Origin of the sequence: Halonotius terrestris, assembly GCF_006861665.1 — an archaeon.
Taxonomy (GTDB): domain Archaea; phylum Halobacteriota; class Halobacteria; order Halobacteriales; family Haloferacaceae; genus Halonotius; species Halonotius terrestris.
The window spans coordinates 375148-431116 of record NZ_RKLU01000001.1; the positions used below are offsets into that span (position 1 = coordinate 375148).

Annotated in this window: 60 protein-coding genes and 3 tRNA genes (2 of these 63 running past the window's edge); 36 read left to right on the plus strand and 27 right to left on the minus strand. The window is 63.7% G+C overall.

The features are described from left to right. Positions 1-200: the beginning of a phytoene desaturase family protein gene (locus EGH24_RS01970; protein ID WP_142978499.1), read on the minus strand. It extends 1342 nt beyond the left edge of the window; only the first 200 of its 1542 coding nucleotides appear in the window; it begins with the start codon at positions 198-200; its stop codon lies off the left edge, out of view. A 153-nt stretch (positions 201-353) separates the two neighbouring features. Here EGH24_RS01970 and EGH24_RS01975 point away from each other — a divergent pair, with 153 nt between their 5' ends. Continuing rightward, positions 354-644: a hypothetical protein gene (locus EGH24_RS01975; RefSeq protein ID WP_142978500.1), complete on the plus strand. Its 291-nt coding sequence runs from the start codon at positions 354-356 to the stop codon at positions 642-644. Positions 645-731: 87 nt separating this feature from the next. Here the strand turns inward: EGH24_RS01975 and thiM are convergent, their stop codons facing one another. Further along, complete coding sequence (thiM, locus tag EGH24_RS01980) at positions 732-1568, minus strand: hydroxyethylthiazole kinase (RefSeq protein WP_142978501.1); 837 nt, start codon at positions 1566-1568, stop codon at positions 732-734. Further along, on the minus strand, positions 1561-2220 hold the full coding sequence (gene thiE, locus EGH24_RS01985; RefSeq protein WP_142978502.1) for a thiamine phosphate synthase: 660 nt from the start codon (positions 2218-2220) through the stop codon (positions 1561-1563). Before thiE ends, thiM begins: the two co-directional genes overlap by 8 nt. A gap of 86 nt (positions 2221-2306) precedes the next feature. Between thiE and EGH24_RS01990 the strand changes: the two genes are divergently transcribed. Then, positions 2307-3752, plus strand: a complete 1446-nt coding sequence (locus EGH24_RS01990) for an MATE family efflux transporter (protein ID WP_142978503.1) — start codon at positions 2307-2309, stop codon at positions 3750-3752. A 31-nt stretch (positions 3753-3783) separates the two neighbouring features. On the opposite strand, the gene EGH24_RS01995 is transcribed toward EGH24_RS01990, so the two are convergent. Both EGH24_RS01995 and EGH24_RS02000 read right to left on the minus strand, forming a co-directional pair. After that, positions 3784-4110 (minus strand): hypothetical protein, encoded by a 327-nt coding sequence (locus EGH24_RS01995; protein WP_142978504.1) that lies wholly within the window; start codon positions 4108-4110, stop codon positions 3784-3786. A gap of 127 nt (positions 4111-4237) precedes the next feature. After that, positions 4238-4720: a hypothetical protein gene (locus EGH24_RS02000; protein ID WP_142978505.1), complete on the minus strand. Its 483-nt coding sequence runs from the start codon at positions 4718-4720 to the stop codon at positions 4238-4240. Positions 4721-4885: 165 nt separating this feature from the next. Here EGH24_RS02000 and EGH24_RS02005 point away from each other — a divergent pair, with 165 nt between their 5' ends. From EGH24_RS02005 to EGH24_RS02035, 7 genes are all read left to right on the plus strand, one after another. Continuing rightward, the gene (locus EGH24_RS02005; RefSeq protein ID WP_142978506.1) at positions 4886-5770 is read left to right on the plus strand and encodes an HFX_2341 family transcriptional regulator domain-containing protein; all 885 of its coding nucleotides are present in this window, start codon (positions 4886-4888) and stop codon (positions 5768-5770) included. Between the two features lie 204 nt (positions 5771-5974). After that, entirely contained in the window at positions 5975-6487 is a 513-nt protein-coding gene (locus EGH24_RS02010) for a gluconate 2-dehydrogenase subunit 3 family protein (protein ID WP_142978507.1), read from the plus strand. Further along, on the plus strand, positions 6484-8130 hold the full coding sequence (locus EGH24_RS02015; protein ID WP_142978508.1) for a GMC family oxidoreductase: 1647 nt from the start codon (positions 6484-6486) through the stop codon (positions 8128-8130). The genes EGH24_RS02010 and EGH24_RS02015 overlap by 4 nt, the downstream gene beginning before the upstream one ends. Next, positions 8127-9773 carry a GMC family oxidoreductase gene (locus EGH24_RS02020; RefSeq protein ID WP_142978509.1) on the plus strand — a complete coding sequence of 549 codons (1647 nt, stop codon included), beginning with the start codon at positions 8127-8129 and terminating at the stop codon, positions 9771-9773. The genes EGH24_RS02015 and EGH24_RS02020 overlap by 4 nt, the downstream gene beginning before the upstream one ends. Further along, positions 9770-11437: a GMC family oxidoreductase gene (locus tag EGH24_RS02025; RefSeq protein WP_142978510.1), complete on the plus strand. Its 1668-nt coding sequence runs from the start codon at positions 9770-9772 to the stop codon at positions 11435-11437. Before EGH24_RS02020 ends, EGH24_RS02025 begins: the two co-directional genes overlap by 4 nt. Before the next feature lie 66 nt (positions 11438-11503). Beyond that, positions 11504-12010, plus strand: a complete 507-nt coding sequence (locus EGH24_RS02030; RefSeq protein ID WP_142978511.1) for a hypothetical protein — start codon at positions 11504-11506, stop codon at positions 12008-12010. A gap of 253 nt (positions 12011-12263) precedes the next feature. Continuing rightward, positions 12264-14252 (plus strand): CARDB domain-containing protein, encoded by a 1989-nt coding sequence (locus EGH24_RS02035; RefSeq protein WP_142978512.1) that lies wholly within the window; start codon positions 12264-12266, stop codon positions 14250-14252. 23 nt (positions 14253-14275) lie between these two features. Here the strand turns inward: EGH24_RS02035 and gatA are convergent, their stop codons facing one another. Both gatA and gatC read right to left on the minus strand, forming a co-directional pair. Next, positions 14276-15577: an Asp-tRNA(Asn)/Glu-tRNA(Gln) amidotransferase subunit GatA gene (gene gatA, locus EGH24_RS02040; RefSeq protein WP_142978513.1), complete on the minus strand. Its 1302-nt coding sequence runs from the start codon at positions 15575-15577 to the stop codon at positions 14276-14278. Then, positions 15574-15852, minus strand: a complete 279-nt coding sequence (gene gatC, locus EGH24_RS02045; protein WP_142978514.1) for an Asp-tRNA(Asn)/Glu-tRNA(Gln) amidotransferase subunit GatC — start codon at positions 15850-15852, stop codon at positions 15574-15576. Before gatC ends, gatA begins: the two co-directional genes overlap by 4 nt. A gap of 323 nt (positions 15853-16175) precedes the next feature. On the opposite strand from gatC, the gene EGH24_RS02050 reads away from it, so the two are divergent. The 6 genes from EGH24_RS02050 to EGH24_RS02075 all read left to right on the plus strand — a co-directional run bounded on the left by EGH24_RS02050 (position 16176) and on the right by EGH24_RS02075 (position 20274). Next, positions 16176-17159 (plus strand): transcription initiation factor IIB, encoded by a 984-nt coding sequence (locus tag EGH24_RS02050; protein ID WP_142978515.1) that lies wholly within the window; start codon positions 16176-16178, stop codon positions 17157-17159. 84 nt (positions 17160-17243) lie between these two features. Beyond that, positions 17244-17720 (plus strand): NUDIX hydrolase, encoded by a 477-nt coding sequence (locus EGH24_RS02055; RefSeq protein WP_142978516.1) that lies wholly within the window; start codon positions 17244-17246, stop codon positions 17718-17720. 6 nt (positions 17721-17726) lie between these two features. After that, a complete protein-coding gene (locus EGH24_RS02060; protein ID WP_142978517.1) occupies positions 17727-18185 on the plus strand; it encodes a gamma-glutamylcyclotransferase family protein in 459 nt (152 codons plus the stop codon). A 261-nt stretch (positions 18186-18446) separates the two neighbouring features. Beyond that, on the plus strand, positions 18447-19658 hold the full coding sequence (gene ilvA, locus EGH24_RS02065; protein ID WP_142978518.1) for a threonine ammonia-lyase: 1212 nt from the start codon (positions 18447-18449) through the stop codon (positions 19656-19658). 38 nt (positions 19659-19696) lie between these two features. Continuing rightward, on the plus strand, positions 19697-20083 hold the full coding sequence (locus EGH24_RS02070; protein ID WP_142978519.1) for a Rid family detoxifying hydrolase: 387 nt from the start codon (positions 19697-19699) through the stop codon (positions 20081-20083). Further along, positions 20080-20274: a hypothetical protein gene (locus EGH24_RS02075; protein WP_142978520.1), complete on the plus strand. Its 195-nt coding sequence runs from the start codon at positions 20080-20082 to the stop codon at positions 20272-20274. The genes EGH24_RS02070 and EGH24_RS02075 overlap by 4 nt, the downstream gene beginning before the upstream one ends. On the opposite strand, the gene EGH24_RS02080 is transcribed toward EGH24_RS02075, so the two are convergent. Beyond that, positions 20271-21059 (minus strand): alpha/beta fold hydrolase, encoded by a 789-nt coding sequence (locus tag EGH24_RS02080; RefSeq protein ID WP_345775854.1) that lies wholly within the window; start codon positions 21057-21059, stop codon positions 20271-20273. The two genes, EGH24_RS02075 and EGH24_RS02080, sit on opposite strands and share 4 nt — an antisense overlap. Positions 21060-21243: 184 nt before the next feature. On the opposite strand from EGH24_RS02080, the gene EGH24_RS02085 reads away from it, so the two are divergent. Beyond that, positions 21244-21324, plus strand: a tRNA-Ser gene (locus EGH24_RS02085). A 163-nt stretch (positions 21325-21487) separates the two neighbouring features. On the opposite strand, the gene trpG is transcribed toward EGH24_RS02085, so the two are convergent. The 4 genes from trpG to trpD are packed head-to-tail and all read right to left on the minus strand — an operon-like array spanning position 21488 to position 25480. Continuing rightward, a complete protein-coding gene (gene trpG, locus EGH24_RS02090; protein WP_142978522.1) occupies positions 21488-22120 on the minus strand; it encodes an anthranilate synthase component II in 633 nt (210 codons plus the stop codon). Further along, on the minus strand, positions 22117-23814 hold the full coding sequence (gene trpE / locus EGH24_RS02095; RefSeq protein WP_142978523.1) for an anthranilate synthase component I: 1698 nt from the start codon (positions 23812-23814) through the stop codon (positions 22117-22119). The genes trpG and trpE overlap by 4 nt, the downstream gene beginning before the upstream one ends. Continuing rightward, positions 23811-24458 (minus strand): phosphoribosylanthranilate isomerase, encoded by a 648-nt coding sequence (locus EGH24_RS02100; protein WP_142978524.1) that lies wholly within the window; start codon positions 24456-24458, stop codon positions 23811-23813. The genes trpE and EGH24_RS02100 overlap by 4 nt, the downstream gene beginning before the upstream one ends. After that, the gene (gene trpD / locus EGH24_RS02105; protein ID WP_142978525.1) at positions 24458-25480 is read right to left on the minus strand and encodes an anthranilate phosphoribosyltransferase; all 1023 of its coding nucleotides are present in this window, start codon (positions 25478-25480) and stop codon (positions 24458-24460) included. Before trpD ends, EGH24_RS02100 begins: the two co-directional genes overlap by 1 nt. 462 nt (positions 25481-25942) lie before the next feature. Here trpD and EGH24_RS02110 point away from each other — a divergent pair. Further along, positions 25943-26017: transfer RNA gene (locus EGH24_RS02110), tRNA-Val, on the plus strand. Between the two features lie 128 nt (positions 26018-26145). Next, positions 26146-26751 (plus strand): hypothetical protein, encoded by a 606-nt coding sequence (locus EGH24_RS02115; protein ID WP_142978526.1) that lies wholly within the window; start codon positions 26146-26148, stop codon positions 26749-26751. 176 nt (positions 26752-26927) lie between these two features. On the opposite strand, the gene EGH24_RS02120 is transcribed toward EGH24_RS02115, so the two are convergent. Both EGH24_RS02120 and EGH24_RS02125 read right to left on the minus strand, forming a co-directional pair. Continuing rightward, the gene (locus EGH24_RS02120; RefSeq protein WP_142978527.1) at positions 26928-27374 is read right to left on the minus strand and encodes a hypothetical protein; all 447 of its coding nucleotides are present in this window, start codon (positions 27372-27374) and stop codon (positions 26928-26930) included. 4 nt (positions 27375-27378) lie between these two features. Next, positions 27379-27630, minus strand: a complete 252-nt coding sequence (locus EGH24_RS02125; RefSeq protein ID WP_142978528.1) for a hypothetical protein — start codon at positions 27628-27630, stop codon at positions 27379-27381. A 173-nt stretch (positions 27631-27803) separates the two neighbouring features. Here EGH24_RS02125 and EGH24_RS02130 point away from each other — a divergent pair, with 173 nt between their 5' ends. From EGH24_RS02130 to EGH24_RS02140, 3 genes are all read left to right on the plus strand, one after another. Continuing rightward, a complete protein-coding gene (locus EGH24_RS02130) occupies positions 27804-28034 on the plus strand; it encodes a hypothetical protein (RefSeq protein ID WP_142978529.1) in 231 nt (76 codons plus the stop codon). Between the two features lie 414 nt (positions 28035-28448). Beyond that, positions 28449-30899 (plus strand): PAS domain-containing sensor histidine kinase, encoded by a 2451-nt coding sequence (locus EGH24_RS02135; RefSeq protein WP_142978530.1) that lies wholly within the window; start codon positions 28449-28451, stop codon positions 30897-30899. 70 nt (positions 30900-30969) lie between these two features. Next, positions 30970-31054, plus strand: a tRNA-Ser gene (locus EGH24_RS02140). A 173-nt stretch (positions 31055-31227) separates the two neighbouring features. On the opposite strand, the gene EGH24_RS02145 is transcribed toward EGH24_RS02140, so the two are convergent. The 4 genes from EGH24_RS02145 to EGH24_RS02155 form a co-directional block, all read right to left on the minus strand. Then, a complete protein-coding gene (locus tag EGH24_RS02145; protein ID WP_142978531.1) occupies positions 31228-31548 on the minus strand; it encodes a hypothetical protein in 321 nt (106 codons plus the stop codon). Positions 31549-31572: 24 nt separating this feature from the next. After that, positions 31573-31740, minus strand: coding sequence for a hypothetical protein (locus EGH24_RS15210; protein WP_185903207.1), 168 nt, complete (start codon positions 31738-31740; stop codon positions 31573-31575). Positions 31741-31874: 134 nt separating this feature from the next. Next, positions 31875-33404: an alpha-isopropylmalate synthase regulatory domain-containing protein gene (locus EGH24_RS02150; RefSeq protein ID WP_246057867.1), complete on the minus strand. Its 1530-nt coding sequence runs from the start codon at positions 33402-33404 to the stop codon at positions 31875-31877. A gap of 188 nt (positions 33405-33592) precedes the next feature. Next, entirely contained in the window at positions 33593-33946 is a 354-nt protein-coding gene (locus tag EGH24_RS02155; protein WP_142978532.1) for a DUF192 domain-containing protein, read from the minus strand. 50 nt (positions 33947-33996) lie between these two features. Here EGH24_RS02155 and EGH24_RS02160 point away from each other — a divergent pair, with 50 nt between their 5' ends. The 5 genes from EGH24_RS02160 to EGH24_RS02180 all read left to right on the plus strand — a co-directional run bounded on the left by EGH24_RS02160 (position 33997) and on the right by EGH24_RS02180 (position 37837). Then, positions 33997-34533, plus strand: a complete 537-nt coding sequence (locus EGH24_RS02160) for a DUF7097 family protein (RefSeq protein WP_142978533.1) — start codon at positions 33997-33999, stop codon at positions 34531-34533. Between the two features lie 44 nt (positions 34534-34577). After that, positions 34578-35003, plus strand: a complete 426-nt coding sequence (locus tag EGH24_RS02165; RefSeq protein ID WP_142978534.1) for a VOC family protein — start codon at positions 34578-34580, stop codon at positions 35001-35003. A 292-nt stretch (positions 35004-35295) separates the two neighbouring features. After that, positions 35296-36396 (plus strand): glutamate-cysteine ligase family protein, encoded by a 1101-nt coding sequence (locus EGH24_RS02170; RefSeq protein ID WP_142978535.1) that lies wholly within the window; start codon positions 35296-35298, stop codon positions 36394-36396. A gap of 86 nt (positions 36397-36482) precedes the next feature. Beyond that, complete coding sequence (locus EGH24_RS02175; protein WP_142978536.1) at positions 36483-37187, plus strand: type 1 glutamine amidotransferase; 705 nt, start codon at positions 36483-36485, stop codon at positions 37185-37187. Positions 37188-37279: 92 nt separating this feature from the next. Continuing rightward, the gene (locus EGH24_RS02180; protein WP_142978537.1) at positions 37280-37837 is read left to right on the plus strand and encodes a GMP synthase subunit A; all 558 of its coding nucleotides are present in this window, start codon (positions 37280-37282) and stop codon (positions 37835-37837) included. Here the strand turns inward: EGH24_RS02180 and EGH24_RS02185 are convergent. Next, positions 37834-39477, minus strand: a complete 1644-nt coding sequence (locus EGH24_RS02185; protein WP_142978538.1) for a hydantoinase B/oxoprolinase family protein — start codon at positions 39475-39477, stop codon at positions 37834-37836. The genes EGH24_RS02180 and EGH24_RS02185 overlap by 4 nt on opposite strands. Further along, positions 39474-41525, minus strand: a complete 2052-nt coding sequence (locus tag EGH24_RS02190) for a hydantoinase/oxoprolinase family protein (protein WP_142978539.1) — start codon at positions 41523-41525, stop codon at positions 39474-39476. Before EGH24_RS02190 ends, EGH24_RS02185 begins: the two co-directional genes overlap by 4 nt. 354 nt (positions 41526-41879) lie before the next feature. Between EGH24_RS02190 and EGH24_RS02195 the strand changes: the two genes are divergently transcribed. The 3 genes from EGH24_RS02195 to EGH24_RS02205 all read left to right on the plus strand — a co-directional run bounded on the left by EGH24_RS02195 (position 41880) and on the right by EGH24_RS02205 (position 44954). Beyond that, a complete protein-coding gene (locus EGH24_RS02195; protein ID WP_142978540.1) occupies positions 41880-42359 on the plus strand; it encodes a halocyanin domain-containing protein in 480 nt (159 codons plus the stop codon). Positions 42360-42574: 215 nt separating this feature from the next. Next, the gene (locus EGH24_RS02200) at positions 42575-43888 is read left to right on the plus strand and encodes an MFS transporter (protein WP_221886694.1); all 1314 of its coding nucleotides are present in this window, start codon (positions 42575-42577) and stop codon (positions 43886-43888) included. A 217-nt stretch (positions 43889-44105) separates the two neighbouring features. Further along, complete coding sequence (locus EGH24_RS02205; RefSeq protein WP_221886695.1) at positions 44106-44954, plus strand: alpha/beta fold hydrolase; 849 nt, start codon at positions 44106-44108, stop codon at positions 44952-44954. Between the two features lie 367 nt (positions 44955-45321). Here EGH24_RS02205 and EGH24_RS02210 read toward each other — a convergent pair whose 3' ends face one another. Then, entirely contained in the window at positions 45322-46629 is a 1308-nt protein-coding gene (locus EGH24_RS02210) for an MFS transporter (RefSeq protein ID WP_185903220.1), read from the minus strand. Positions 46630-47222: 593 nt separating this feature from the next. Here EGH24_RS02210 and EGH24_RS02215 point away from each other — a divergent pair. Beyond that, entirely contained in the window at positions 47223-48800 is a 1578-nt protein-coding gene (locus EGH24_RS02215; protein ID WP_185903208.1) for a methyl-accepting chemotaxis protein, read from the plus strand. Here EGH24_RS02215 and EGH24_RS02220 read toward each other — a convergent pair whose 3' ends face one another. From EGH24_RS02220 to EGH24_RS02230, 3 genes are all read right to left on the minus strand, one after another. Next, positions 48801-49469: a helix-turn-helix domain-containing protein gene (locus EGH24_RS02220; RefSeq protein WP_142978545.1), complete on the minus strand. Its 669-nt coding sequence runs from the start codon at positions 49467-49469 to the stop codon at positions 48801-48803. A gap of 127 nt (positions 49470-49596) precedes the next feature. Further along, positions 49597-49896, minus strand: coding sequence for a cupin domain-containing protein (locus EGH24_RS02225; protein WP_142978546.1), 300 nt, complete (start codon positions 49894-49896; stop codon positions 49597-49599). Beyond that, the gene (locus EGH24_RS02230; RefSeq protein ID WP_142978547.1) at positions 49893-50453 is read right to left on the minus strand and encodes a hypothetical protein; all 561 of its coding nucleotides are present in this window, start codon (positions 50451-50453) and stop codon (positions 49893-49895) included. The genes EGH24_RS02225 and EGH24_RS02230 overlap by 4 nt, the downstream gene beginning before the upstream one ends. An 87-nt stretch (positions 50454-50540) precedes the next feature. Between EGH24_RS02230 and EGH24_RS02235 the strand changes: the two genes are divergently transcribed. Continuing rightward, complete coding sequence (locus EGH24_RS02235) at positions 50541-50846, plus strand: hypothetical protein (protein WP_142978548.1); 306 nt, start codon at positions 50541-50543, stop codon at positions 50844-50846. A gap of 44 nt (positions 50847-50890) precedes the next feature. Here EGH24_RS02235 and EGH24_RS02240 read toward each other — a convergent pair whose 3' ends face one another. Both EGH24_RS02240 and EGH24_RS02245 read right to left on the minus strand, forming a co-directional pair. Beyond that, a complete protein-coding gene (locus tag EGH24_RS02240; RefSeq protein ID WP_142978549.1) occupies positions 50891-51895 on the minus strand; it encodes a sodium:calcium antiporter in 1005 nt (334 codons plus the stop codon). 95 nt (positions 51896-51990) lie between these two features. After that, complete coding sequence (locus EGH24_RS02245; RefSeq protein ID WP_142978550.1) at positions 51991-52377, minus strand: CGCGG family putative rSAM-modified RiPP protein; 387 nt, start codon at positions 52375-52377, stop codon at positions 51991-51993. Between the two features lie 87 nt (positions 52378-52464). Here EGH24_RS02245 and EGH24_RS02250 point away from each other — a divergent pair, with 87 nt between their 5' ends. From EGH24_RS02250 to EGH24_RS02260, 3 genes are all read left to right on the plus strand, one after another. After that, a complete protein-coding gene (locus EGH24_RS02250) occupies positions 52465-54219 on the plus strand; it encodes a cbb3-type cytochrome c oxidase subunit I (RefSeq protein WP_142978551.1) in 1755 nt (584 codons plus the stop codon). 135 nt (positions 54220-54354) lie between these two features. Next, entirely contained in the window at positions 54355-54588 is a 234-nt protein-coding gene (locus EGH24_RS02255; RefSeq protein ID WP_142978552.1) for a DUF2249 domain-containing protein, read from the plus strand. 48 nt (positions 54589-54636) lie between these two features. After that, positions 54637-54870, plus strand: coding sequence for a DUF2249 domain-containing protein (locus EGH24_RS02260; protein ID WP_142978553.1), 234 nt, complete (start codon positions 54637-54639; stop codon positions 54868-54870). Positions 54871-55046: 176 nt separating this feature from the next. Here EGH24_RS02260 and EGH24_RS02265 read toward each other — a convergent pair whose 3' ends face one another. Next, entirely contained in the window at positions 55047-55310 is a 264-nt protein-coding gene (locus tag EGH24_RS02265; RefSeq protein ID WP_142978554.1) for a DUF2249 domain-containing protein, read from the minus strand. Between the two features lie 172 nt (positions 55311-55482). On the opposite strand from EGH24_RS02265, the gene EGH24_RS02270 reads away from it, so the two are divergent. After that, the gene (locus tag EGH24_RS02270; RefSeq protein ID WP_142978555.1) at positions 55483-55857 is read left to right on the plus strand and encodes a hypothetical protein; all 375 of its coding nucleotides are present in this window, start codon (positions 55483-55485) and stop codon (positions 55855-55857) included. 71 nt (positions 55858-55928) lie between these two features. Further along, positions 55929-55969: the beginning of a cbb3-type cytochrome c oxidase subunit I gene (locus EGH24_RS02275; protein ID WP_142978556.1), read on the plus strand. The gene runs 1333 nt beyond the window's last position; only the first 41 of its 1374 coding nucleotides appear in the window; the start codon lies at positions 55929-55931; the stop codon falls past the right edge of the window.

Sequence of the window (55969 nt, forward strand, 5' to 3'; positions counted from 1 at the left end):
GCCCGNCCGCCGAGCTGTTCGTTCTTCTCGANGACNGTGACGTNNGCGCCGGCGTCGGCGAGATAGCAGGCCGAAGACAGCCCCCCGAACCCGCTGCCGACGATGACGATGTCGTCGCCGTCGACCGGGATATCGCCGTCGTAGCGGCCCTCGTTGCCGCCGTGTGTGCCCCTCGCGTCGTCGTCGCTGGCGGTCGCCATGTTACCTAACTGGAGGGTCGTCAGTCAAATAAAGGGCCGGACTTCGCCGGGCGAGTCGCCGAGTTGTGGGCCGCGCGCCCTGACTGGTCGGTCCGGCGTGAAGTACCCGATATATTTATCATTATTGTTCACCAAGAATGATGTGTGATATGTATGGGCACAGCACGAAACGGTGCGGCGTCAGACCCGCACACCGACGGCAGCTGTGACGACACCGGGCTCTGCAACAGCCGTTGGGGCTACGTCGAAAGTGCTGTCGCTGGCCTCGTTGTGATACTCGTCGTTGGCTGGTCGTTGCCGATGCTGCTGGGGATGACCCAGCCGTTCGGGCTGTTTGCGACGACCGCACTCGCTACGGTCGCGCTGGCGGTGTGGATCGGCCTCTGGGCGGGACTCAGCCTGCTACACAACAGAATTCGGGCAGCGCGTCGAACACCGCAGTAACACGCAGGGACTGACAGTCAACGAACAGCGGTTCCGCCGGGAGCGTCGATGCCATCGGGAGCGTGGCCGCCACTCCGTTTTATCGCGTTATTCGACGCGCTCGACTCGCTCGCTGAGGTCGTCGTCGATGTCGCCAGCAGCGTCCGGCGTGAGATTCCAGACGGAATCGAGGAAATTCGTCCGGTAGCTCGCCGGCCCGTTGTAGTCGATGTCGGCCGCGCGCTCGCCGACAAGCCCGAAGGCCAGCGTCGCGTGCAGGGCGGCCGTCAGGGTGTCGTCGACGCCGCCACAGAAGGTGGCGACCGTCCCGCCGAGCATACAGCCCGTACCGACGACCTCGCCCATCATCTCGTGGCCGGAGTCGACACGGTAGACGGCGTCGGCGGTGGCGACGATGTCGGTTTCGCCGGAGGCGACGACGACGGTGTCCGCGGACTCGGCGACCGCCTGTGCAGTATCTTCGATCTCGTCGTACTCGCCGACGGATTCGACGCCGCGGACTTCGGCCTCCGCACCCGCCAGCGCGGTGATCTCGCCGTAGTTGCCCTTGATCGCCGCGAAATCGACGTCGGCGAGCAGCCGCTCGACGAGTTCGTTTCGCGTCGGCGTCGAGCCCATCCCGACGGGATCGAGGACGACCGGCACGCCGAGTTCGTTGGCAGCGAGGCCGGTCTCGTAGATCGCCTCGCTGAGCGAGTCGTTGACCTGGCCCGTGTTGAGCAGCACCGCGCTCGCGCCCTGTGCCATCTCGGGGCCGTCGTCGGGCCCGTCGGCCATCACCGGCAGCGCGCCCCAGTGGAGCGTGATGTTGGCCACGTCGTTGATCGTCACGCGGTTGGTGAGATGCTGGATCAGCGGCTCGGCCTCTCGCAGGCTCGCCAGCGACTTAGATAGCGCGGCCGCCGAGACCGAAGCGTCAGTCATCCGCAGCTACCTCCGCTTTGCCGACGACTGCCTCGCGCAACTCACGGGTAGCGGCCTCGGGATCGTCAGCGGCGGTGATCGCGCTGATGACCGCGACCGCGCTCGCGCCGGCTTGGATCGGCCCGCTTGCGTTGTCGGGGGTGATACCGCCGATAGCGACGACCGGGAGCTTCACGGCTTCGACGATTCGGGCGAGTTGGTCGACGCCGAGGCCGTCGTCGGCCGTCTCGGCGTCGGGTTTCGAATCGGTGCCGTAGATCGCGCCGACGCCGAGGTAGTCCGCGCCGCTGATCGCCGCCAGCCGGGCCTCCGAGACGGTCGACACCGAGACGCCGACCGTCGCCTCCGGGCCGAGGATCTCGCGGGCCGTCGACACCGAGGGGTCCGATTGGCCGAGGTGGACGCCGTCGGCCCCGATCGCGTAGGCGATATCGATCCGGTCGTTGACCAGCAGATCGACGTCGGCCGCGCTCGTCAGCTCGCGGAGCCGCTCGCCGAGTTCGATCCGGTCTTGGGCGGAGGTGCCCTTCTCGCGGAGTTGGACGGCGTCGATGCCGCCGTCGATGGCTGCCTCGACGATCTCCTCGGTCGACCGGCCCTCCGAGAGGGACTGCTGTGTGACGAGGTACGTCCGCCACTGATCGGAAGTCATGGGTGTGATTACCGTGTGCGCGGTAAGCGGCTTACGGTCCCCGACGGACCCAAAGCGACAAACGGCCGCGTGCCGAACCCGTCCCGATGACTGGCCTCGCCGACCGGCTCGTGGCGGCGGTTGCGACGCTGTTCTCGCGGGTGGCGACGCTGCTCGCGCGGTTGGGAATCATCGAGCGCGAGCGGCTGACCGCGACGGTCGATCTCGCGTGGCCACGGGTACTCACTGGTTTCGCCATCATGTCGAAACAGACCGCCGACCTCGCTATGGTCGGGACGGTGCTGGGCGCGCCGGCGGTCGCGGGGCTGGCCTTCGCCGGCGCGTACTGGACGGTCGGGAAGTTCGTCGCCATCGGGCTAGCTGGCGGGACCGTCGGGCTCGTCTCCCAGAACTACGGCGGCGGCGAGTCAGCGCGAGCGGCCTTGCTGGTCAAACAGAGCGTCTGGGTCGCTCTCGCGTTGGCGGTCCCGGTCGTCGTCGGTTTTGTCGTTTTTTCGGATTCGTTGATCGCCCTCCTGAGCAGCGACAGTGCGGCGGTCGGCTACGGCACGACCTACCTCGTCATCGTCGCGCCCGCGCTCGTCTTCGAGTTCCTGAACATGATTGCCAGCCGGACCTACGCCGGCGTCAGCGACACGTTCACGCCGATGGTCGTCCGCGCCGGCGGCGCGATCCTGAACGTCGCCCTCAGCGGCACGCTGATCTTCGGCTTCGGCTGGGGCGTCGCCGGCGCGGCGGTCGGCACCGCGGTAGCGACGGCAGCAGTCACACTGACGTTCTCATGGGGCATGTTCGGTCGCGCGTATTTCGGCTGGGGAGCCAGCCCGGTCGCGCTCTCGCTCGGCGGGCCGCAGTTCGACCGCGAGCTACTGGGGCAGTTGCTCCGAGTCTCGACGCCGCTGATCGCCCGCCGGGTGGTGCAGGGCATCGCCACGTTCCCGCTGCTGGCGATCACCGCCAGTTTCGGTTCGGCGACGGTGGCCGCCCTCGAAGTCGGCCGCCGAGTGCGAAACATCGCCAACAGCACGAGCTGGGGGCTCTCGATTGCCTCCAGTACGCTCGTCGGGCAGGAACTCGGCGCAGGCGAGGAGAGCGAGGCGAAAGCCTACGGCACCCAGATCATCACGCTCACGTTCGTGATCCACCTGTTCGTCGCCGCCGGCGTGATCCTGCTGGCCGAGCCGATTGCGACCGTTTTCGTCGACGAGCCGGCAGCGGTGGCGTTGTCGGCGACGTTCATCGCCGTCTCGGCGGTCAGTCTCGTCGCCATGGGCGTCGACGGCTCGGCGACGGGCGCGCTCCGCGGCGCGGGAGACACGCGGATTCCGTTTTTCGCCTCGCTGATCGGGCTCTACGTCTTCACGCTGCCAGTGGCGTATCTCGGGACCGTTACGGCCCTCGGCGAAACCGCGCTGTACGTCGCGTTGGTCCTCGAAACGGCGGTCCCGGCGGCGGTGACGCTGTGGCGGTTCCGTAGCGACCGCTGGCAGGCAGTGAGTCGGGACTATCGACCGGACGCAGATACGTCGTAGTCAGTCGGTGAGGGCTGCGCGGCTCGTTGGATCAGGCTGCTGCAAACGGTCCGTACCGACTCCCGACGCCGTACGTGAGTACCGCCAGCGCGCTCAGCGTCAGCCCGGCAATGATGACACCAGCGATGAATGCCAGCGGTGTGACGACGAGCGCCGGGTCGCTGCCACGCATAACCAGTCGATACAGTGCGTCGTCGCCGATAGCCACCGCGAGCGACCCGCCGATACTGATAGCAGCGACGAAGCCGGTCCAGCCGGCTTGGGTTCGGGGCGATAGATCGCGGCGGAGCGTATCCGTGAAGACGAGGACCGTCGCCAGCAGGCCGATCACGAGATTGAGGAGGGCAGTTACGAGCATATCACTCCGTGGGTCGACCGGCAGTGACGGACTGCGGGAGAATAGAAGTGACGACCGCACCCGTTCGGGCGCGCCTACCGGTGGCTCCGGGAGGTGGTCGCCACCGCTCAGCACCGGATCCGACCACCTAGATCGACTTCGCCGTCTCCATCGCGTCACTAATTTCCTCGTCGCTCAGGTTCCCTCGTGCTGACGACGGCAGCCAGAGCGCGACGCGCCACTCGCCGTCGGCTTTGCTAAGGACGAACCAGTCCGTGTTAGTCGCCGATCCCAGCGGTGTCGAGTACTGTACGTCGGCGTGAACCTCCGCCGTCCCGTCGCTCTGCTCGACGATCTCCGTCGACGCGACGGTCGCACCGATGCTTTCGAGCCCGCCGAAGGGCTCGAAATCCGCCGGTTTGAGTTCCGGTGCTTCGCTGTCGGGATGGTACATCTCGTTCGTCGCTTCGAGGTCGTCATCGCCGTACAGCGTGGTGTAAAACGTCTGGACGGTTGTTTTCGCCGAACTGCTCTCGCCGCCGTTGCTGTCGCCGCTGTTGCTGCCGCCAGCACAGCCGGCGAGACCACCGATTCCAATCGCGGTTGCCGTTAGTATCTGTCTGCGACGCATAACTAACGCTTCTACGTTAGTATAATAAATATTTGGGTGACACGAAATGGAGCCACTAGTAGTCGGCGCACAGCCCCGTCGGTCGGTATCGACGAACCGCCATCCCACCGGCTGGGATTCCGGTATACGACAAGTACAAACCACCCGATGCAGTAACGTAGACCGATGGAGGTAACCGATCGGGTTCACGTGGTCGCCCACGGCTGGGAAGTCGCGCGTGTTGTCGACCCGCTGTACAAACTCAAGGCCGACAAGATCGTGCTCGTCCTCCCGGACAACGAGGCGTTCATTCCTGACTTCGAGTACGAGATGATCGAGGAACTCGAAGCCAACGACCGCATCGAGGTCGAAACGCGGACTGCGAACCTCTATGACCTCGACAGCGCGCTCCAAACGATCACGCAGGCGGTCAAGGACCACGAAGAGGACGAGGTGTACATCAACGTCTCAACGGGCACCCAGATCGCCGCCATCGCGGGGATGATGGCCGCCCAAACCTCCGAGGCCACGCCGTTTTACGTCCAGATCACACCCGATGACGCCGACGAAGACGAGGTCTGGACGCCTGACGAACCCATTTTCTCGACCTCCGGGGAGATTACGGAACTCCCCGTCTTCGAACTGCAGGGCCCCTCGACCGAGCAGCTCCAGATCCTCGGCTTCCTCCACGGCAACGACGGCGTGACGAAGAAGGAACTCATCGAACACGCCGAGGAGGAGGAGTTGCCGTTCATCATGAACACCGAGGCAAAGTCCGACGAAGGCCGGTATCGCGTGCTCGACTCGCACATCATCAACCCGCTCACGGAAAACGAGTACATCACCGTTGAGAAGGCCGGTCGCAAGAAGGAGGTCTCGATCACTCAGCGCGGGATCGACGCGCTGGCGGCGTTCCCGCTGGATTCGGAGACGATGGAAGCCGTTGAAAACAGACCCGACGGGGACGTTCGTGAGATGCGGTCGAAGGCGTTCAACCCCGACCTCGAATCGATGACGAGCCGGACGAAAGGCCATCACGCCGGACTAGACGATTCGAGCGACCAAGACTGAGTTGCGGTACTGCTCCTTTGTTGTCGACACCCAGCACTGCGGACCGATCCTTCCGGTATCGGCTGGACCGACATTGTCGAGCCGCCGAGAGCATGCTGCATAGTTACACCATCTGTGATCGATCATCCAGCTCTTCAAATACTAACATAGGTTAGTTAGTGGTGTAAATTTATATATGAGGATTATCCATTGTGGATTGTACCCATGGAACTGACACGACGGGATGCGGTAACCGCACTTACCGCCGCCGGCATCACGACGACCGCGGGCTGTGCGGGGCTCACGGGAGAGACAGGCAGCGACGCCGAGCCGATGGAGGTACTTGTCAGCCTTGCCGACGTGCTGTACCCCTCGGACATCGAGCCGACCCCCGAGTTCATCGAGACGTTCATGTACGGCCGGATTACCGACGAGGAGTCCTACCGCGAGGAGTTGACGGCTGGCATCGAGACGCTGAATCAGCTGGCAGCCGACGAGCAAGGCGGCGCGTTTCACACGCTGAGTGCCGACCAGCGGCGGAGCGTCATCGAGAACACGGACCTGCGGACCGGACCGTCCGAGCCCGACGGTAGCGACGTGGCACGGGTGAACTACTACCTGCTCGACGAGTTGCTGTTCGCGTTTTACTCCTCGCCGACCGGCGGCGAACTGATCGGCAACACGAACCCGCGGGGCTTCCCCGGCGGCTTCGGCTACAGCCCATCCCTCGAACAATGAGCACGAACGAATCAACCACGACGACGGACAGAACGCCAGTCGACGAGCCCGACGTGTGCGTAATCGGTGCCGGCCCGGCCGGTGCGCTCCTCTCGCATTCGCTGGCGAAACGCGGTCACGACGTGGTGATTCTCGAAGCCGGACCCAGATTCGACAAGGAATCCCGCGTCGACCGGATGAAGCTACAGATCCACCCGGACCGCGAGGTCAACGAAATCTGGGACATGGGCGGCGAGCGCGACGAGTACACGAACTCAAGCGAACGTCCGTTGCCGTTGAACAAACGCCGCGTGAAAGGCGTCGGCGGCACCAGCCTCCACTGGGGATCGGTGACGCCGCGATTCAGACCGCGTGACTTCGAGATGCAGACGCGTCACGGCGTCGGGAAGGACTGGCCCATCAGCTACGAGGATATCCGGCCCTACTACGCCCAGGCCGAACAGGAGATCGGTGTCGCCGGGCCCGACGACGCGCCACATCAACCGCCCCGCGAGGAAGACTACCCGATGGACCAGCTCCCGCGGAGTTACAGCGACAAGCTGTTCGCAAAAGCGGGTGAGGCCCTCGACATCGACGTCCAGCAGGAACCGATGGCGATCAACGACGGCACGTACGACCGCAATCAGTGCCAGGGGTACGGCACCTGCGAACACGTCTGTCCGTCGGGTGCGAAGTACAGCGCCGACATCCACGTCGACAAAGCCGAGGAAGAAGGCGCGACTGTGCTCACCGAGGTGCCGGTCCAGCGCCTCGAACACGGCCCGGACGGCGAGGAGGTGACCGCGGCGGTGTACGAGACGCCCGACGGGACGACCCACCGTCAGGAAGCGGACACCTTCGTCGCCGCAGCGGGTGCCTACGAGACGCCACGACTGCTCTTGCTCTCCGAATCTGACCAGTACCCAAACGGCCTCGCCAACTCCAGCGGCACGCTCGGCAAGTACTTCATGGACCACGGTGGCGGGTTCGTCATCGGCCTCCTGCCGGACGAAGAGACCCACGTCTCGGAGTACGGGCCAGTCGTCTCCGGCGGCGTCTTCCAGTTCTACGACGAGGAAGAGCCGACGGGCGGCATCAACATCATGCTCGTAAACGTCCCGGAACCCTCGGTGGCCGAAGTCGCCATCGGGAGCAACAAGATCGGCGACGCGTTGCTCGACCAAGTCGAGCTACAGTACGGCAACACGCTTGGCATGAGTATCGTCACGGAGATGCTGCCCCGCGAGGACAACACCATCACGCTCGACGAATCCAAGACAGACGACCGCGGCAACCCGGTTCCGGATGTAGACATCTCGGACGGGCAGTACGTGAAAGACGCCACGGAGAAGGCCGTCTCGGAGTCGACCGCTCTCATCGAGGAAATCGGCGGCAACGTCGTCTTCTCACAGGGGACGCACACGCCCGACGCGGACTACATCGAGGACACCAAAGGCGGCTACCACCCGATGGGCGGCACCCGCATGGGCGAGGATCCCTCAGAGAGCGTCGTCGACTCGACGCTCAAGACCCACGACCTGGACAACCTGTACATCTCCGGTGGCGGCGTCTTCGTCACCGGTGGCGGGTCGAACCCCACGCTGACGATCATGGCCCTCTCGCTGAAGGCGGCCGACCACATCCACGAAGAACTCCGGTCATGACCACGAACCAATCAGCTACCGCGGACAGAACGCCGGTCGATTCCCCCGATGTCTGTGTCGTGGGGGCCGGCCCAGCAGGGGCGTTGCTCTCACACTCGCTGGCGAACCGCGGTCACGACGTGGTCATTCTTGAAGCCGGCCCACGCTTCGACAAGGAGTCCCGCGTCGACCGGATGAAACGCCAGATCCACCCGGATCGGGGCGTCGACGAGATCTGGGACATGGGTGGGGAGCGCGACGAATACACCAACTCCAGCGAGCGCCCGATGCCGCTGAACAAGCGTCGCGTCAAGGGGGTCGGGGGGACGAGCCTCCACTGGGCCTCCGTCGTCCCGCGGTTCCGTGAACGCGATTTCGAGATGCAGAATCGCCACGGCGTCGGCAAGGACTGGCCCATCAGTTACGCGGACCTGCAGCCCTACTACGCCGAGGCCGAACAGGAGATCGGCGTCGCGGGCCCCGACGAGGCACCGCATCAGCCGCCCCGGGAACAGGGCTATCCGATGGATCCCCTGCCGACGAGCTATGCGGACAAACTGTTCACCAAAGCCGCCGACGCGCTGGGCTACGACGTCCAGCCGATGCCGATGGCGATCAACACGGGCGCGTACGACCGCGACGAGTGCCAAGGGTACGGGACCTGCGAGCACGTCTGTCCCTCCGGCGGGAAGTACAGTGCCGACATCCACGTCGAGAAGGCGGAGGCCGAAGGGGCGAAGGTGCTGACGGAGGTCCCGGTGCAGCGGTTCGAGCACGGTCCCGATGGCGAGGAGATCACGGCCGCTGTCTACGCGACGCCAGACGGCGAGACCCGTCGCCAGGAGGCAGACGTCTTCGTCGCTGCAGCGGGCGCTTACGAGACGCCACGCCTGCTCCTGCTCTCTGCGTCTGACCAGTATCCGAACGGGCTGGCGAATTCGAGTGGGACGGTCGGCAAGTACGTCATGGATCACGGCGGCGCGCTGGTGATCGGCTTTCTGCCCGACCAGGAGACACACTCGGCGGAGTATGGGCCGGTCATCTCGTCGGGGATACAGCAGTTCTACGACGACGATGAGGACCCGATCGGCGGGATCAACATGATGCTCCTGAACCAAGCGGAGTCCCCGCTGGCCCAGATGGCCATGGAGAGCAACGCGCTCGGCGACGACCTTCTAGCGGAGCTCAAACGACAGTACGGCGGGACGATCGGGGCGTCGACTTCGGCGGAGATGCTCCCACGCGAAGACAACACCATCACGCTCGACGAGTCCAAAACCGACAACCACGGGAACCCGGTCCTCGACATCGACATCACTCCCGGACAGTACGTCCGGGACGCATCGGCGAAGGCCGCCGACGTCACGACCGAACTCGTCGAAGAGATGGGTGGACGGATCGCCTTCGAGCAGGGATCGCACACGCCGAACGCAGACTACATCGAACCCGAACAGTACGGCTACCATCCGATGGGTGGCACCCGCATGGGCGAGGATCCCTCGGAGAGCGTCGTTGATCCGACGCTGAAGACGCACGATCTCGACAATCTCTACATCTCCGGTGGTGGCGTCTTCGTCACCGGCGGCGCCGCGAACCCAACGCTGACGATCATGGCCCTCTCGCTGAAGGCGGCCGACCACATCCACGAGGAACTCCAGTCATGAGCACGAACGAATCAACGACAACGATGACGACGGACAGAACGCCGGTCGATGGGGCGGACGTGTGCGTGATCGGTGCCGGGCCGGCCGGCGCGATGGTCGCCTACTCGCTGGCGAAACGCGGTCACGACGTGGTCATCCTCGAAGCCGGCCCGCGCTTCGACAAGGAGGCCCGCGTCGACCGGATGAAAGACCAGCTCCACCCGACCCACTCGGACAACGAAATCTGGGATATGGGTGGCGAGCGCGACGAGTATTCCACCTCGGGCGAGCACTCGTGGCCGGTAAATCAGCGGCGCGTCAAGGGCGTCGGCGGCACCAGCCTCCACTGGGGGTCGGTCGTGCCGCGACTCTACGAAAAGGACTTCGAGATGCAGAGTCGACACGGCATCGCCCGCGACTGGCCGATCAGCTACGAAGACCTGCGGCCGTACTACGCCCAGGCCGAACAGGAGATCGGCGTCGCCGGCGACGACGAGACGCCGTTTTTCCCACCGCGAGAGGAGTCCTACCCGATGGACCCGCTGCCGTTGAGCTACTCGGATAAGCTGTTCAAACAGGCCGGCGAGGAGCTCGATATTACTGTCCACTCGATGCCGATGGCGATCAACACCGGCGAGTATGATCGCAACGAGTGTCAGGGGTACGGCACCTGCCAGTTCGTCTGTCCCTCCGGTGGAAAGTACAGTGCCGATATCCACGTCCGCAAGGCCGAACAGCAGGGCGCGACCGTCATCGACGAAGCCCCGGTCCAGCGGCTCAACCACGGCCCCGCCGGCGAGGAGATCACCGAAGCCGTCTACAAAACGCCCGATTGCGAAACCCACCGCCAGACGGCCGATACCTTCGTCGCCGCCGCGGGGGCCTTCGAGACGCCGCGTCTGTTGTTCCTCTCGGAGTCGGCGGAGTATCCCAATGGGCTGGCGAACTCCAGCGGCACGCTCGGCAAGTACTTCATGGGCCACCCGCCGGCCGGCGTAATCGGTATCCTGCCCGGCGAGAACACCCACCAGGACGAGTATGGTCCGGTCGTCTCCGGTGGTATCCATCAGTTCTACGAGTACGACAATCCCGACGATCCGCAACGCGGCAGCGTCAACATGTTCACGATCAACGTCGCCGGCCCCTCACCGGCGACGATGGCACTGCAGAGCGACGCCATCGGCGACGATCTCTTGAATCAGGTCGACGCGCAGTTCGGCTCAACGATCGGCGTCAACATGAGCATCGAAATGTTGCCACGGGAGGACAACCAGATCGGGATCGACCGCTCGACGACCGACAACCACGGTAATCCCGTTCCCGATGTCGATATCACGCCGGGCGAGTTCGCCCGGAAGGGTCAGGAGAAGGGCCTGCAGGTCGGCAGCAACCTCATCGAGGAGATGGGCGGCAACGTCGTCTACGCGAAGGGGACGCAAACAGCGGAACACGACGGGTTGACACCGCTCGGCAAAGGCGGTTACCACCCGCTGGGCGGGACACGAATGGGCGACGACCCCACCGAGAGCGTCGTCGATCCGACGCTGAAAACCCACGACCTCGATAACCTCTACATCTCCAGCGGCGGCGTCTTCGTCACCAGCGGCGCGTCGAATCCCACGCTGACGATCATGGCCCTCTCACTGAAGGCGGCCGATCACATCCACGAAGAGCTCCAAGCATAGCTCCGCCGCTGGGGTGCTGTCATTTTAGCATCACGTTTTACGTGGATTGCTGAGAATAGGGGTCGCATGCAATCCGAGACTGACACTGACGACTGGTATGCCAGACGCTGGGGGCGGATCTTCTACTGGACGATCCTCGTGGCGACGTTGCTTGGAATCGGCCTCGTGATGACCGGCACCGGCATCAACGCCCGAATTCCGCCCGTCGTCTACCTGTTCGGCTTTCTGGGCGCGTCGGTCTACGCGTTCACTAGCTTCGCCAAACGGTTCGGACAGGCGGGTCGCTACCGGCTCAAGATCATCAGCCGGACGGTCGCCGTCTTCCCGCTGGTGACGGGCGTCTACCTACTGGCGTTCAGCTTCCCGGACATCTCGGGCGACCTGAACGTCCTTGCCGGCGAGGGGATGACTGGGACCGACCGACTCGTCGGCGGGCTGGTCTTCGTCGCCGGCATCTACGTCAGCACGACGCTCAAAGCGTTGGACGCCTTCGCCAAACGCACGCTTGGCTATCCCGGAAGCCACGCAGAGCGGGAGGCCTCAGAGGACACCGACATGGAAGCGAACCAGTAAGGACGGTGTTGGATCGGATTGTGTGCCCCCCGAACCGCAACATGTTGGTCAAACACTGATTACGGTACGGCGTGAGCGTGCTGCCATGCGGGTCACGGACAGCATTCGATCACCGGCCACTGAATCACCTCTCTCACGGTGGCGTTCGGTGGTGGTAGCGGTGACCAGACCGCTCGGGGCGGCTCACCACATCGACCGTCGGAGCAAAACCCAGTACAAAAGCCACATCTCCAAGAGGTATCAGAGATAGATCATGCGGAGGTATGCCAAACGCGATTTTCTGAAACTCACGTCAAGTAGCGCGCTGCTGCTCGGTGGGGCAGCCCCTGTTTCGGCGCAAGCAACTGCGTTCAGTGCGGGGAATTTTACTGCGCCCGCCTCGGCAAACGTCGGTGACAGCGTGACGGCGGTCGTCGATATCACGAACAACGGCACCGCCGACGGAACGGTCGCCGTCGAGTATCGGATCGGTGGCCAAACGACTGCCAGCAAATCACTACCGCTCGGTGGCGGAAGCTCACGGACAGTGACGCTCCGCGGTACGGTCCCCGAAACCGCAAGCGGCGAGCGACCCCACGGGATCTACCTCGACGGTGGGGCGACCGCTGCAACCGCCTCGACGATCAGGATTAATCCGTCCCCGACTGAGTTCGTCGTTGAGGGCATCCGACCAGCAACGACGGACGGCCGCGTTGGCGACGACATCTCGGCGACGGCGACCGTCCGAAACCGCGGTGAGACGAGCGACACCACTCGCGTCCAGTACCGGATTCAGGATCGAGTGGTTGCTGAGCAGGAACTCACGGTAAACGGCGGTGAGACACGCGTCGTCACCCTCAGCGGACAGGTGCCGACCGTCCCCGCCGGCGACACCCGACAGGGCGTGTTCGTCGGCGAGACGAACGTCGGCGTCGATCAGTCCGTCACTATCCGTGCTGAGGATGCCTTGTTTTCGATACCGACGTGGACCGGCCCATCCCGCACGGCGGCAGCCGAGTCGGTGACAGCGACTGCGACAGTACGTAACACCGGTAACAGCACTGGCACCACGACAGTCGACTACGAGATCGGCGAGACCCGGATCGCCAGCCGCGAGGTCACCCTCGGGGCCGGCGAGCGCACGTCGATCAACCTCACAGGTGATCTCCCGGACCGCTCGGCCGGGAGCTACCAACAGGGCGTCTCTGTCCGTGCCACGGACACCGGATTCACGTCCCCACTCCGCATCGAGACGTCGCTGTTCAGCGTTGCCCAGCTTGACGCGCCATCTGCAGCGGCGGTCGGCGAGCAGCTCACCGTCACGGCCCGCGTCACGAACAACGGACGCACACGTCGTGGGTCGCCCATCGAGTACCGCATCGACGGGCAGCGAGTCGCCCGCAAGACCGTCGACCTCGGTGCCGGAGAAACCACCACCGTCACGTTCTCCGTCCCGGTCCCAGACAACCGCCCACGAACCTACGAGCACGGCGTGTTCGTCGACGCCAGTACGACCGGACAGACGACCAGCCTCCGAATACACGACTGGCCTCTCGTCACTCTCACCGACTTCGAGGGGCCACGAACCGCAACCGTCGGTGAGGAACTCACGGCCACGGCGACCCTCCGAAACCGCGGCGACGGCCGCGACACCCGAACAGTCGAATACCGGATCGGTAGGCACACGATCGCCGAACAATACGTCTGGATCACCAGCGGGAGCGAGAAGTCAGTCACGCTTTCGGGAACCGTCCCCAGCGTTGTCGCTGGGAGCTACACACACGGCGTCGCCGTCGACGGCGATAGCTCGACGAACAGTGTTCACATCGCTGCCCCCGCTGACACCGCGTTCAGCGTCTCGACCGTTTCCGGGGCTACCGAGGGCGCGGTCGGTGACACCGTGTCGGCGGAGGCGACCGTCGAAAACACCGGCACTGAAAGCGGGTCGATCACTGTCGAGTACCGCATCAACGGCCGGATCGTCGACGGCCAGTCGGTGACGGTTGCCGCCGGCGACAGCGAGACCGTGTCGTTCGACGCACCGGTTCCGGACGTGGCGGCCGGCGACTACACGGCTGGCGTCTTCATCGCCAACACGACGCGCGGTCGGACGAGAACGTTCACCGTGACCGACTCCGAAGGGCGTACCGACGATGGCGCGCCGGGGTTCGGCATCGGGACGGCTGCCGCCGGGACGGCCGGCGCGGCATACCTCTACGGACGGTACGGCTCCAGTGGGGACGACGCTGAACGGGTGGAGTAAGACCCTCTACAGCTACCTGCTGCTCAGTTCTCGACCGCACTCGCGGCTCGGATGATCGTCTCCTCGCCGAACTTCGGCCCGATGAGCTGGCAGCCGACCGGCAGGCCGTCCACGTCGCCAGCGGGCACGGAGATCGCCGGCAGATTGGCGAGATTGACGGGAACGGTGTTGGCGTCCATGAGGTAGAGCTGAAGCGGATCGTCGAGACTCTCGCCGAGTTTCGGCGGCACCACGGGCATCGTCGGCGACGCCAGCACATCCACGTCCTCGAAGGCGTCGTCGAAGTCCTGTTTCACCCATGCTCGGGCGTCTTGGGCTTTCTTGTAGTACTTGTCGTGATAGCCCGCCGAGAGCGCGTACGTCCCAAGGAGAATCCGGCGTTTGACCTCCGGCCCGAAGCCTTCCTCGCGGACGGCGGCGAACTGCTCGTTCCAGTTGCCCTCAGCGTCGGTGTCGGGGCCGTAGCGGACGCCGTCGAAGCGCGCGAGGTTCGAGGAGGCCTCCGACATGGCGATCACGTAGTAGGCCTGCACAGCGTGTTCCAGCGAGTCCAGCGAGACCTCGGTGATTGCCGCGCCCTGGGCTTCCAGATCGTCCAGCGAGGCCTCAAAGGTCTCGACTACGTCGTCGTCCGCGCCCTCGATCAGGTCGGTGATGACGCCGACTGTGAGGCCCTCGACGTCGCCGTCAGCGGCGGCCGCATACTCGGAGTCCGCGCCGCCGTCGTTGGTCGTCGCGTCGTTCGGGTCGGGACCCGAGATTACGTCGAGCAGCAGGGCAGCGTCCTCGACCGTATTCGCCAGTGGGCCGACCTGTTCGAGGCTGTTGGCGTAGGCGACGATGCCGTAGCGGGAAACGAGCCCGTAGGTCGGTTTGATGCCAACGACGCCGCAGAAGGCGGCGGGGTTCCGGACCGAGCCGCCGGTGTCGCTGCCGAGTGCGAGGTCGGCCTCGCCGGCGGCGACGGCGGCGGCTGAGCCACCGGAGGAGCCGCCGGGCACCCGGTCGGGGGCGGCGGGGTTCTCGGTCGCGCCGAACGCCGAGGTTTCGGTGGTCCCGCCCATGGCGAACTCGTCCATGTTGGCCTTGCCGACCATCGTCGCGCCGGCGTCGAGGACGCGGTCGACGACGGTCGCGTTGTACGGCGGGACGTACTCGTCGAGCATGGCCGAGCCGCAGGTCGTTCTGACTCCTTCGGTCGACATGTTGTCCTTGATGGCGATGGTTCGGCCGGCCAGCGGGCCGTCGTCGTTGCCGTCGACGGTCGCCTCGGTGACGAAGACGTTGTGCACGTCGTCGCCGGCGTCGGCGTGGTCGCTGCTCATGAGACGCTCGGCCCCTTGAAGAAGCCGTCCTCGGTTTCGGGTGCGTTCTGGAGGGCTTCCTCCTGTGAGAGCCCTTCTTGGACCTCGTCGGGCCGCATGACGTTGACCAACTCGGAGTCGCTGTCGACCTCGGGGACCTCGTCGAGGGCGTCGAAGTACGCGAGGATGTCGGCGAACTGCTCGGCGAACTCGTCGGCGTCGGCGTCGTCGAGATCGACCCGTGCGAGGTCGGCGACGTGCTGTACCTCGTCGGCGTCGACGGGCGAATCGCTCATATCCGCCCCGAACCACGGCCTGAGAGTAAGGGTTTCGGTCGGTCGTCGGTGCCGATGCGTGGAGAACTGTCTCGACTGCTACTCCCGGCTCAAAACGGAGTTAGTTGCACGAACGAATATGAATTAAATACAAAATTTTGACCGGCGAAAACACGGACTGCGTAAGGGTTAATTATCATGATTTTTGACCCGGTTCAGTCCCATTATTTTCAAAAAATATATTTTTGGAAATATGGCCTACAGTTAAGTTAGTTCAGCACGTGTTTATCGATGCAGAAAACGAGTGTGAGACGCCGCCTCTTGCACACGCCCCCACACAACTCATGAGCGACAACGTCCGTACGTTTACCGACGAACGCACCCGGAGCCACGAACGGTCGACCGACGAGTCGACCAGCCCCGAGGAGACACTGCGCTGTCCGGAGTGTGACGGCCAGCTCGCGACCGATACCGAACACGGCGAGACAGTCTGCCGGGACTGCGGGCTCGTCGTCGATGAGGACGAGATCGACCACGGCCCCGAGTGGCGTGCGTTTGACAGCAACGAGAAGGATCAAAAATCCCGCGTCGGCGCGCCGACGACGAACATGATGCACGACAAGGGNCTCTCNACNAACATCGGCTGGCAGGACAANGACGCCTACGGCAANTCNCTCTCGTCGCGGCANCGCCAGAAGATGCAGCGACTTCGCACCTGGAACGAGCGGTTCCGCACCCGCGACAGCAAAGAGCGCAACCTCAAACAGGCCCTCGGCGAGATCGACCGGATGGCAAGCGCGCTTGGTCTCCCTGATGCTGTCCGCGAGACCGCCTCAGTCATCTACCGCCGCGCGCTCGACGAGGACCTCCTGCCCGGCCGCTCGATCGAGGGCGTCTCGACGGCTGCCCTCTACGCCGCCGCCCGACAGGCCGGCACGCCGCGCAGTCTCGACGAACTCACGGGCGTCTCACGCGTCGAAAAAGACGAGATCGCCCGCACGTACCGCTATGTCGCCCGCGAACTCAGCCTCGAAATCGAGCCGGCCGACCCCGAGCAGTACGTCCCGCGGTTCGCCTCGGATCTCGATCTCTCCGATGAGGCCGAACGCCGCGCCCGCGAACTGCTCTCGACAGCGAAGGCCCAAGGTGTCCACAGCGGCAAATCGCCGGTTGGCCTCGCCGCCGCCGCGATCTACGCCGCCTCGCTGTTGACGAACCAGAAGGTGACGCAGAATCAGGTCAGCGAGGTCGCCAACATCTCGGAAGTGACGATCCGCAACCGATACCACGAACTGCTCGAAGCCGACGAACAGCAGTCCGTGGCCTGACGCGACTCGTTTTTGCTCGGTTTCGGAACGGCTGCGTTCGTCGCCTTTCGCAACGACAAAGCCGCCGGCCCGCAAGCGACAGCCATGGAGACGACACGCCATTTCACCTCGACCGTCTATATTGTCAACGACGGCGCGACCGCGCTCCACCGGCATGCGGGCCTCGGGATTCGCATCCCGCCGGGCGGCCACGTCGACCGCGACGAACTCCCTCACGAGGCGGGTCGCCGCGAAGTCCGCGAGGAAACCGGCCTCGACCCGACCCTCCACCGCGAGACAGCCGAACTGAACCCGCCGGCCGGCGAAGTCCTCCCGCAGCCGGCTCATATGCTGGTGTACGACATCAACGTTCACCCCGACGGCACGGTCGGCCACCAACACATCGACCATATCTACTTTGCCTCCGTGGACAGCCGCGAGATCGATCCCACCGAGAGCGAGGCTCCAGCCGACCGCTGGGCGTGGTACACCCCCGCTGACCTCCGCAATAGCGACCTCGACGCCGACACGGTCGCAATCGGCTGTGAGGCCATCGAGACGATCAGCGAACAGGACGCGTAGGCAACGATGCCCGAGTTGGTCTTCGTCTACGGCACGCTCACCGACGACGAGCAGGTCGATGGCTTGCTCGACAGCTACCGGTTCGTCGGCGACGCGGTCTGTCACGGGCTCAGCCGCATCGATGGCCGGTACCCGACGCTCGTGCCGGGCGACCGCGTCAACGGTCGCCTGCTCGAAACCGACGAAATCAGGCGACTGGACCGCTACGAGGGCGTTGATCGCGGCCTGTATCACCGCTTTTCGCTTCCCGTTGCTGACAGCGACGACGCCGATGAGAGGCCGCAGGCGGGCGAGCGCGAGGCAATCACCAGCGACACAGCCGGCAGTACGACCGCGATCGTCTACATTGGCGAGCCGGCCGGACTCGGGATCGACACAGTCGACACCGCGTGGCCCGGCCCGGGACCCTTCGACGAGCGGGTCGCGGACTATCTGGGAGCGAATCCCGTCCGAATTATCATTTAATTTTTACAAAACGAATCGCCGCTGACAGCCGTCTGACGGGCGTCAGCAGTCGCCGCCCTCGTGCGGTTTTCACTTCCACTTCGCATGCCCTATGTTTATATACCTCCGGGGCAATTGTTCAGTTGCGCGTCACACGCGTGCATTCCCCTTTCCCGTTTCCCAAACCACTGAGCGACAGCCCTCTTTCGCTGTCGCTTCGCTGTGAGCGGCCGAGTAGCTGACACCGAAACCGATTAGCGGCCGCTCCGGCGAGGGAAACCTATGCTTTCGCTTGCGGCGATCCGCGAGGCGCGCGATCGGATTGCCGACGTGGCCCGCGTGACGCCGATGGAATACTCCCACACCTTTTCGGAGCGAACGGGGGCGGCCGTCCACCTCAAACTGGAAAACTTCCAGCGGACGGGCGCGTTCAAGATCCGCGGCGCGCTCAACCGCATTACGACGCTCTCCGCTGCTGAACAGGCCGCCGGCGTCGTCACCGCCAGCGCGGGCAATCACGCCCAAGGCGTCGCGCTGGCGGCCGACCGCGCCGGCGTCGATGCGACGATCGTGATGCCGGAACACGCGCCGATCTCGAAGGTCAAGGCCACCCGACGATACGGCGGCCGGGTCGTCCTCGACGGCGTCGATTACGAGGAGGCCCAAGCCCGCGCCCACGAGATCGAACGCGAGGAGGATCGCACCTACGTCCACGCATTCAACGACGAGATGGTGATGGCCGGACAGGGAACGATTGGCCTCGAAATTCTCGATCAGCAGCCCGACGTAGAGACCGTTATCGTCCCGATTGGCGGCGGCGGCCTGATTTCCGGCATCGCCACCGCGATCAAGAGTCAGCAGCCGGACGTGCGGATCATCGGCGTCCAAGCCGAGGGAGCGTCCAGCGTTGTCGACTCCCTCAGAGAGGGCGAAATCCAGTCCAGAGACAGCGTCGATACGGTCGCCGACGGGATCGCTACGCGGTCGGTCGGCGAGCAACCGTTCGAGATCATCCAAGAGCGCGTCGATGAGGTGGTGACGGTCTCCGACGAGGAGATCGCCCTCGCGCTCACCCTCCTGTTGGAGCGAAGCAAAACACTCGTCGAGGGGGCGGGTGCGGTCGCGCTGTCGGCCCTGCTCGAAGACCGATTCGACTACGAGGATGACGAGGTGATCGTCCCCGCGCTCTGCGGCGGTAACATCGACATGAACGTGTTGACGACGGTGATCCTGCGGGGGATGATCCAGTTGGGCCGCTATCTCAAAATTCGGACTGTCCTGCCGGACCAGCCCGGCGCGCTGGAGGGGCTGATCGAGATCATCGCCGACAAGGGAGCCAACATCTACGAGATTCACCACGAACGCGCCTCCAGAGAGGTCGGGATGAGCGACACCTCCGTCGAACTCGAACTCGAAACCCACGGCCCCGAGCACGCCGCCGAGTTGCTGGCGACGCTTCGGGACGCCGGCTACGCGGTCGATGTCCAGCAGTAAGGGGCGGATTTATTCGACTCGCCCACCCAGCCGAGGGTATGAAACGGGTCATCAGCACCGACGACGCCCCCGAAGCTGTGGGCGCGTACAGCCAAGCGACGACAGACGGCTCGACGCTCTACACCGCCGGCCAGATTCCCCTCACACCCGACGGCGAGCTCCACGCTGACGCCGACATCACCACCCAGACCGAACTCGCACTCGACAACGTGATGGCGATCCTCGCGGCCGAAGACCTCGGGGCCGAAGACATCCTCAAAACGACGGTCTTTCTGGCCGACATCGACGACTTCGGCGAAATGAACGAGACCTACGAGACGTATTTCACCGCTCAGCCGCCGGCCCGTAGCGCGGTGCAGGCGGGCGCGCTCCCGAAAGGTGTCGGCGTCGAAATCGAAGCGGTAGCGACCTATCCGGAGGCGTGAGCCGCCGCCGCAAATCGAGCCTGCTGTGGGGGCTCGTCGGCGCGCTGTTGTTCCTCGTGCTCGCGTTGGGGTATCGCCTCGCTGGCGGCTCGCTCCCGGTCGGCGTCGGCGCCCTCGCCGGGATCGCTCTCGGCGTCGGTGTCGTTGTCACCGCGCTGGCGGCCGCGCTTGAAGCACGACTGCCGCGTTAGTCGAGGCTATCGGCGACGCGGGACAGACAGCCCTCCTCGGGTTCGAAATACGAGTAGTGGTCGGCGACGATATCGGTGACATCGACATCCGCGTACCCGTCGGGAGCGGCTGCCGGGTCGTCGACGCCGACGCTGCCGACCGCCGTGGTGCGATCCGAGAGTCGATAGACCCACCCGAGCACGCGGTCGCGTCCGCTGTAGAAGTTGGTCACAGGTGCGTCAAGTGCAGCGATTGCGTCGCCGTACGTTCCGTCGCGTTCGACGCTGTCGCTCGGGATCGCGCCGCCGAGCAGCGACACCGACGCGAGAGAGGTGGCGGTGCCGCTTGCCTGTAGTTCGTCTATTGCCGCACAGACGACGCGAGCACCGAGCGAGTAGCCGATCAGGTGGACTGGCCGGCCGTCATCAGTGGCCCACTGCCCGAGCCAGTCAGCGAGCGGTTCGGCGTTCGCGTCGGCGACATCCTTTGCGTCGGCCCACTCGCCATCGGATTCCCAGCTGTAGCCGGCGACCGGCGACGAGCGGTACTCCGCAAGGCCGACATCCAGCGTATAGGTCTGGTCGCGGGCGGCCTGCGGGCCCGTATCGAAGCCATGAACGAACAGAACGAGTTCGTCGGCGTCGGCGAAGGACCACTCGCCCTCGGTGGCGACCGTTTGTGTGTCGCTCTCGGCGTCGCTGAGTCGCCCGCGAGTGGTGAGCATCGGTTGGGACTCCGGCGCGGTGTAGTCGGCGTGCTCGCCGTCCAGCTCGCTGAGGACGTAGGCCGCACCACCGGCCAGCACGGCGACTGCACCGCCGGCACCGAGTAGGAGGTTGCGTTTCGTGAGGCGGGGTCGGATGGAGGAAGTCGAGTCGGTGATAGCGATCTTACGGGCTCCGGCCGAAAGTAAGTGCTGGCGGGCACAGGGAACTCAGAATAGCCGACCAACACGTTTAAAATCGGCAGCGGGGTAGAAGGGGACGCGAGCCAGGATGGCCGAGTGGTAAGGCGCACGCCTGGAAAGCGTGTTCCCTTTGGGATCCGGGGTTCAAATCCCTGTCCTGGCGTTTCTGACGGATCAGCACACACCAGCGGCGCGCTCGCGCCGCGATCACTGCTGATCCGGAACCGCTGACTGACAGGGTTTGAACAGGGAGTGAAGCGAACGGAGTGAGCGAAACGACTGAGTTCAAATCCCTGTCCTGGCGTTTTGCGACGAACAACAGATCGTCACGCAGTCGCTGCCGATTTGCCGACGGCCTGCCGCAGGAAATTGTCGATCACGTCGTGACCGACGGCGGTCAGGACGCTCTCGGGGTGGAACTGTACGCACTCGATGGGGTGCTCGCGGTGACGAATCCCCATCACCAGTTCTTCGGCCTCGTGATCGGTCGTCGCCGACACCTCGAAACAGTCCGGGATATCAGTCGCAATCAGGGAGTGGTACCGACCGGCCTGAAACCCCTGTTCGATATCGGCGAAGACGCCCTCGCCGTCGTGATCCATCGGATAGGCCTTGCCGTGGATCGGTTCGGGGGCGTGGCCGACGCTGCCGCCGTACTCGTAGGCCGCGGCTTCGAGGCCGAGACAGACCCCGAGCGTCGGCGTCTCCGGGCTCAGCTCCCGGAGTACGTCCATCGTCACACCCACGTCGCGGCTGTTTTTCGGATGGCCCGGCCCCGGACTGATGAGGATCGCATCGGGATCGACCGCCTCGATTTCATCGAGGGAGGCCGTGTTTTTCAGCACCGTCACGTCGATCTCCTCGAAATCGCCGTCTCCGTCGGGAATCCGGGTCTCGGAGACGTACTCGACGAGGTTGTAGGTGAACGAGTCATAGTTGTCGACGACAAGGACGTTCATTGCTCGTCCTCCTGCGATTCGAGTCCCTCGATAGCGGTCAACACGCCGTCCATCTTCTGTTCGGTCTCCTCGTACTCCGACGTGGGATCGCTGTCGGCAACGAGGCCCGCGCCCGCTTGGACGGTGATCAGATCGTCACCCTCGTTCGCGTCGCTGAGATCGCCATCCACGTTGTCGCCGTCGGCTCCCTCGTGCTCGATGGTCGCGGTGCGGATCACGATAGCGAAATCGGCGTCGCCGCTCCACGAAAAGTAGCCGACTCCGCCGCCGTAGACGCCACGCGGCGATGCCTCGAGATCGTCGATGATCTCCATGGCGCGGACTTTCGGCGCGCCGGTGAGCGTCCCCGCGGGGAAGGTGACGCGAGCGGCATCGAAGGCGTCGTACTCGTCGGCGACGCGGGCGGTGACCGTCGATTCGATATGCTGGACGTGGCTGTACTTCAGGACGCTCATGAACTCCTCGACTTCGACGCTGCCGGGATCGGCGACCCGGCGTACGTCGTTGCGCGCGAGATCGACGAGCATCGTGTGCTCGGCGCGCTCTTTGCCGTCTGCCAGCATCTCGCCGGCGAGTCGGCGATCCTCGACGGGGCTGGAGCCGCGCGGGCAGGTGCCCGCGATCGGGTTCGAGACGATCCGGTCGCCCTCGACGGAGACGAGGGTTTCGGGGCTCGCGCCGACGATGGAGAAATCGCCGTGGGACATGAGGTACATGTACGGCGAGGGGTTGACCGACCGGAGCGATTCGTAGAAGCTGATCGGGTCGATGTCGCCGGCGAGTTGGCGGCGGCGGGAGATGACGCCCTGATAGATGTCGCCGTCGAGGACGTGCTGTTTGGCGGTGCGGACGGCGTCCTCGTAGTCGCTCTGCGAGCCGGCGGTTTCGTCGGTCCGGCTGAAGCCGGTGGTCGGCGGGTCGTCAGCCGCGGCGAGCGTCGCGGCAACGTCGGCGGCTTCGGCCACGAGGTCGTCGTAGCACTCGCTGGGGTCGTCGTCGGGCCCGATAACAGGGGTAAAGACGAGTTCGACCGTGCCCTCGGCGTCGTCGAAGACGAGCGTCCGGGTCGTCAACGCGAACTGGGCGTCCGGGAGGTCCGTGTCGGGTCGCTCGCGGCCGACCTCTTCGAGCACCAGATCGTAGACGGCTTCGTGGGCGAGAAAACCGACGAGGCCGCCCGAGAGCGTCCGGCGGTCGACATCGGGGAACCCGCGGCGGTCGACCGCGGGGAGGCCGCGGCGGAGGCGGTCGAGCACGTCGCCGTCGGTCGCCGCGTCGCCGCGGTAGGCGTCGACGACGAGGTCGCCGACGTCGCCGAGGCGGTCGACTTCAGTGTGGTTCGGATACACCGAAATGATCGCCTCGGGGTCGTAGCCGACGAAGGAGTACCGGGCGTGGCGTTCGGCGTCGGTCGCCGCGGTGAACGCGCCGTCAGGATCGGAGGAAGCGACTTTTTCCGCACTCTCCAGGAGGAAATTGTACTCGCTGCGGTCGGCGAGGGCGGCATAGGCAGCGAGCGGTGAAGTATCGAGATCGAGCGTTGCGGCCGCGCGAGCGACGACCGGCTCATCGCGGTCGGCGTCAACGAGGGCGACGTAGTCGTCGCGGCTGCGGTCGAAGCTGAACAGGTCGCTATCGGCATCGGCCGCAGCAGCCGCGTCGTCGCCACTGGCTGCCGTCTCGCCGGTCGTCATGCTGGCACCTCGATCTCGCGGCCGGCGTTCCGGACGAAGGTGGCGACAGCAGTGTGATCCTTGCTGCCCTCCGAGCGTTCGACGCCGGAGGCGACATCGACGCCGAACGGCGCGGCCACCCGGATCGCCTCGGCGACGTTGTCGGGCGTGAGGCCGCCGGCGAGGATCACCGGCGTCGTCAACGTTTCCACGAGGTCGGCAGTCGCCTCCCAGTCGTGGGTTTCGCCGGTGCCGCCCGCGCCCTCTTCGGTCGTCGAATCGATGAGCAGGGCGTCGGCGACGCCGTCGAGCGCGTTGGCTCGGTCGGTGTCCTCGTGGTCGACGGCGGCGATGACCTTGACGCCCGTTTCGGCGCGGATGTAGCCGAGGTCGTCGGCGTCGAACTCGCCGTGGAGTTGGAGCGCGTCGGGCTGGATCGCTTCGACGAGTTCGACCGCGCTTTCGGCGTCCTCCGGCATCGAGACGAGCGTTGCAGTGACGAACGGCGGGACGGCCGCGACCAACTCGGCGGCCGTGCTGCGGTCGACTTCCCGCGTCGTTGCCACGTCGACCGCCGAGATGATCCCGACTGCGTCGGTGCCGGCTTCGATGGCGGCTTGGAGGTCGGCGCGGTTCGTGATGCCGCAGATCTTGGTGCGTGCCATCAGGCGTCCCCGGCCTCCGGTGCGGCCGTTGACTCGCGTAAGGCGTCGAGTTTGGCCGCCGCGTCGCCCGAGTCGATGGCCTCGGCGGCCGCTTCGACTCCGGCTTCCAGCGACTCGGCTTCGCCGGCGACGTAGATCGCCGCGCCCGCGTTGGCGAGGATCAAATCACGTTTCGGGCCGGTCTCCTCCCCGGTGAGGATCGCTTCGAGGTCGGCGGCGTTCTCTTCTGGACTGCCGCCGGCGACAGCCTCGATTGGAGCCGAATCGAGACCGAGGTCCTCGGGCGTGAGCGTGAACTCGGTGACTTCGTCGCCGTCGACCTCGGCGACAGTGGTCTCGTCGTGGAGNGCGATCTCGTCCATNCCGGNNCCGTGGACGACGAGCGCGCGNTCGACNNCCATCNNNGNGAGCGCNCGNGCGANCACGGGNACGAGNTCNGGNTCGTAGACGCCGANNANNTGNGCGTCNGCNNCGGCGGGGTTCGTCAGNGGGCCGAGNACGTTGAAGATCGTTCGCATCCCGAGTTCCTTGCGCGGGCCGATGACGGCCTTCATCGCCGGGTGGAACACGGTCGCCAGCATGAAGCCGATGCCCTCGTCGTTGATCGCGCTCTCGACGGCGTCGGGTTCGGCGTCGACGGTGACGCCGGCGACTTCGAGCACGTCCGCGCTGCCCGAGGAAGAGGAGACGGAGTAGTTGCCGTGTTTNGCGANCGGGACGCCNGCNNCGGCGNCGACGATNGCGCTNGTCGTCGAGACGTTGATNGTNTCGTAGTCGTCGCCGCCGGTGCCGCAGGTNTCNACCAGNGGCNCCCGGTCGGGNTCGATGGTNCGNGCGGCGTCNCGCATCCCNTNNGCGAAGCCGGCGATCTCGGNTTCGGTCTCGCCNTTNGCNCGCANNGCNGCCAACAGCGCGCCGATCTGCGCTTCGGTTGCTTCCTCGAACACGAGGCGGGCCGCATCCCGCGCCTCGTCGAGTCCCAAATCCTCGCCGTCGGCCACACGTTCGATGTAATCCTGCATTGTTAGTCACCAGTGTATGAGTTCGTCTTGTAATGTACACGTCTGTACATCGCTAAAAGGCTATCGACCGACGACGCACAGCGAGACAGCGACACATGCCGCGACAGCGGCCGCAACACCGGCGGTTAGAAACACACAGGCAAGCAGTTTGGTCGGGAGACAGAGCAGCCGGATTCCTGGCGGACTGAAAGGGCGAGGTTCTCTCGGCGAACCCGGACGACGCAAGCACCGCAGGAGTGAGCGAAGCGAACAACGAGGAGCGCAGCGAGTCCCGGGAGCCGAGAGAGCCGAGGGCTTTCTACACCTGTTTTGCCTCGCAACAACTCACACTTGAACAACACGCGAGTTCGCATCGACCGGCAGCAGGCGGGCGGTTCCCAAACCACCAGCCGGGCCGCGCTTCGAAAGCTTCAATTACGTCCCCCGGATACTGACGAGTGCGTCCGAACGTACGACCAGCACGGGTTTGTGGTCTAGTCTGGTTATGACACCTCCTTGACATGGAGGAGGCCGGCAGTTCAAATCTGCCCAAACCCACTTTCTGCTTTCTCACACCGACGAGCGACGGAACCGGCTCGAATGTGGAAAATCGGTTCTGATGTGATTCTAGCGATCCGAAAATGTCGGTGAAGCAACTTTATTGCCGTGACGGCCACAGCACTGCCATGCGCCGACGAACGTTCGTGGCGACGGTTGGGCTGGCATCGCTCGCAGGGTGTGCAGCCGATAACAACGGCGGCGGATCAACTGACGGAGAAAGCGAGCAGTCGCCGGACGCACAACTGCCGTCGAACGCACCGGAGAATACCGACGTGGTGATAACGGACAATCTGCTCGAAGTATATCTCAGCGAGATCGAGGAGATCTCCGAAATACGAGTTGTCGACGACGGAGAACTGCGAACCGTTGAACCTGCGAACGACGTGTTCATACACGCAATTGTCGAAGTCTGGAATATGAGCGAGGAGGAGCGCGACCGGATGGATTCGAGCACCTTTCGCCTGTGGTCCGCCGGCGACGTGTATATCGAACTTCTAGAGTTACCAGGTGGACATTCAGTTCACGAAATACGCGATGAACGGATCTTCCAGACGGATTGGGATCGGGATCGAGCCCCCGGATTCGAGAGTTTGAACCCTGATAACATAGAGCGGCTCATGTTCTTATTCGATGTGCCTGAGAGCAGCGGCTACCTGATGGAGTGGGAACCAACTGCGCCGATTGATGGCTCAACGGAGCGGGTATACCTCCGAGAGCGCACAGATGAATAACAGGTCGAAGCCGAGCTTGCTGTTGCTGATTGTGGTTGCAGGGCGTTGATTGCGCAGAAATGAAATCATAAAACTGTCAAACAGTTCTCTGATTTCTCGCAACGACAAGCGAAGCGAGCATAGCGAGCAGAGCAGACCCTGCTACTTGCAGGGCTACAACTACAAAACCGAACCGGTCAGTTCTCAGCTAAATGTTCTTCAACTCGTTCTACAGCATCAAGAATATCATTTCTGAACTCAACGAACTCAGAATTTGAGTTAGAATGAAAAGAGTGCTCAGAAGGTTTACGACATTCCTCAGCTAACGCGTCTAACGCATCTACCACATCAGGATCCACATCAAGTTGTTCACCACTTGAAGCGTGTCGTGAGATCTGTCTTTCAAAGAGTCCCATCTGACTGCTTATTTCAGTGAGATTACTGCCGGGATGCTCGGGGCTATCCCAAAGCCGTTGCCAAGTCCGACGAACCTCAGCGGCATGAGCAGCAGTCTCTGTGTACCAATCTTCCACTTCTGCTGACTCTTCAACCGACTGTTCACGACGCAACCTAACCTCAAAACTCGCTATTGATACAATGAATGAAAGTAGTCCTGAAGCCAAAACAGTCAGCCAATCTACCATCTTGCTATCGGTGTTTATTGAAATTCGACATGTCAATATCTAATTCAACGCGTTCGTTACATTCTCTACAGACAGCAGATCCATCATATTCACCGCTACCGCTTTTCCATGTAGCTGCATCAAATGAACGGGACTCACAATTCGGACATTCTACAGCACCACTCTCAATCTGCTCCTCAATGTGATCAACTGCCATGTCTTCAGCAGCGTCTGCTATCTTCTCCTTGAGAGAATCAGGATCAAGATCAATTCCCATACAATATTTGTGACAACATAGAATAAAAAGACCGGGTGTTCGGCCGGTCGATCGGAGGCGGTGTACCGCTTTGTGCTCTCTAATTTAGACTTCTATACAACCACTAACACGTGGTCAAGAGCCACCCTTTCGAGCGGCAAAACCGTTTACCGAGCCCGACGCCACGAAACAGTATGCATCGAACACCGCAGGATGCACCGTCACGGTGTCCAGCCTGTGGGCAGGCCTACGCCTCCGTAAGTGCCCACAGCGGCGGCCTGATGGTGAACCTGATCGAAAACGACCGGTATCAACGCGTCTGTGTCGAACCGACAGCCAGCGAGGGCGAGCCCTGCGTGTACTTCTATCACCACACCCACGAACAGACCCAGCCCGACAGCACCGACGACCCGGCGACCGCATGAGGGCTGGACTTCACGGCTGATAATTTGAGTTTAGTTTTTATATACCAGTCCATCGTCGCAAAAAGTAGAGCCGGCATCCGATACTTGCATGCCGAAAACGGCCTCTGCATTTGACAAGCTCCTGTCTGTATATCTGGATTTGCTGGCTCGGGCTGACCCGGCCGTGTGTGGCGCGATGCCGCCGGATCGAATCCGGTCGCGGCCGCTCTTCGTTTTCGATGATGCCAACTGCGTCGGCCGATTCCCTCGAGAGCCGCCAGCGTGAGTCGCGGGTGTCGATCCGACCGCGGACGCTGGCAACTGTCCGCCGTTTTATTTCGATAAAAGACAGTCCAATTTTTATAACCGGGATGGGTAGCACCGCAAAAGGTTGGCTCGGCGGCGACGGACCCCGCCGACCCACGCATCAGACCAATGACTGACCGAGACGAGCGCGTCCGCGTCCTCTACGAACTCGCCTTGGCCATCGAGCCCGGCGAGACAGTTCAAGAGACGGCCGAGCAGGCTCTCACCGCCTATCTCCAGAAGCTAAACTGCTCGGTCGGCGCGGTCTTCGCCGAGTCGCCGACGGCGATCGGCGGCTACGAACGCGTCACCGCCCTCCCCACCACCGTCGAGAGCAACGACCTGTTTACCGCCGCCGAAGCACGGCTGACCACGTGGGCGACGACGCCCGACGCCGACCGCGAGTCGTTACCACTGGCCGACGAACCGAGCCCCGAAAGCCACTACTATCTATTCGAACTCCCGGAGTTCGGCGTCCTCCTGCTCGGGAAACACGGCCCGGGACTCGACGACGCCGTCATCGACTCGCTGGGGCCGCTCAACGAGAAACTCGCCACCGCCTGTACGACCAAGCAGGTCGAAGCTGAACTCCGCGAGGAGCGCGACCGCTTGGAGGCGATCTTCACGACGATTCAAGAGCCCGTCGTCAATGTCTCGCTGACCGACGACACCCCGGTCGTCAAACGCGCCAACGAGCCCTATCGGGAGACCTTCGGCGACCCCGACGCCGCATCGGCCGCGACCCCCGAAGCAAACGAAACCGACGGATCGGGCGATGTCGCGTCGATCCCGTGGATCGAACCGACGACGCCACCCGACGAGGAAACCGCGGAAGCGGCCGTCGAGATCGACGCCCGGTTGGCCCGCGGCGAGCCCGTCACCGAGGAGATTCGCCGGGAGACGACCGACGGCGTCGGCGACTTCCTCCTGCGGGCGGTGCCGGTCGCCGACGGCCGGGAGCTGTTTGCGATGTACGTTGACATCACCGAGGAGAAACGCCGCCAGCGCACCCTCCAATCGCTGTATCAGGAAGCCCAGGAGGTCCTGACCAGCGAGGACCGCGAGACGGCCTGCAGCCGAACGGTTGCGACCGCGCTGTCGATCATCGACGCCGACCTCGCTGAGATCCACCTCTACGACCGCGGCAGCGACAGCCTCCAGCCGGCGGCAACGACACACCAAACCCCGGTCGTCGGCCGCGGCGAGGCGTTGATCGACGACACGCTGCTGTGGGCGACGTACACCGGCGAGGCACGTTGTCTCGACAACCTCTCGGCGGCCGACGGCGATCTGCCACACACCGGGCTGGCGATCGAGAGCGTCATGCTGTTGCCGCTCGGCGACCACGGTGTGCTTGTCATCGGCGACGAGCGACGGGCGGCGTTCGACGAAACCGACTTCCAGGCTGCCAAGCTGCTGGCCGCCCTCGTCGAAGTCGCCCTCGGTCGGGCCCGCCGCCAACAGAGCCTCGAAACCATCCAAGAGCTCACCCAAGAGGTGTTGACCACCGAGAGCCCGGAGGCGATGGTCGAGCCAGTCTTGGACCGGCTGCCCGACGCGCTCGACCTCCCGCTGACGGGGATCTGGCAGTACGACGCCGGCCGGGATCGGCTCGAACCGCTGGGGATGACCGACCCTGCGACCGATCTCTTCGATGCCCCGCCGACGTTCTACCCCGGCGACAGCATCGCGTGGGATGCCTTCGAGGACGGCGAGACGCAGATCATCCCCGATATCGGCGACCACCCGAACCCCTACAACGAGGACAGCCAGATCCGCTCGGAGGTCATCGCCCCGCTCGGGGAGTTCGGGCTCCTGATGGCTGGCTCCGTCCGCCCGCAGGACCTCACCGAACTCGATCGAAACATCGCCGACACGCTGGCGTCGAACCTCGAAACCTCGATGGAGCTCATCAACAGCCGGCAGGAGCTCGACCTCCTCGATCAACTGCTCGGCCGCGTCCTCCGGCACAATATCCGCAACGACCTCAGCGTGATCACCGGCTACGCCAAAGTGCTGGAGGATCAAGCCGACGGAGAGTACGCCGCGATCACCGATCCTATCGTCACCCACTGCGAGAACCTCGAACGCACCGCCGACAACGCCCGGACGATGCAACAGGTCGTCCAGACCCGCGACACCCGCCGCGGGATTCCCGTCGATACCGTCGTTGACGACGCGCTCCAGCGGCTCCGCGACGACTGGCCGACTGCCGCCGAGATCAGCGTCGACATCGACAGCGAGGCAGCCGTCCTCGCACATCCGAAGCTTCCGACCGCGATCTTCCACCTGCTACAGAACAGTCTCGAACACGGTATCCCCGACGGGACCGCCGCCGATTCAGTCAGCGTCGCTACCGAGGAGGACGACGACCACGTCGTCATCGAAGTCGCCGACGATGGGCCGGGGATTCCAGAAGACGAGTTGGCAGTCGTCGAGCAACACGGCGAGTCAGCGCTCGAACACGGCAGCGGGATCGGCCTCTGGCTGATCGACCGGATCGTCCAGTACTCGAATGCGACTATCGAGTACGAAACGTCGTCGGGGACGACGGCGCGAATTCGGCTTGAGCGGGCGTGAGACGTCGAGGAATCGCAGCAGGGCGGTGGATCGGAATCTTTTACTTTCGGCACGGGCGAGAGGGAGACGAGCCGAGGTAGCCTAGCCTGGCCAAGGCGGTAGATTCGAAATCTACTGTCCATTCGGACTCGGGAGTTCAAATCTCTCCCTCGGCGTTTCTACCGCGAGCAACACGCCGAGAGCCCTCCGTGGCTCTCGGTTGCCGCGAGCGGTTGTCGGAGAGTCGAGAGTTTGAACGAGTGAGTGAAGCGAACAGCGTGAGCGAAACGACCGTAGTTCAAATCTCTCCCAGAAACCACGTTGCTACGTCGTCAACGACATACCCGAATTACTCAGAAAACTGCTCAGCCAATCCCTGCTGTTGGCTGTTGTCGCCACCGCGGAGTCGGCGTCGCCGCTTGTCGAAAGCACGCTCCAACTCACCGCGGGAGTTCCGCGACACGAGATACGCATCGACCGATGAGGTGTCCTGCGGGTGGGCCGACTGAATCCAGACGTGGTCCCGACCCCCGCCGGTCAGCTCCTCGGCCCACCCCTCGGCGGCGTCGCGGTCCTCGAAGCGATGGGTCGCGCCCTCGGTGTTGATCGTCCGCCCAACCTCGGGGTTTCGCTTGCGCGCGGAGGGTTTGATTTCGACGACGTACGCCACAGCGACGTTTCAGCGGCATCGCTCTTAGACGTACGGGTTCGATACGGATTCGGATGCGAGAAATAGGTATAGAAAGCCCTCGGCTCTCTCGGCCGCCGAAAGACTCGCTTGCGCTCGTCTTTCGAGGTTCTGCTCGCTTCGCTCGCAGAACTCCCGGGACTCGCTGCGCTCCTCGTCGTTCGCTTCGCTCACTCCTGCGGTGCTTGCGTCGTCCGGGTTCGCCGGGAGAGCCTCGCCCTTTCATTCCGCCAGGACGTGGTTTGGTCGGTTGGCTGACCAAACCGCTTGCCTGCTCGGAGCTCAAATCAAAAAAGCGAGTGCGCAGATCAGTCGTCAGCGACCGGCTGTTCCGGCGGCGATGCCGCAAGCAGGCGATCGAGGGCGTCGACCATCGCGTCGACCGAGGCCCGAGTGATATCGGAATCGGAGGCAGCGACTGTCACGGTGTGATCGCCGCGGGTCATCTCGACTTCGACGGTGACGACGGCGTCGGTGCCGCCGGTGATGGCATCGACGTGGAAGGAATCGAGTTCGGCGTCGGCCGCCGGGCCGAGAGCCTGGCGAACGGCTTTGACAGCGGCGTCAACCGGGCCGGAGCCGGTGTTTGCGGCGGTGCGTTCCTCGTCGCCGACGCGGAGTTTGACGCTGGCGGTCGGCACCTCACCGCCGCTGGCGGTCGTCAGCGTCAGGAGTTCAACGTACCGCTCGCGGTCACGACCTTGGACATCCTCAGCGATAGCGAGGAGATCGGCATCGGTGACGCGTTTGTCGCGCTCACCGAGGGTTTTAACGCGCTCGACGATAGCGGCGAGTTCGTCGTCGCTCACGTCGATGTTGTGTTCGTTCAGCGCGGCTTCGACGCCAGCGCGGCCGGCGTGTTTGCCGAGGACGAGCCGTCGTTCTCGACCCACCGTTTCGGGTGGATACGGCTCGTACATCGCACCGTCCTTGAGGGTGCCGTCGGTGTGAATCCCACTTTCGTGAGTAAAGGTGTTCTCGCCGATGACGGCCTTGTTCGGCGCGAGCGGGATGCCGGTGTTCTGGCTGACGGTCGTCGCCAGCTTGTAGACGTTCGGGAGGTACAGCGTCTCGATATCGTAGCTGTGTGAGAGCGCGATAGCGACCTCCTCGATGGCGACATTGCCGGCGCGTTCGCCGATGCCGTTGACCGTCCCGTGGACGAAGTCAGCCCCGGCTCGCAGGCCGGCGTGGACGTTCGTCATCCCGAAGCCCAGATCGTCGTGGGTGTGGACGCTTGTCGGGCCCAACTCGGCGAGTTGGGAGACCACGTCGAAGGTGTGTTCGGGGCTCGCGTGGCCGACGGTGTCGGCGTAGCAGAACCGGTCGGCNCCNGCNTCGTGGNCGGCNTCNGCGAGNTCNNCGAGGAANTNGNGGTCNGCNCGGGAGCCGTCCTCGCCGAGCNNNTCGACCCACAGATCGTGGTCGGTCGCGTACTCGACGAGTTCGACCGAACTCTCGATGACCGCCTCGCGGGTCGAGCCGACCTTCGTCTCGATGTGTTTGTCCGAGGAGGGCACCACGAGCGTGATGCCATCGACGTTGCAGTCCAGCGCGTGGTCGATGTCGGATTTGATGCCTCGGGCGAAGCTGGTGACCGTCGCGTCGAGATCGAGATCGGTGACGCGGCGGATACAGTCGCGTTCGCCTTCGGAGGTGCAGGCACTGCCGGCCTCGATCACGTCGATCGCGGCGGCTTCCAGTGCCTCGGCGATCTCGACCTTTTCGTCGGGGGTCAACGAGACGCCGGGGGCCTGTTCGCCATCCCGAAGCGTGGTGTCCAGTAGCTGTACGTCGTCTGCAGGGAACGCCGAGCGAGCCGAGTTGCCACTACTCAACTCATCTGTTGTGTCTGAATTCACGGATAAATACCATTCACCGGGCGATTTCACGGCCAGCCGGGTCGCCCCGACTTCCTCTATCCTCGTTGGAGTCTGCGTGCTCCATTGTACCAATTATTCACACATACAGGGAAATAAAGCTGCCGTCTGCGCCGCAGCGAGCATCCGGGCACACAGACGACCGCTTAGTCGACCAGTGCCACCCGATCACCGACTGCAACTTCATCGGCCGCCCCGGCCGGCAACTCGATCAGCGTCTCCGCCGCTGCCCGGCCGAGCCCGATCCACGGCTGCAGCCGCTTTTTCGCTACGACCTCGTTGTCAACGAGCCACAGCGCGTCGATAGCGAAGGGGACGAACAGCATGTGGACATCCCGTTTCGACTCACTGTCGAACTGAAAGACGAGGGCCGCGTCGTCGGCCAGCGACCGTCGGAACATCAGCCCGCGAGCCTGTGCGAGAAACGAGTCCGCGATTTCGATGTCGCTGGCGAGTGTCTGCCTGCCGCCACCCGATTCCGGCCAGTGAACGAGCTGCACACAGGGGGGTCGGCCGGGCGATATTTAGCTCTGGGGGGCCGACGCCCGCTATGGAGCAGACGCCAGAGGGCACGCCCGTCGGCGTCGACGACCCCTACGAAGTCGCGGGGCACTGTGACCACCTCACGGACGACGGTCGGTGTCGGTTCGCCCTCAACCATGCCGGCGTCGATCCCGAGTTCGCCGAGGAGCGAGCGGCCGACGACTACGCCTGCCACGTCGGCGAGACAGACGACTGGCGAGGGTGCGCGCATTACCGGTGGACGACGACGGCCGACGAGTGCCGGCGGTGTGGCCTCGAAGAAATCCGGCTCGCCCACGACGATAGCCGCCCACTGATCGAGGAACACCACTTGTCCTACGGTGACGCTGACACCGACGACGGCGATTCGGAAACCGTCGACGCCAGCCACGAACTTACGGTCGCGCTGTGTCGGTGGTGCCACGCCAAGGTGCACCAGTCGTTCGCCCGCATCGACGACGATGTCGATCCCGATCCCGAAGCCGTCGCCGAACGGGAACAGCGACAGGCGGCCGAAACCGAGGAGTTGGGGTTCCAGTCGGCCCGTGATCGATTCGAGGAATAGTATACCGGCAGTACTTCTATCACGCTCCCGACCCTGCTGCGCGTATGGCCTCGCACCTCGGCCACGTTCATTTGGTCGTCAGCGACCTCGACCGGGCACTCTCGTTTTACACCGATCTGCTTGGACTGTCGGTCACCGAACAGCAGGCCAACTACGCATTCCTCTCGTTTGGTGAGCACCACCACGACCTCGCGCTGCAGGCTCGCCCCGGCGCGTCGTCGCCACCGCCGAACAGTCGCGGGCTCTATCACGTCGCCTTCGAACTCGACTCGCCGGCTGAACTCCGGGAGTGTTACGAGTGGCTCCACGGGAGAGAGATCGGCGTCCAGCCAGTCGACCACGGGATCAGTAAATCGCTGTACTTCGACGATCCCGACGGCAACGGCATCGAACTCTACATCGACACCCGTGATGACGACGGCGAACGCTGGAGTGGCCACAACACCCGGTTCGATCCGATGGCGTTGTAGCCGACGGCCGACCACATTGGCATCCTATGTAGCGGCCTTCTGATGCGGCGTGGTGGGCATCCGTAGTTTCATCACCCTGCGCCCCGACGTTATCTGAACGAAAATATTCTTATCTTCTATTTAGATCCAAATATAGACAAAATTTGGGATTTCATACCCTCTATAAATATAATTTAAGGACATATTGACGTAATCGTCCAAAGTATTTTGTAGACACCAGCGGCGTACTCTAGTATGTGACTGCGTGACACAGACATCTCGCAGGATCGACCACTCATACTGAGCTTCCCTCATGTCATCTCACGAACCACGCAAGCGGAGTATTGAGGTCGAATACTGGGTCGTCGACGACGAGGGGTATCTGACCCGACCGGGCGCGCTCATCGACCTCCCGGGAGCCGAACGGGAGTTCGTCGAGCCGATGCTTGAGATCAAGACGACGCCGTGTGCGTCGACGGCCGAACTCCGCGCAGAACTCTTCGAGCGAATCAGAGCCGCGCTTGATCGCGGCGACGAACTCGGGAAGCGGCTCGTCCCGCTGGCGACGCCGTTGAATCACGAGGAGATCCGGGAGATTCCCTGCGACCGAACGCGGATCCAAAACGAGGTCGTCGGCGAGGACTTCCAGTACGTCCGCCACTGTGCCGGCACGCACATCCACATCGAACAGCAGCCCGGGCGAGCGGTCGAGCAACTCAACACACTGATCGCGCTCGACCCCGCGTTGGCGTTGGTCAACTCGGCACGGCACTTCCGCGGCGAACCACTGGCTGCCGGCGCGCGCTCGCAGTGCTACCGGCGGCTGGCCTACGACGACCTCACAGACCAAGGCGAACTGTGGCCCTATGTCGATGATCGTGAGGGCTGGAACGAACGCCTGCAGGCCGGATACGAACGGTTCCGCGAGCAAGCTCTGGCTACCGGGATTGACGAGACGACCTTCGAGCACTGTTTCGATCCCGAAAGCGCGGTCTGGACGCCGGTCCAGCTCCGCGAGGAATTCGGGACCGTCGAGTGGCGATCACCGGATACGACGCTCCCGAGCCGGACGGTCCAGTTGGCCGACACCATCGCTGACGTCGCCGGCGATCTCTCGGGCTGTGAGGTGCAAATCGGCGGCGATACCGGCCGCGTCGATGACGATAAAATCGTCCTCCCCGACTTCGATGCCGTCACCGACTACGTCGATACCGCGATCCACGAGGGTTTGACCGAGTCGCTGGCGGCGTATCTCACGCGGATGGGGTTCGATCCACAAGCGTTTGCGCCGATCACACAGACGTTCGACCACGACGACACGATCGACCGCGAGACCGCCCGCCGGCTCCGACTGGAGTATGCTGACCGATTACGCGAGGATGTCCGACAGTCGGCCGCGGTTGCAGCCGATTGACGCATCGCACCGGCTAAACTGAACGAATGACAACAAAACCTGAACGAGGCAACAGCTTTTCATCCCGGTACATGTGAGACGATTCCATGAGTCGGCCCAAAATCGGCCTTTTGAACGCGGCACACGCGGCCGACGACACCGAGCGGAACTTCGTCCGGGAACTCGACGCCGACGTGAGCGAGTTTCGCTGTCCGTCCGGCGAGCTACCGAATGATTTCGGCTTCGATGGCTTCGTCGTCACCGGCTCCAGCGCGTCGGTCTACTGGGACAAGGAGTGGATCGGCCGCCTCAAAACGTGGGTCGGCGGCGCGGTCGAAGCCGGCCTCCCAGCCCTCGGCGTCTGTTACGGTCACCAACTGCTGGCCGACGTACTCGGCGGCCGTGTCGAGGACATGGGCGAGTACGAGATCGGCTACCGACCCGTCGAACACGACGGCGAGAACCGCTTACTGGACGGCATCGACGAGTCGATGACCGTCTTCACGACCCACTCGGATCGGGTCGCCGAACCGCCGCCGGGCGCGACGGTCTTCGCCGAAAACGACTACGGGATTCACGGCTTCCGCAAGGATCGCGCTATCGGCGTGCAGTTCCATCCCGAGTACGATATGCAGACTGCCGAAACCGTGACGACCGGCAAGGACGACCAGCTCTCCGAAGAACGGATCCAGGAGGTACTCGACGGCATCACCGAGTCGAACTACGCGGCCGCCTGTGAGGCCAAGCAACTCTTCGACAATTTCCTCGATTACGTCGCCGAGGTTCAGGGCGACCGCGTTGCTGCCGACTGAAGTGGCCCGCCGTGCTGCTGCGTAGCTGACCAAACACCCAGTTCTCCGTCCGGTTTCGGTTTCCTTTTGAGCCCCAGCAGCGAAGAGAAGCCATGACTCGCATTGCGGTTATCGACAACCACGGGCAGTTTACCCATCTGGAGCAGCGCGCGCTCCGCGATCTCGGCGTCGACGCTGATCTCGTCGACAACGATGTTGATCCCGACGAGGTCGAAGCCGACGGCTTCGTCCTCTCCGGCGGTCCCGACATGGATCGCGCGGGCCGCTCGGCAGAGTACCTCGACCGCGACGAACCCGTCCTCGGCATCTGTCTCGGCATGCAACTCATCGCCGAGGAACTCGGCGGCAGCGTCGGGGCCGGCGAGTACGGTGGCTACGCCGACGTGACCGTCGAGATCACTGACGACGAAGACCCCCTGATCGGCTCGCTCGCGCCCGACACCCGCGTCTGGGCGAGCCACGCCGACGAAGTGAAAACACTCCCTGAGGGCTTCAGTCGCACCGGCACCTCCGACGTGTGCGGAATCGAAGCCATGAGCGACACTGACCGCAACCTCTACGGCGTCCAGTGGCATCCCGAAGTGATCCACACCGAACGCGGCGAGGAGGTCTTCGAGAACTTTCGGGATATCTGCGAGCAGTCGAGTTAAGCGTCGCCGCCGCGCTCATTTTCGTCGTCGACTTTACCGTCGATTCTGTCTTGCTCTCGCTTCGTAGCGTTGCGCTCGCCCGGATCACCGTGCCCACCGCCGCCCGGCGTTCGTACCGTGACAACGGTATCGGCCGGCACGTCAACCGTCGTTTTCGCAGCCACCGATTTCTCGCTCTCGCCCGGCAGCTGTAGCAGATTCTCACCAGTCAACCCCGGCTCGCCGCCGTCGACACCCTGCGGCGCGTGACGGCGTCGCTCCGTGAGCAGTGAGACGGTCGCGTCCTGCTGAACGCGCAGGCGACGTTCGAGCCCGAGGCCGCCGCGATGGGTGCCGTCGCCACCGGAGCCGGACCGCAGCGCGTAGCGTTCGACCCGCAGCGGGTATTCGGCTTCGAGTGCCTCGACTGGCGTGTTCAGCGTGTTGGTCATCCCGACCTGCACGCCGTCCATCCCGTCAGCGCTCGCGCGGCCGCCGAAGCCGCCGCCAATAGTTTCATAGTAGGCGAAGTCGCCGCCGCGGCCGCCGATGATCAGATTGTTCATCGTTCCCTGTCCCTGTGCTGGCACGCGGTCAGGTGCGGCCTCAGCGAGTGCGAGGAAGACCACGTCGGTCACCCGCTGGCTGGTCTCGACGTTGCCACCGACGACAGCCGCGGGCGGCGACGGGTTCAGCAGACAGCCCTCGGGTGCCTCGACGGTCACCGGCTCGTAGCAGCCGTGGTTCGGCGGGATTTCGGGATCGGTAATGCAGCGAATCACGAAGTAGACCGCGCTCTTGGCGACCGACAGCGGGGCGTTGAGGTTGCCGGCGACCTGTTCAGCCGTCCCCGCGAAATCGACGGTGATCGTCGCGCCGTCGATGGTCACGGCCGCCTGAATCTCGATGTCGTCGTCCGTGACACCGTCGCCCTCCAGCACGTCGCTGGCGCGGTAGGTGCCGTCCGGTAGCTCCGCGATGGAATCCTGAATCCGCTCACGCGAGTAGTCGATAACGGCGTCGAAGCCGTCGCGGACACGGTCGTAGCCGTGGTCGTCGATGAGATCGGCGATCCGTTCCTCGGCGCGCTCGGTGGATGCGAGTTGCGCGCGGAAGTCGGCCCGTCGCTGGTCGGGGTTGCGGACGTTGGCGAGAATCAACGAAAACAACTCCTCATTGCGTTCGCCGGCGTCAACGAGGCGCGTCGGCGGGAGCCGCAGGCCTTCCTGGTAGATCTCCTCCGCGCCGGCGGGCATGCTGCCGGGGGTCATCCCACCGATGTCGGCGTGGTGGGCCCGTGAGACGGCGTAGCCGATGATCTCCTCGCGTGGCGCGATGGGCGAGACGAGCGTTACGTCCGGCAGGTGGGTGCCGCCGGCGAAGGGATCGTTGAGGATGAACACGTCGCCAGGCGCGGGGTCGTGATCGAGGACGGCATCGACGGCCTCGGGCATCGCGCCGAGGTGAACGGGGATGTGTTCGGCCTGGGCGACCATCCGGCCGTCGGCGTCGAAGATCGCCGTTGAGCAGTCCTGGCGTTCGGTGATGTTCGGTGAGTACGCGCCGCGAATGAGTACCTGGCCCATCTCGTCGGCGACGCTCTCGAATTGATTTCGGAGGACTTCGAGCGTCACCGGGTCGATCCCGCCTGTGTCCGTCATTGGTCGCCTCCCGTGTCGTCGTCTCGCTGCATCACGAGTGCGCCGTCACTACGAATTCGGCCTTGCCAGTCGGGCGGGACGACGGTGGTACTTTCGGCCTGTTCGAGGATCGCCGGCCCGCCTATCGTCGCCCCGGCGGCGAGTTTCGAGCGGTCGTAGACGGTGGCTGACACGCGCGCTTCGGTGTCGCCGTCGGCCGTTGGGAAGATCGCCTCACGGCTCCCGACGACGGCGTCGCCCCCGCCATCGTGGCTGATCGCAGGTGGCGACCCCTCGATGGTCGCGGTCACTCGGAGATTGACGAGTTCGACCGGCGCGGAGAGGGTATAGCCGTAGGCGCGCTCGTGGGCTGCATCGAAGGCGTCGGCGACGGCATCTGGCGAAAACTCGTCGACCGCGACGGTGAGTTCGAAACTCTGGCCGTCGTAGCGGCAATCGGCAGCACGCTCGATAGTGGCGGCCTCCGGTTCGGATGTGTCGGCCAACACGGACTCGATCAACTCGTCGTACATCGCGTCGATTTCCTCGGGATCGCTGTCGGCGAGCGACTGGGTCACCGTCCGAACGGCGTCATGGGTTTCGTCGGCAGCGAGCAGGCCGTACGCCGAGAGGACGCCAGCCGGCGCGGGGATGACCACGCGATCCATCCCGAGATCAGCAGCGAGCGCGGCGGCGTGCATCGGCCCCGCGCCGCCGAAGGCGACGAGGTCGAACTCGCGNGGGTCGTGGCCGCGCTCGACGGTNGCCGACCGGATCGCCCGCGTCATNGTCGCGTTGGCGACCCGGACGACGCCGCGGGCGGCCGCCTCGACGTCCAGGAGATCAGCCTCATCGGCGAGATCGGCGAGCACAGCGTGGGCGGCCTCGACATCCAGCGTGAGTTCACCACCCAAGGCGGTGTCGTCGCCGATGTAGCCGAGGACGACGTTGGCGTCGGTGACCGTTGGGCGGTCGCCGCCGTGGCCGTAGCACGCAGGGCCGGGCTCTGCGCCCGCCGACTCGGGACCGACCCGAAGCGCGCCACCGCTGTCGACCCACGCAATCGAGCCGCCGCCCGCGCCGACGGTCGTCACGTCGACCATCGGTGTCCGGATCGGGATGCCGTCGATGTCGGCCTCGGTCGTTCGCTCGGCGGTCCCGTCGCGGACGAGGCTTACGTCGCTTGAGGTACCGCCCATATCGAAGGTGACGACGCTGGGCGCGGCACTTTCATCCGTTTCAGCCGCTGTCGCCGCCGCGCCGACGACGCCGGCAGCTGGGCCGGAGAGCGTCGTCGAGACGGCGTGGTCGCTGACGGTCTCGCTGTCGGCGATCCCGCCGTTGGCCTGCATGACGCGTGGTTCGGGCACGCCAGCATCGGTCGCGTTCTCCGTGAGTCGAGTCAGATAGCCACGGATCGCTGGCGTGACATAGGCGTCGACGGCGGTCGTGGCGGTGCGCTCGAACTCCCGGAACTCCGGCAGGACTTCGTGAGAGGCCGAGACGGGTACGTCGAGTTCCTCGCACAGGATTTCGGCGACGCGCTGTTCGTTTTCCGGGTGGGCGTAGGCATGCAGCAGGCAGACGGCGACACTTTCGGCGTCGGTGGCGGCGATCTCGTGGGCGAGGTCGTGGACGTCGTCGGGATCGACCGACTGTTCGATTCCCTCAGTAGTCGCGCGTTCGTCGATCTCGAAGCGGCGAGCGCGGGGGACCAGCGGCTCGGGTTTGGTCGCGTCGAGATCGTAGAGATCCGGTCGGTCCTGTCGGGCGATCTCAAGCACGTCGCGGAAGCCCCCGGTCGTGACGAGTGCGGTTTTCGCACCGTCGCGTTCGAGGAGTGCGTTTACGGAGACGGTCATCGCGTGTGCGAAGGCGTCGATGGCGACGGGGTCGATCCCGGCGGCGTTGCAGGCCTTTTCGATTCCGTTGAGGACGCCGACGCTCTGGTCGGCCGTCGTCGGCACTTTCGCGGTGTAGCGGTCGCCGTCGACGACAAGGACAACGTCGGTGAACGTCCCGCCAACATCGACGCCGATCCGGGTCGGCTCGCTCGCCCGCTGGCTCATACTGTGAGCAAACGGGGTGGGGCCTGTAGCGTTTGCGCCTTTCGACGAAGTTGTATTCAGATGCGCAGTTGCGTGAGCGGTGTGGATGTAGAAAGCCCTCGGCTCTCTCGCCCTTTCAGTCTACCAGAAGCTTCGCTTCTGGTCGCCCGAAAATCGAAGATTTTCGCAGGCCGCCAGGAATAGCGGTTGGTCGGTTGGCTGATCCTCCTGCTTGGCTGCTCGTATTTGAATATCTCCCTCAGCGACCGACTGGTGAAAGAATTAGCCGAACATGTTCGCCATGGTTGCCGCCTAGTGGGAATCCTCGATAGCGATTCTTTGCTACCCGAGCAAGGAAGGGATGAGGTCAGACCAATGAACGACTCTCTCAGCAGACGGACGGTACTGCAGGCTCTCGGTGGTGCGTCGATGACAGTTGCCCTCGCCGGCTGTAGCGGCGGGGGAGGCGGCGGTGGCGACGACGGCGGCGGCGGTAGCCAGTTCCTCGAATCCGAACCGGACTACGAGGGCTGGTTCGAGGACGTCGACAACTACGAGCAGACCCGCAATCTGACCGGGCAGGACTCGGTCACGATCAGCGTCGGCGCCGGTGACAACGGGCTCCGCTTCGATCCGCCGGCGATCGCCGTCGATGCCGGGACGACAATCGTCTGGGAGTGGACCGGCGAGGGCGGCGGCCACAACGTCGCCGGCGAGAACCGCGAGTTCGAGAGCGAGACGGTCACTGAGGGCGGCCACACATACGAACAGACGGTCTCCGAAACGGGGATTGTCAAGTACTTCTGTACGCCCCACCGCGCCCTCGGGATGAAAGGGGCCATCGTGGTGCAGTAACGGCATCACGTCGGGACCGATCGCTGATTGGACGGCCGGGGGGACAGCCCCGGAAAACCGCTTCTGCTGATTTGTTTTTGATATACGTCCGATTAAAATCCGTTTTATTTTGTTTTATTTACCATCGAGAGCGACTAGACCGACACACATAAAAGCAGACAGAATGACGTTGTTCGTAAATATAATCCAAATATCACGGATAGATGCCCAATTCTATGGACGATTTTAACATTGATGGAACACCGAAACGGGCGTTAACGGCTGCGACCATCGGTTTCTTTTTCGGGGCTGCCGCTGTCGCCCTGTTAAGTCCGGCTGCGACGCGGTTCCAGTCGGCGATGGACCTGAGCACGACCCAGACCGGCTTCCTCGTCAGCGCGCCGGTGTTGCTCGGCTCGTTGCTCCGGATCCCCTTCGGCGCGTGGTGTGACAAAAACGGCGGGCGAAAGCCGTTCCTCATCCTGCTTGGGCTGTCGATCATCGGGATGGCCGGCTTTACGACGCTGTTGGTGCTGTACTATCCGGACCGAATGGACGCCTCGTTGTATCCGGCCTTCTTCGTGTTCGCGGCACTGAGCGGCTGTGGGATAGGCGTTTTCTCTGTCGGCGTGAGCCAAACGTCGTTTTGGTATCCGAACGACGAACAGGGATTCGCCCTCGGCGTGTACGGCGGCGTCGGCAACATCGCACCCGGGATCTTCACGTTCCTGATCCCGATCCTGTTCGCCACGTTCGGGTTTACCGGCTCGTATATCGCCTGGTTCGGCCTCCTGCTCGTCGGCGTGGCCGCGTACTACGTTCTCAGTGCCGATGCGTGGTATTTCCAACTCCAGCGACAGGGTCTCGACGAGGCGGTCGCCCGCGAGCGAGCCCGCGAAGCAGGCCAAGAAATCTTCCCCGAGGGGACCCCGCTGGAAGGCCTCATCAAATCCGCCAAGATCTGGAAAACGTGGGCCCTCGTCGGCGGCTATTTCTTTACCTTCGGTGGCTTCCTCGCCCTGGTGACGTGGCTGCCGACCTACTACCAGCAGTACCTCGGCGTGGGAGCCCAGACCGCCGGCGGCTTGGTCGGCGTCTTCACGATTTTCGGCTCGCTGATCCGCGTCCCGGCGGGCTCGATCGCCGACAACATCGGCGGCGAGGAAACCGCCGCGATTTCCATGGGGATCGTCTTGGCTGGCTCGCTCCTGTTGGCGTTCATCCAGTCGGTGCCGCTGGCCTTCTTCGGGACGCTGGTCGTCGGAGCCGGGATGGGGATCAACAACGCGGCCCTCTTTCAGAAGGTTCCCGAGGAGATTCCCGAAGCCGTCAGCGGGGCCTCGGGCTGGATCGGCGGCCTCGGGGCGTTCGGTGGGTTCGTGCTCCCGCCGATCTTCGGGACGATCGTCGAGCTGATGGGGCCCGTCGGCTACGCACGCGGCTTCCTTCTCTATGGGCTGCTGGCAGCCATCGGGCTGGGGAGCGTCTACACGCTCTATCGGTCGGATTCCCGTGTCGAGACCGAGGAGTCACAGCCCGTCGGCTCGTGACGACGAGAGATGCTGGGTGCGGCTGAACATAAAACGCGCTTGCGTACTTTGGTGAAAATCAGCAGAGAGGTGAGAGTAGGACAGATTGGCGTGCAGGATTGAGTACTACATCAGTATCGGGTAAAAATCAAGAGCGGGCATACTATGATATTGAACCCAAGAGGGTGAGCTGATGGCTGCAACGGATGCAAACGCCCCACTCCCGGATATTCCGTCCGTGGAGCGGACGTTCCGGGAGGTGAACGATGTGACCCTGCATGTTGTGTCAGCGGGCGACCCTGCTGATCCGGTCGTCGTGCTCCTTCATGGCTTCCCCGAATTCTGGTATGGGTGGTCCGAGTATATCAAGGGGTTCGTCCAAGCAGACTATCGCGTACTCGTCCCCGATCAACGCGGCTACAATCGGAGTGAGAAACCGGATGGAGTCCAACCCTACCGTGTGGGGACCCTCGCCGAGGATATCGTCGCACTACTCGCCACCGAGCCGTGTGACAGTGCCCATCTCATCGGCCATGATTGGGGTGGCACCGTTGCGTGGCATGTCGCGCTACGGTCGCCGGAATCTGTCGATCGACTCGGAATCATCAACATGCCGCATCCGACCGTGTTCACCGAAGCACTCCAGTCGAATCCCAAGCAACGGCAGAAAAGCCAGTATATTTTCGCATTTCAACAACCGAATACGCCAGAGAAGCGGGTCAAACAGACCAACTTCGACACGTGGGTATCCGTAATGAATGGCCCGTCCAAACCCGGAGCATTCAGTACAACGGATTTTGAGCGGTATCGACAAGCGTGGGCAGAGCCTGGGGCGCCAACCGCGATGCTCAACTGGTACCGAGCACTCGGCGAATACGGTATCGAGCCACCACGGACGCAGGTGGAGTCACCGACGGTACTGCTCTGGGGGGAAAATGACCAAGCACTCATCCCTGAACTGGCCCCAAAGAGCATGGGATTCTGCACGGATAGCGATCTTGAACAGTTTCCGGATGCAACCCACTGGATTACCCATGAGTATCCCGACCGTGTCAGCGAATTACTGCTGGAGCATCTCAAGAGATAACAGGCTGGAACCAACTTCAAGAAAGGTAGTCGTACGCGACAGGCGGCTGGCTCTGTTAGCAACGAGGGGCTCGCGTTCCATGTGTCCGCTCATCCAGTGGTGTCGTTCTGACCACCAAGATACTCATGTAGCTTGCAGCAACGTTCGGTCCTCCCTACCGGCGTGAACAACGAAACGGACGCGTCGCTCTGATTGAGGAAGATGTCCGGTTCGGAAGTATGGTACAGCTTCTAATCTCGCACTGCCTCATTTACCAATGTCAATATGTATGCTACGTCACTGTATCGGATAAGAGCAAAAGAAAACCGCACTGCAAGCCGACGGCCGCAGCGGCCGTCAGCCGATGGTCGTTGCTACTGCGATGCGTTCAGTCGTCGCTCGGGGTCGCCGACGGCTGCTCTCTGCTGTCGCCAACGAAGCCGGCCGTGTTGGCGACCTTCGAGATTTCGGGCTGGAATACCCACGCGGCCAGCAGGACGATGGGGATCATCGACACGGCGGTCACGGAGTAGCCGATGTGGAAGTTGGCGAGCCACGGCGCAGAGTAGATCAGCGGGTAGACGATCCCGCCGACCGTGCCGACGCCGCCGACGATGCCGGCGACCGAACCGGAGCTGTTGGGGAACATCGCCGGCACTTGGGCGAAGATCGCACCCTCAGCCCACGCACAACCCGTGCCGACGAGGAAGCCGACGATGACCGCGTTCATCACGACGCCCGAGAGGCCGGCCATCGTCATGCCGAACATCGTCACGACGATGAAACACAGCCCGAGGAACGTCCACTGCTCGCGGTACTGGCCTTTGAAGAACGGCAGGATGTCCATCTCCTTGCGAGCCAGCAGGTCGCTGCCGTAGCCGCCGAACGGTCGCAGCAGGCCGGCAGCCACGGAGAACGTCGCCGCGAACGTACTTGCCAACNCGAGGTTNTNCGTGTTGAACNCTTCNCGGTAGTAGGTGGCGAGCCAGCCGTTCATCGANAGNTCNAGNCCGAANGNCATNANGTANGCNNNCGCGAGCACGACCGTCCCGTAGCGGGTGGCGGTGTAGAACCAGCCTTTCGCGGTCGCGTTCTCTTTGGTCGCCTGGCGTTTCTCCTCAGTTTTCGCGGCCTCGCCGAAGATGTAGTAGACGGCCGCAAGCAGGATCGAGACACAGCCGGTCCAGAAGAAGGCCGCTCGCCAGTTGGTCTCGAACAACGGGCCGCTCCAACCGGTGCCGAAGACACGCGGGAGGATGAGCGCGCCGCCCGCCGCGCCCGCGTTGCCGATNCCGGCGTAGATCCCCTCGGCNNNNCCNAGNTNCNCCTCNTCGAACCANTCNGNGACGTGCTGNATGCCGATGACGAACGTGATGCCCGCCGTCGCNACGATNAGNCGNNCGNCGAAGAANACGGNGTANNNCTGNGCGAACGCACTGCCGATCGAGAAGACGCCGACGTACGCTAACACGATAGCGAAGATGACCGGCGCGCCGAACTTATCGGAGAGCCAACCGGTGAGGATGCGACCGAACGGCGCCATCCAGATGGCCGAGCTGGCCAGAATCCCGATCTCGGCGGTCGAGAGGCTGAACTCCTCAGCCATCCCGCCCGTGAACGGGGCAAAGGAGAACCAGATGAGGAACGAGAAGTTGAATCCGATCGTCGCCAGTACCAGCGTCCGGTACTTCGTCATCTTGATCGGACTCTTCATGCGCGGACACCTCCGACCGTGCGGTCAGTGCCGGTAGCGCAATCGAATCGAACTTCCGAGTCGGATGATCCCACAGCCGAGCGGTGCCGATTCGACCACTCACTGCGGCGGGATAGTTGGCGTTTCAGTGCTTCGGATGGAATTAATCTTCCAATCATGTATCCTAGCGCATCTCATCCACACATACGGGTGCTTAATAAGATCAACGGTTGACACACGAGTTAATATGAGTCGCAAAGGTTGACGTTCGATTGTTCGAGTTTCGTCGTCAGTACGTTTCGTGGTTTTGGAAGTAGAAATAAAATATTCAAACCTATTTCGAGAAAAAGCTAGCTATACACATCCACTTTCGACGATTATCTACGTTATTATTCAATACAAATCGGTGTGAAGTGCTGTTCTGTCGCATACCAGGCCACTTGTATGGTTGACGTTTGCACACCACGGCTATTTTCGACCCAATAGAGTTGATACCTAGACAGTGAAATTCGATTCTGAAGTACGTTCATCGAATGTGTTGGCTGAAAGTTTGTGATATAAGACTATATTTATACGAAAAGCGTATGTTCAGTAACATGAGTGCAGAGACAGCAGTAGACGGCGACATCGAAGCGATTACTGAACAACTGCAGGCAGCGGCCGACGGCGATCTGACCGTTCGACTGGAAACCGAGGGGCGCGATGGGCCACTGACCGATCTCTCGGGGTCGATCAACGACACGCTGGCCGCGTTGGACGGGACCCTGCTGGGAATACAGTCCTTCGGCGTGCAGGTCGCCACCGAAACTGACCAACTGTCCGCCGGCGTCGACGAGATCCAACAGACCAGCACCGAGGTCGCCGAATCCATCGAGGAGATCACCGACGGTGTGACATCGCAGACAGCAAAACTCAACAGCGCGAGCGACGAGCTCACCGACCTCTCGGCGACCATCGAAGAGATCGCCTCCTCGGCCGACGAGGTGGCGACGCTGTCGGAGGAGGCGGCGACCCACGCGACCGAGGGCACCGATCTCGCGGAAGAGTCGATGGCAACGATGAGCGAGATCGAGGCGAAAGCCGACGGCACCGTCGAGCGGATCGACACCCTCGAATCGGAGATGGCGGAGATCACCGAGGTCGTGGACCTGATCGACGATATCGCGGATCAGACGAACCTGCTCGCGCTCAACGCGTCGATCGAGGCTGCCCGCGCGGGCGAGGCCGGCGACGGGTTCGCCGTCGTCGCCAACGAGGTCAAAAGCCTCGCCGAAGAGACCCAAGCAGCGACGACCGACATCGCCGACCGCGTCGACGGGATTCAGGAGACGACAACGACCGCCGCCAGCGACATCCGCGAGATGCGGGCGACGATCCAGTCGGGCCGGGAAACGATCGAGGACAGCCTCACCGCCCTTGAGACGATCGCCGACCGCATCACCGAGGCCAACGACGGCGTCCAGTCGATCAGCGAGGCAACCGACGAGCAGGCGACCTCGACACAAGAGATGGTGAAGATGATCGAGGAGGTCGTCACCGTCAGCGAGCAGACGGGCGACGAGGCCGAGACCGTCTCCGCGGCTGCCGAGGAACAGACCGCTGCAATCTCCCAAATTGCCGAGAGCGTCGCCGAACTCGACGAGGTCGTCGTCGATCTCAGCAGCCAACTCAACAGCTTCGATGTCGGCGATAGCGAGGACCACGTCGCCCTCACGAACGACGAGTACGAGGCCGCCGTGTCCGCTATCGAGGAGACCAACGAGGAACTCCTGACGCTGAGCGATGCGGTCGTCACCGCCTACACCGACCTGTCCAACAGCAGCGAGTACCCCGACGAGATCAACATCGCCGGCCGCCAGCGCATGCTCAGCCAGCGAATCGCCAAACAGACTCTCTCGATCGCTCGCAACGAACGCGCCGGCGAGACCAGCGACGCGACGGGTGAGGCGAAACGCGCCCTCCAGTCGGATATCGAGGAGTTCCAACACGCCCTCGATACGCTCACCGAAGGCGGCACGCACCGCGGCGACACCCTCGCGCCCGCCCCCGCTGGCGTCGCTGACGCGCTCGACGAAGTCCGATCCGTCTGGCGACCACTCCGCCGGAACGCCGAAACGATCGTCCAACAGTCGAAATTCACTGACGCGGTCGAGAGTTCTCTCGGCGCGGTCTGATTACTCGGGAGCGACGAGTCGGTTGTCGGATTCGGCCGGCGTCGGCAGGTCGTCGACGAAGTGTTTGATGATCGTCTCCTCGGCGCGGTGTAGCGTTTCGCTGCAGGTCGATTTGGCGATTCCGACCGTCTCGGCGAGNTCCGTCAGCGAGCAGTCCCGCGGCGTGTCGTAGTAGCCGTGTTCGACCGCCGCCAGCACCAACTCCCGTTGGGTCTCCGAGAGCAGTTGGCTCGTGTGGAGTCGCTCCTGGACGTACTCGACCTGAAACTCCAGATTGAAGTTCCGAAGCTGGGTGGCGAGCTCCGAGAGCCGCTCGTGAGAGCCGGTCACGTCAACGGTCGCTTTGCCGCCGCGGATCTCCATCGGGAACTCGATGGGCATCCCGGAGGCCCGCGCCGAGAACTGCACCAGCGGCATCGTCGTCTGGAACTGGATCGTCGCCTGCTCGTCAGTCTGCTGGAGCACCGAGAGCTCGGTGATCTGATCGTAGTCCTCGATATCCGCGAGGACGGTCTCGATATCCGGCCCGGTCAGTCGCACGAGCCCGAAGCCGACGTCCTCGTCGGGAACGGCCGTCAGCACGGTAAACGTCGTCTCGGGATGCGTGTTCGAAACATCGCCGATCCAGATCGCTTCGGGCAGCGTGACCGTCAGGCGGGCTTCAGTCATCAGGCACGCACCCCCAGCCGGCCGGCAGTTATCGTCGCGTGGTGGGACATACGAATATGTTCGTCCTCGGGGTGTATGCCACTGTGCCCGAACATGTTCGGGTTTTTGGTCGCTATCGCCAGCACCGTCACGCTCGCGGGGCCAACACGAGCAGCGCGGTACTGGCCTCGATAGCCCGCGGCGAAATCTCTCGCCCGCCATCAAACCGGGCGACATCTCCGGCCTCTAGCGTGTCGGTCTCGTCTCCGACACGGAGTGCCAGTTTGCCAGAAACGAGATACAGCACGATCTCGCAGTCGGGATGCATGTGGGCTGGAATCGCCTCGTCGGCCGCGAGCGTGAGTCGGATCGTCTTCGGCTCCGCGTCGGGGAAGACCCGCGCGTGAGGCTCGCCATCGAGAGCCGACAGCGTGCGGACGGTCGTCATTGATCGGCCTCCGGTGGCTGGACTGTGGTGCCACTTCGTGTGTCGCCACCGATTTCTTCGGGCTCCGGCACCTCGCCCGTCTCCCGATACGCCGTCTCAATCTCGGCGAGTTTCGCGTTGATCGCCTCGCTTTCGTGGTGCATCGGGTGACTGCGGACGCGGACGAGGTCGTACTCATGGCGGTCAGCCAGTCCGTTCCACGCCCGGAACGAACCCAGCGTCAGCGTGTGCGTCTGCGGACAGAACGGCGTCGTCGGCGTGAACTCCGCGCGGAGGATGCCCGGCTCCTCGNTNTCCTCGGCGTANCGNTAGCCNGCGTNNGGNTGNCGNGNGTCNNGGTTCAGCCGCGCGAGGTTGTAGCCGAACGTGATGTCGTAGACGCCGCGCTNCTCGAACAGNTCGCGGGTNNNNGNGTGNAANGCGACGTGGGCATCCTCGGTCAGCACGTCGTGGCCGTCGAGAAAGGCGTCGGGCTCGGGGAGGTGTTCGGGGACGAACGCCTCGATGGCGTCGAACTCCGCGCCGTCGTCGCCGAACGGGAGTGAGATATCGACCATACCGATTCATCGGTTGCCGTCGGCCTATCGGTACTCCCGAATATATTCGGCCCGCTGGCTTTGCGGCTGCCGATGAGAGTGTGAGCCATGCCCGACCGAGCGACCGAACTCCGGCGGCTCGCCGACGAGGTGGCCGACCACGACGCCATCGACGACGCGTTCGTGGCCAAGAGTTTTACAGATCTCCTCGTCGTCATCGACTGCGAGGCGGGCGAAGGGTTCCCGGCCGAGATCGAAACCCGGCTTCGGGACCACGGACTCGACGGCGCGAACGACGTGTACGCGACGACTGAAGGCGACCAGTCGTCGGCCGGCGCGGTCGGCGAGGCGACCCGCCACCAGTTCGTCGACACCGAGACCCGCGGCGACCACCAGTCGTACGTCGTGGACTGAAACAACTGCGAGGCTGACAGTCAGCGGCCGCGTTGCCGCCGAGTTCAAAAACCGCGAACGGTCTCGATGAGGCCGATCGATTCGAGCGTGATCCACACCACGAACAGGAGGTACAGACCGAGGAAGCTGTAGGCTTCCAGATCAGTGAGTTCGAGGTCGGTGCGAGCGAACACGAGAAAAACGAGCGTGGCGAGGCCGAGAAACCCCATCGTCGGCACCGCCGCGAGGAAGTTGATCGTCACCGAGCCGGCCAACAGCACGCCGACGGGAATAGCGACGAGCAGATTGAAGATGTTGCTGCCGAGGACGTTCGTGAGGCTCGTGATGCTGTCGTCGGCCTGGGCAGCGGTGACGCTGACGAAGGCGTCCGGCAGGCTCGTCGCCGCTGCGATGACGGTCAGTCCCCACAGAAAGCTTGGCGTCCCGAACAGATCGCCAAGCGAGAGCGCGGCGCGAACGAGGCCCTCGACGCCGACGGCGATCACGACGAGTGCGACGGCCAGTCGCGTCCACGCCTTCCGCGAATCGATGTGAAAGTCCTCGCCGACGTAGTCGCTGGCGTCCTGTTGGTGGAGGAAGAGATAGGTGACGTAGGTCCCGAGCGGCAACACCATCAGCGCCGGCGTCAGGATCGCGGCCGTGTTCGTCCCGCCCGGGATGTACGTCGCCCCGAGCGCGAAGACGATGAAGATGACCAAGACGCTGATGACGTAGAACTGGGTATCTCGGTGGACGAGATTGCGCGTCGATCCCAGTTTCTCGCTGGCGAGCGCGGAGAGGGCCGGGATGACGAGGAGATTGAAGATCGCACTGCCGACGATCGCGCCGACGCCGAGGGCGAACTCACCGTGGACGACCGTGCTGATGACGATCGAACTGATTTCGGGAAAGCTGGAGCCGACGGCGACGACGACCGCGCCGTGGACGGCGACCGGCAGCCCGTAGTGTTTGCTGAGTCGCCCGGCCGCTCGCTCGAAGTGCTGGCTTCCTTTCCAGATAACGGCGGTGGCGACGACGATGAGGACCACGGAGCCGACGAGACCGACCATTGGCCGATTTCTCGCGGCGCACGGTGAAAGGGTTACGCCATGATGGACAGGAAGCGACGCAGGACGGCGGAGCCGTAGGGTAGCTTCGCAGCCCGTTAGTCGAGATGGACGCGGGTGACGTGGCCGCCGCAGCCGCACTGTTCGATATACTCGTAGTCGATTTCGGCGTCGATGTCGGCAGCATCGAGCGCGTCGTAGAGGTATGCCGAGGGGTGGCCGTGGTCGCCATGGGTGACGAGATTGACGTGATAGCCCGGTTCGGTGTGTTCGATAGCGTCGATAGCCTGTGCGATCAGAAGGTCTCGATCTTCGCCATGCTGGGGCAGTTCGAGGTTCGCCGACCACGAGGTGTCGTGAACGCGGTCGGTGATCGGCTCGGCGTCGCTGTGATCGTGAGCGTCGTCGCCGTGGCTGGCGTCGTGATCGTGAGCATCGCGGTCGTCGGGGTCGGTATCGTCGTGGTCAACATCAGTTCGTGCCATGCAACGACCTTGTCAACGATCGGGCAAAAGGAGCGAGTCGAACATGTTCCGACCAAACTGTATGCCCCAGTAGCGGCAGCCACCGATATGGTCGCACTGCGTCCGCAGATCGCACTCACTGTCGTGATGGGGATCGCCTTCGTCGGGCTGGCTGTCTTTCTCACCCGGCGGTATCCACAGACGGTATCGGGGGGCGGAAGGCAGGGCTACGGCACGCCGGAATCGGTCGTCCACGAGAAGCCCAGCGGGATCCTCCGCTGGCTCACCACGGTCGATCACAAGGATATCGGGCTGCTCTACGGAGCGTTCGCCGTCATCTCGTTCGCGTGGGGTGGGATCGCCGTCGTCCTGATGCGCTTCGAGTTGATTACGCCCGCCGCTGACCTGCTGGGGCGGTCGACGTACAACGTCCTGCTGACGAGCCACGGCGTGACGATGCTGTTCCTCTTCGGGACGCCGGTCCTCGCGGCGTTCTCGAACTACCTCATTCCGCTGGTGATCGGCGCCGACGACATGGCCTTCCCGCGGGTCAACGCCATCGCCTTCTGGCTACTGCCGCCGGGCGCGCTGCTCATCTGGGGTGGCATCCTTCTCGGGCCGTTCATCTCCGGGATCGAAGGCGCCCAAACCGCATGGACGCTGTACGCGCCGCTGTCGATCGAGCAGCCCAATCCCGGCGTTGACCTAATGATCCTCGGCCTGCACCTGACCGGCGTCGCGGCGACGATGGGGGCGATCAATTTCATCGCCACCATCCTCACTCAGCGCGACGAGGAGGTCGGCTGGGCAAGCCTCGATCTCTTCTCGTGGACGATCCTCGTCCAATCAGGACAAATTCTCTTTGCGTTCCCGTTGCTCGGCAGCGCGCTGCTGATGCTCGTCGCCGACCGCAACTTCGGGACGGCTTTCTTCGCTGCCGAGGGCGGGGCGATCCTCTGGCAACACATCTTCTGGTTCTTCGGCCATCCCGAGGTCTACATCCTCGTGTTGCCGCCGATGGGGCTCATNAGNTNNATTCTNCCGNNGTTCGCCGGCCGGAAGCTGTTCGGCTACAAGTTCGTCGTCTACTCGACGCTCGCCCTCGGNGTGCTCTCCTTCGGCGTCTGGGCCCACCACATGTTCNCCACGGGCATCGACCCNCGGNTNCGNGCNNNNTTCATGGCCGTCTCNATTGCGATTGCGATTCCCTCGGCGGTGAAGACGTTCAACTGGATCGCCACGCTGTGGGGCGGTCGGCTCCGGCTGACGACGCCGATGCTGTTCTGTCTCGGGTTTATTGCCAATTTCATCATCGGCGGCGTCACCGGCGTCTTCGAGGCGTCGATTCCGGTCGATCAGGTGCTGCATGACACCTACCACGTCATCGCCCACTTCCATTACGTCATCATGGGTGGCATTGCCTTCGCAGTGTTCGCGGGGATCTACTACTGGTTCCCGCTGTACACCGGGCGGTGGTACCAGCGCACGCTCGGCAAAGCGCACTTCTGGCTGACGATGGTCGGGACGAACCTGACCTTCTTCCCGATGATCCTGCTGGGCTACGGCGGGATGCCGCGGCGGTACGCCGCCTACACCGGCTCAGTGGGGCCGATGGAGTACTTCGCCTCGCTGCACCAACTCGCCACGGTGGGCGTCGTCCTGTTGACGATCGGCCAGCTGATCTTCGTCTGGAACCTCGTCTCCTCGTGGCTGGAGGGCAAACGCGTCGAGAGCGGCGACCCGTGGAACCTCGAACGCGACGGCATGAACACCCGCGAGTGGGAGTGGTTCGCCGAAAAGCTCGACACTGATCCAGCCGTCGCCGACGGCGGCGACCCTGACGCCGAGCCGACGGCGGACTGACGACGCTGGCGACGTTGCCCGCGAACGACCGTCAATGCCGAATCGATCGTCGATAGCGAATCGGTCATCGATAGCGAGTCGATGCCGAACATCATCGGGGTAATGGGTATTCTGTGGTCGGGACAACATCCGAGTATGGCCGCCGACTCCGTAACCTACGCACAGACGGTCGATGCACGGGCAATCGACGGCGAACCGTTCAGCGATATCATGGCCGCGATCAACAACATCAGCGAGGATGAGACGGCCCTGTTGATCAACAGCTTCGAGCCGAAACCGCTGTACCCCGTGCTCACCCGCAAGGGCTACGAGTACGATACCACGCAGGTCGCCGACGACGAGTGGCGCGTGGCGATCAGTCACGCCTAACATCTTCGGGGCCAGGCCCATGCCCGCGGCGTCGCAACCGGTGGCTGTATGCCAACCACCACGCTCGATGTCCGCGAAATTCCCCCGCCACAACGACATCCGAAGATTCACGCCGCCTTCGAGGCGTTGGACGCCGGCGAGTCGCTGACGATCATCAACGACCACGATCCGAAGCCGCTGTTCTACGAGATGCAGGCCGAGGTCGACGCCTTCGACGCCGAAAACTACGCGGTCGAACAGCGCAACGACAACGAGTTCGCTGCGACGTTCCCGAAACAGTAGTCGCTGGCGACGCAGACAGAGTCCGCCTCACTCAGCGTTTTTCAACCGCGGTACACACGTGAAAACCATGGGCGAGCAACCGTGTAAACGGGAGTACTGTCCCGACTGCGAGCGGGAGGTCGCCGTCGTCGAGCAGGAGTGTCCTGATTGTGGTCGCGTGCTCAACGCGAACTGAGCTAGTCGCGCCAGATCGCCGTCACCACGGCGTCATCGGTTTCGACCGTCTCGTAGCTGTAGCCGCGGTCCGCTACCTTCGGAAAGAGGTGTTGGGGCGCGCGGTCGTTGCGCTGGACCAACACCGTCTCGTCGTCCAACTCGGCCAGCCGTTCAAGCGTCTGCTGGAGGGGCTGCGGCGGTGGCAACTCCCGAGCATCGAGCGTCTCGCGCGGCCGGTCGGTCGGGGCATCAGTCTCAGCGAGGATCGTACCCAGGTCGGTCATACTGTTGCCAACGGGACACAGCCACAGAGACATATTGCCGAATATATTCGGCTATCTGATCGCCGAAACGAACGGCGTCGATACAGGCTGAGGGCGAACATCTTCGGCACTCGGTTTTAGCGGACGGATCGAAAAAGGCCACCAACAACCCGCGCTGCTGCCGTTCCGAGCTATGGATCTCACTTCACCATCCGACGGCCGCCAGCCCGAGGCCGCCGCCGAGCGCGACGGCGTCGACAGCGTGGCGACCGGGAGCGACACGGCCGAAACCGACGCCATCACAGCCGAAACCGACACCATCGACCCCGCAGCCGTCCAGCAGGCGATCCGCACCCACGGCGAGCGGATCAAACAGCGCGAACTGCAGCAAGCGATGCATCGGCTTGCGGCCGAAACGTCGCTGACGCCCGCCGAGCAGCAGATCATCGAGGAAATGGCGGATTCGCTCCTCGATGAGTTGCTGGCGACGCCGGAATCCGTGCTGGCTGCGGCCGACGACGAGGACACCCTCCGGACGGTCGTCGAACTGTTCGATCCGACCGAGTAGCCGGACGGTTCGCAGAACGAGCCGAACATCTTCGGCAGCACGCGCAGGGGCGTCGATGCCGTACGATCGGTATGACCGTCGTTCCGAACGATCTCGACACCGACAGCGGCCC

Coding starts and splice junctions, on each gene's coding strand:
- EGH24_RS01975 (WP_142978500.1), top strand. CDS start 354: ATGGGCACAGCACGAAACGGTGCGGCGTCAGACCCGCACACCGACGGC.
- thiM (WP_142978501.1), bottom strand. CDS start 1,568: ATGACTGACGCTTCGGTCTCGGCGGCCGCGCTATCTAAGTCGCTGGCG.
- thiE (WP_142978502.1), bottom strand. CDS start 2,220: ATGACTTCCGATCAGTGGCGGACGTACCTCGTCACACAGCAGTCCCTC.
- EGH24_RS01990 (WP_142978503.1), top strand. CDS start 2,307: ATGACTGGCCTCGCCGACCGGCTCGTGGCGGCGGTTGCGACGCTGTTC.
- EGH24_RS01995 (WP_142978504.1), bottom strand. CDS start 4,110: ATGCTCGTAACTGCCCTCCTCAATCTCGTGATCGGCCTGCTGGCGACG.
- EGH24_RS02000 (WP_142978505.1), bottom strand. CDS start 4,720: ATGCGTCGCAGACAGATACTAACGGCAACCGCGATTGGAATCGGTGGT.
- EGH24_RS02005 (WP_142978506.1), top strand. CDS start 4,886: ATGGAGGTAACCGATCGGGTTCACGTGGTCGCCCACGGCTGGGAAGTC.
- EGH24_RS02010 (WP_142978507.1), top strand. CDS start 5,975: ATGGAACTGACACGACGGGATGCGGTAACCGCACTTACCGCCGCCGGC.
- EGH24_RS02015 (WP_142978508.1), top strand. CDS start 6,484: ATGAGCACGAACGAATCAACCACGACGACGGACAGAACGCCAGTCGAC.
- EGH24_RS02020 (WP_142978509.1), top strand. CDS start 8,127: ATGACCACGAACCAATCAGCTACCGCGGACAGAACGCCGGTCGATTCC.
- EGH24_RS02025 (WP_142978510.1), top strand. CDS start 9,770: ATGAGCACGAACGAATCAACGACAACGATGACGACGGACAGAACGCCG.
- EGH24_RS02030 (WP_142978511.1), top strand. CDS start 11,504: ATGCAATCCGAGACTGACACTGACGACTGGTATGCCAGACGCTGGGGG.
- EGH24_RS02035 (WP_142978512.1), top strand. CDS start 12,264: ATGCGGAGGTATGCCAAACGCGATTTTCTGAAACTCACGTCAAGTAGC.
- gatA (WP_142978513.1), bottom strand. CDS start 15,577: ATGAGCAGCGACCACGCCGACGCCGGCGACGACGTGCACAACGTCTTC.
- gatC (WP_142978514.1), bottom strand. CDS start 15,852: ATGAGCGATTCGCCCGTCGACGCCGACGAGGTACAGCACGTCGCCGAC.
- EGH24_RS02055 (WP_142978516.1), top strand. CDS start 17,244: ATGGAGACGACACGCCATTTCACCTCGACCGTCTATATTGTCAACGAC.
- EGH24_RS02060 (WP_142978517.1), top strand. CDS start 17,727: ATGCCCGAGTTGGTCTTCGTCTACGGCACGCTCACCGACGACGAGCAG.
- ilvA (WP_142978518.1), top strand. CDS start 18,447: ATGCTTTCGCTTGCGGCGATCCGCGAGGCGCGCGATCGGATTGCCGAC.
- EGH24_RS02070 (WP_142978519.1), top strand. CDS start 19,697: ATGAAACGGGTCATCAGCACCGACGACGCCCCCGAAGCTGTGGGCGCG.
- trpG (WP_142978522.1), bottom strand. CDS start 22,120: ATGAACGTCCTTGTCGTCGACAACTATGACTCGTTCACCTACAACCTC.
- trpE (WP_142978523.1), bottom strand. CDS start 23,814: ATGACGACCGGCGAGACGGCAGCCAGTGGCGACGACGCGGCTGCTGCG.
- EGH24_RS02100 (WP_142978524.1), bottom strand. CDS start 24,458: ATGGCACGCACCAAGATCTGCGGCATCACGAACCGCGCCGACCTCCAA.
- EGH24_RS02115 (WP_142978526.1), top strand. CDS start 26,146: ATGCGCCGACGAACGTTCGTGGCGACGGTTGGGCTGGCATCGCTCGCA.
- EGH24_RS02120 (WP_142978527.1), bottom strand. CDS start 27,374: ATGGTAGATTGGCTGACTGTTTTGGCTTCAGGACTACTTTCATTCATT.
- EGH24_RS02125 (WP_142978528.1), bottom strand. CDS start 27,630: ATGGGAATTGATCTTGATCCTGATTCTCTCAAGGAGAAGATAGCAGAC.
- EGH24_RS02130 (WP_142978529.1), top strand. CDS start 27,804: ATGCATCGAACACCGCAGGATGCACCGTCACGGTGTCCAGCCTGTGGG.
- EGH24_RS02135 (WP_142978530.1), top strand. CDS start 28,449: ATGACTGACCGAGACGAGCGCGTCCGCGTCCTCTACGAACTCGCCTTG.
- EGH24_RS02160 (WP_142978533.1), top strand. CDS start 33,997: ATGGAGCAGACGCCAGAGGGCACGCCCGTCGGCGTCGACGACCCCTAC.
- EGH24_RS02165 (WP_142978534.1), top strand. CDS start 34,578: ATGGCCTCGCACCTCGGCCACGTTCATTTGGTCGTCAGCGACCTCGAC.
- EGH24_RS02170 (WP_142978535.1), top strand. CDS start 35,296: ATGTCATCTCACGAACCACGCAAGCGGAGTATTGAGGTCGAATACTGG.
- EGH24_RS02175 (WP_142978536.1), top strand. CDS start 36,483: ATGAGTCGGCCCAAAATCGGCCTTTTGAACGCGGCACACGCGGCCGAC.
- EGH24_RS02180 (WP_142978537.1), top strand. CDS start 37,280: ATGACTCGCATTGCGGTTATCGACAACCACGGGCAGTTTACCCATCTG.
- EGH24_RS02185 (WP_142978538.1), bottom strand. CDS start 39,477: ATGACGGACACAGGCGGGATCGACCCGGTGACGCTCGAAGTCCTCCGA.
- EGH24_RS02195 (WP_142978540.1), top strand. CDS start 41,880: ATGAACGACTCTCTCAGCAGACGGACGGTACTGCAGGCTCTCGGTGGT.
- EGH24_RS02200 (WP_221886694.1), top strand. CDS start 42,575: ATGGACGATTTTAACATTGATGGAACACCGAAACGGGCGTTAACGGCT.
- EGH24_RS02215 (WP_185903208.1), top strand. CDS start 47,223: ATGAGTGCAGAGACAGCAGTAGACGGCGACATCGAAGCGATTACTGAA.
- EGH24_RS02225 (WP_142978546.1), bottom strand. CDS start 49,896: ATGACGACCGTCCGCACGCTGTCGGCTCTCGATGGCGAGCCTCACGCG.
- EGH24_RS02235 (WP_142978548.1), top strand. CDS start 50,541: ATGCCCGACCGAGCGACCGAACTCCGGCGGCTCGCCGACGAGGTGGCC.
- EGH24_RS02240 (WP_142978549.1), bottom strand. CDS start 51,895: ATGGTCGGTCTCGTCGGCTCCGTGGTCCTCATCGTCGTCGCCACCGCC.
- EGH24_RS02245 (WP_142978550.1), bottom strand. CDS start 52,377: ATGGCACGAACTGATGTTGACCACGACGATACCGACCCCGACGACCGC.
- EGH24_RS02255 (WP_142978552.1), top strand. CDS start 54,355: ATGGCCGCCGACTCCGTAACCTACGCACAGACGGTCGATGCACGGGCA.
- EGH24_RS02260 (WP_142978553.1), top strand. CDS start 54,637: ATGCCAACCACCACGCTCGATGTCCGCGAAATTCCCCCGCCACAACGA.
- EGH24_RS02265 (WP_142978554.1), bottom strand. CDS start 55,310: ATGACCGACCTGGGTACGATCCTCGCTGAGACTGATGCCCCGACCGAC.
- EGH24_RS02270 (WP_142978555.1), top strand. CDS start 55,483: ATGGATCTCACTTCACCATCCGACGGCCGCCAGCCCGAGGCCGCCGCC.